49 protein-coding genes (2 of these 49 cut by a window edge) are annotated in these 57,671 nt (G+C 65.6%); 28 read left to right on the top strand and 21 right to left on the bottom strand.

Annotated features, from left to right (window positions below):
• Positions 1–549, top strand: the 3' portion of a protein-coding gene (locus ABW18_RS17975; protein WP_049700367.1) for a TetR/AcrR family transcriptional regulator. Its footprint begins 99 nt before the window's first position; the window shows 549 of its 648 coding nt (coding positions 100–648); the start codon falls outside the window, past its left edge; its stop codon occupies positions 547–549.
• A 134-nt stretch (positions 550–683) separates the two neighbouring features.
• On the opposite strand, the gene ABW18_RS17980 is transcribed toward ABW18_RS17975, so the two are convergent.
• Both ABW18_RS17980 and ABW18_RS17985 read right to left on the bottom strand, forming a co-directional pair.
• Positions 684–1,586: a MaoC family dehydratase gene (locus ABW18_RS17980; RefSeq protein ID WP_049700368.1), complete on the bottom strand. Its 903-nt coding sequence runs from the start codon at positions 1,584–1,586 to the stop codon at positions 684–686.
• Positions 1,586–2,950 carry a 3-oxoacyl-ACP reductase gene (locus tag ABW18_RS17985; protein WP_049700470.1) on the bottom strand — a complete coding sequence of 455 codons (1,365 nt, stop codon included), beginning with the start codon at positions 2,948–2,950 and terminating at the stop codon, positions 1,586–1,588. Before ABW18_RS17985 ends, ABW18_RS17980 begins: the two co-directional genes overlap by 1 nt.
• A gap of 161 nt (positions 2,951–3,111) precedes the next feature.
• On the opposite strand from ABW18_RS17985, the gene ABW18_RS17990 reads away from it, so the two are divergent.
• Both ABW18_RS17990 and ABW18_RS17995 read left to right on the top strand, forming a co-directional pair.
• On the top strand, positions 3,112–4,407 hold the full coding sequence (locus ABW18_RS17990) for an acetyl-CoA C-acetyltransferase (protein ID WP_049700369.1): 1,296 nt from the start codon (positions 3,112–3,114) through the stop codon (positions 4,405–4,407).
• Positions 4,408–4,646: 239 nt separating this feature from the next.
• On the top strand, positions 4,647–6,350 hold the full coding sequence (locus ABW18_RS17995) for a VanW family protein (RefSeq protein WP_235434432.1): 1,704 nt from the start codon (positions 4,647–4,649) through the stop codon (positions 6,348–6,350).
• Between the two features lie 86 nt (positions 6,351–6,436).
• On the opposite strand, the gene ABW18_RS18000 is transcribed toward ABW18_RS17995, so the two are convergent.
• Complete coding sequence (locus ABW18_RS18000) at positions 6,437–6,913, bottom strand: hypothetical protein (protein WP_049700371.1); 477 nt, start codon at positions 6,911–6,913, stop codon at positions 6,437–6,439.
• A 105-nt stretch (positions 6,914–7,018) separates the two neighbouring features.
• Between ABW18_RS18000 and ABW18_RS18005 the strand changes: the two genes are divergently transcribed.
• The 3 genes from ABW18_RS18005 (at position 7,019) to ABW18_RS18015 (ending at position 9,032) form a co-directional block, all read left to right on the top strand.
• Positions 7,019–7,588, top strand: coding sequence for a TetR/AcrR family transcriptional regulator (locus tag ABW18_RS18005; RefSeq protein ID WP_049700372.1), 570 nt, complete (start codon positions 7,019–7,021; stop codon positions 7,586–7,588).
• Positions 7,589–7,666: 78 nt separating this feature from the next.
• Positions 7,667–8,443, top strand: coding sequence for an SDR family NAD(P)-dependent oxidoreductase (locus ABW18_RS18010; protein WP_049700373.1), 777 nt, complete (start codon positions 7,667–7,669; stop codon positions 8,441–8,443).
• A gap of 136 nt (positions 8,444–8,579) precedes the next feature.
• Positions 8,580–9,032 (top strand): SRPBCC family protein, encoded by a 453-nt coding sequence (locus tag ABW18_RS18015; protein WP_235434433.1) that lies wholly within the window; start codon positions 8,580–8,582, stop codon positions 9,030–9,032.
• Between the two features lie 251 nt (positions 9,033–9,283).
• Here ABW18_RS18015 and ABW18_RS18020 read toward each other — a convergent pair whose 3' ends face one another.
• The 3 genes from ABW18_RS18020 to ABW18_RS18030 all read right to left on the bottom strand — a co-directional run bounded on the left by ABW18_RS18020 (position 9,284) and on the right by ABW18_RS18030 (position 12,415).
• Positions 9,284–11,116: an acyl-CoA dehydrogenase gene (locus tag ABW18_RS18020; RefSeq protein ID WP_005209041.1), complete on the bottom strand. Its 1,833-nt coding sequence runs from the start codon at positions 11,114–11,116 to the stop codon at positions 9,284–9,286.
• A 225-nt stretch (positions 11,117–11,341) separates the two neighbouring features.
• Entirely contained in the window at positions 11,342–12,112 is a 771-nt protein-coding gene (locus ABW18_RS18025; RefSeq protein ID WP_049700374.1) for a deoxyribonuclease IV, read from the bottom strand.
• A 90-nt stretch (positions 12,113–12,202) separates the two neighbouring features.
• Positions 12,203–12,415 (bottom strand): hypothetical protein, encoded by a 213-nt coding sequence (locus ABW18_RS18030; protein ID WP_049700375.1) that lies wholly within the window; start codon positions 12,413–12,415, stop codon positions 12,203–12,205.
• Between the two features lie 287 nt (positions 12,416–12,702).
• Between ABW18_RS18030 and ABW18_RS18035 the strand changes: the two genes are divergently transcribed.
• The 3 genes from ABW18_RS18035 (at position 12,703) to ABW18_RS18045 (ending at position 15,031) form a co-directional block, all read left to right on the top strand.
• A complete protein-coding gene (locus ABW18_RS18035) occupies positions 12,703–13,800 on the top strand; it encodes a phosphatase PAP2 family protein (RefSeq protein ID WP_049700376.1) in 1,098 nt (365 codons plus the stop codon).
• Positions 13,801–13,828: 28 nt separating this feature from the next.
• On the top strand, positions 13,829–14,257 hold the full coding sequence (locus ABW18_RS18040; protein WP_235434434.1) for a hypothetical protein: 429 nt from the start codon (positions 13,829–13,831) through the stop codon (positions 14,255–14,257).
• 69 nt (positions 14,258–14,326) lie between these two features.
• On the top strand, positions 14,327–15,031 hold the full coding sequence (locus ABW18_RS18045) for a DUF305 domain-containing protein (RefSeq protein WP_083444456.1): 705 nt from the start codon (positions 14,327–14,329) through the stop codon (positions 15,029–15,031).
• Between the two features lie 110 nt (positions 15,032–15,141).
• Here the strand turns inward: ABW18_RS18045 and ABW18_RS18050 are convergent, their stop codons facing one another.
• Both ABW18_RS18050 and ABW18_RS18055 read right to left on the bottom strand, forming a co-directional pair.
• Positions 15,142–16,242, bottom strand: a complete 1,101-nt coding sequence (locus ABW18_RS18050; RefSeq protein WP_235434435.1) for a DUF4185 domain-containing protein — start codon at positions 16,240–16,242, stop codon at positions 15,142–15,144.
• Between the two features lie 70 nt (positions 16,243–16,312).
• Positions 16,313–17,236 carry a thioesterase family protein gene (locus ABW18_RS18055; protein ID WP_235434436.1) on the bottom strand — a complete coding sequence of 308 codons (924 nt, stop codon included), beginning with the start codon at positions 17,234–17,236 and terminating at the stop codon, positions 16,313–16,315.
• A gap of 180 nt (positions 17,237–17,416) precedes the next feature.
• Between ABW18_RS18055 and ABW18_RS18060 the strand changes: the two genes are divergently transcribed.
• A complete protein-coding gene (locus ABW18_RS18060) occupies positions 17,417–17,989 on the top strand; it encodes an HdeD family acid-resistance protein (protein ID WP_049700378.1) in 573 nt (190 codons plus the stop codon).
• Positions 17,990–18,066: 77 nt separating this feature from the next.
• Here ABW18_RS18060 and ABW18_RS18065 read toward each other — a convergent pair whose 3' ends face one another.
• Positions 18,067–22,032: a Pls/PosA family non-ribosomal peptide synthetase gene (locus tag ABW18_RS18065; protein ID WP_200903285.1), complete on the bottom strand. Its 3,966-nt coding sequence runs from the start codon at positions 22,030–22,032 to the stop codon at positions 18,067–18,069.
• A 369-nt stretch (positions 22,033–22,401) separates the two neighbouring features.
• On the opposite strand from ABW18_RS18065, the gene ABW18_RS18070 reads away from it, so the two are divergent.
• From ABW18_RS18070 to ABW18_RS18080, 3 genes are all read left to right on the top strand, one after another.
• A complete protein-coding gene (locus tag ABW18_RS18070) occupies positions 22,402–23,376 on the top strand; it encodes an alpha/beta hydrolase (RefSeq protein ID WP_049700379.1) in 975 nt (324 codons plus the stop codon).
• Between the two features lie 276 nt (positions 23,377–23,652).
• Positions 23,653–24,870, top strand: coding sequence for an acyl-CoA dehydrogenase family protein (locus ABW18_RS18075; protein WP_049700380.1), 1,218 nt, complete (start codon positions 23,653–23,655; stop codon positions 24,868–24,870).
• On the top strand, positions 24,867–25,109 hold the full coding sequence (locus ABW18_RS18080; protein ID WP_049700381.1) for a hypothetical protein: 243 nt from the start codon (positions 24,867–24,869) through the stop codon (positions 25,107–25,109). The genes ABW18_RS18075 and ABW18_RS18080 overlap by 4 nt, the downstream gene beginning before the upstream one ends.
• A 248-nt stretch (positions 25,110–25,357) precedes the next feature.
• Here ABW18_RS18080 and ABW18_RS18085 read toward each other — a convergent pair whose 3' ends face one another.
• Positions 25,358–27,277, bottom strand: coding sequence for an ABC transporter ATP-binding protein (locus tag ABW18_RS18085; protein ID WP_049700382.1), 1,920 nt, complete (start codon positions 27,275–27,277; stop codon positions 25,358–25,360).
• Positions 27,278–27,400: 123 nt separating this feature from the next.
• Between ABW18_RS18085 and ABW18_RS18090 the strand changes: the two genes are divergently transcribed.
• Positions 27,401–27,916 (top strand): hypothetical protein, encoded by a 516-nt coding sequence (locus tag ABW18_RS18090; RefSeq protein WP_049700383.1) that lies wholly within the window; start codon positions 27,401–27,403, stop codon positions 27,914–27,916.
• 127 nt (positions 27,917–28,043) lie between these two features.
• Positions 28,044–29,066, top strand: a complete 1,023-nt coding sequence (gene fgd / locus ABW18_RS18095) for a glucose-6-phosphate dehydrogenase (coenzyme-F420) (protein ID WP_049700384.1) — start codon at positions 28,044–28,046, stop codon at positions 29,064–29,066.
• Between the two features lie 101 nt (positions 29,067–29,167).
• On the opposite strand, the gene ABW18_RS18100 is transcribed toward fgd, so the two are convergent.
• A complete protein-coding gene (locus tag ABW18_RS18100; RefSeq protein ID WP_049700385.1) occupies positions 29,168–30,088 on the bottom strand; it encodes a LysR family transcriptional regulator in 921 nt (306 codons plus the stop codon).
• Positions 30,089–30,171: 83 nt separating this feature from the next.
• Between ABW18_RS18100 and ABW18_RS18105 the strand changes: the two genes are divergently transcribed.
• Positions 30,172–31,173: a DMT family transporter gene (locus ABW18_RS18105; protein WP_200903286.1), complete on the top strand. Its 1,002-nt coding sequence runs from the start codon at positions 30,172–30,174 to the stop codon at positions 31,171–31,173.
• On the opposite strand, the gene ABW18_RS18110 is transcribed toward ABW18_RS18105, so the two are convergent.
• A complete protein-coding gene (locus tag ABW18_RS18110) occupies positions 31,090–31,635 on the bottom strand; it encodes a GNAT family N-acetyltransferase (protein ID WP_049700387.1) in 546 nt (181 codons plus the stop codon). The genes ABW18_RS18105 and ABW18_RS18110 overlap by 84 nt on opposite strands.
• Before the next feature lie 111 nt (positions 31,636–31,746).
• On the opposite strand from ABW18_RS18110, the gene ABW18_RS18115 reads away from it, so the two are divergent.
• Genes ABW18_RS18115 through ABW18_RS18125 form a run of 3 tightly spaced genes read left to right on the top strand, consistent with a single transcriptional unit; the run spans position 31,747 to position 35,666 of the window.
• A complete protein-coding gene (locus tag ABW18_RS18115) occupies positions 31,747–32,295 on the top strand; it encodes a TetR/AcrR family transcriptional regulator (RefSeq protein ID WP_049700388.1) in 549 nt (182 codons plus the stop codon).
• Between the two features lie 54 nt (positions 32,296–32,349).
• Positions 32,350–34,452 carry a phosphate acetyltransferase gene (pta, locus tag ABW18_RS18120; protein ID WP_049700389.1) on the top strand — a complete coding sequence of 701 codons (2,103 nt, stop codon included), beginning with the start codon at positions 32,350–32,352 and terminating at the stop codon, positions 34,450–34,452.
• Positions 34,449–35,666, top strand: a complete 1,218-nt coding sequence (locus tag ABW18_RS18125) for an acetate kinase (protein ID WP_049700390.1) — start codon at positions 34,449–34,451, stop codon at positions 35,664–35,666. The genes pta and ABW18_RS18125 overlap by 4 nt, the downstream gene beginning before the upstream one ends.
• A 26-nt stretch (positions 35,667–35,692) precedes the next feature.
• Here ABW18_RS18125 and ABW18_RS18130 read toward each other — a convergent pair whose 3' ends face one another.
• Genes ABW18_RS18130 through ABW18_RS18140 form a run of 3 tightly spaced genes read right to left on the bottom strand, consistent with a single transcriptional unit; the run spans position 35,693 to position 40,694 of the window.
• Entirely contained in the window at positions 35,693–38,203 is a 2,511-nt protein-coding gene (locus tag ABW18_RS18130; RefSeq protein ID WP_049700391.1) for a serine/threonine-protein kinase, read from the bottom strand.
• Positions 38,204–38,214: 11 nt separating this feature from the next.
• Entirely contained in the window at positions 38,215–39,255 is a 1,041-nt protein-coding gene (locus tag ABW18_RS18135) for a glutamate ABC transporter substrate-binding protein (RefSeq protein ID WP_049700392.1), read from the bottom strand.
• Positions 39,252–40,694, bottom strand: coding sequence for a hypothetical protein (locus ABW18_RS18140; protein ID WP_049700393.1), 1,443 nt, complete (start codon positions 40,692–40,694; stop codon positions 39,252–39,254). Before ABW18_RS18140 ends, ABW18_RS18135 begins: the two co-directional genes overlap by 4 nt.
• Positions 40,695–40,942: 248 nt before the next feature.
• Between ABW18_RS18140 and ABW18_RS18145 the strand changes: the two genes are divergently transcribed.
• The gene (locus ABW18_RS18145) at positions 40,943–41,422 is read left to right on the top strand and encodes an NUDIX hydrolase (protein WP_049700394.1); all 480 of its coding nucleotides are present in this window, start codon (positions 40,943–40,945) and stop codon (positions 41,420–41,422) included.
• Positions 41,423–41,456: 34 nt separating this feature from the next.
• Here the strand turns inward: ABW18_RS18145 and ABW18_RS18150 are convergent, their stop codons facing one another.
• Both ABW18_RS18150 and thiE read right to left on the bottom strand, forming a co-directional pair.
• Positions 41,457–41,840, bottom strand: coding sequence for a hypothetical protein (locus ABW18_RS18150; RefSeq protein WP_049700395.1), 384 nt, complete (start codon positions 41,838–41,840; stop codon positions 41,457–41,459).
• Between the two features lie 311 nt (positions 41,841–42,151).
• Positions 42,152–42,862: a thiamine phosphate synthase gene (thiE, locus tag ABW18_RS18155; protein ID WP_049700396.1), complete on the bottom strand. Its 711-nt coding sequence runs from the start codon at positions 42,860–42,862 to the stop codon at positions 42,152–42,154.
• Between the two features lie 163 nt (positions 42,863–43,025).
• Here thiE and ABW18_RS18160 point away from each other — a divergent pair, with 163 nt between their 5' ends.
• The 7 genes from ABW18_RS18160 (at position 43,026) to ABW18_RS18190 (ending at position 50,707) form a co-directional block, all read left to right on the top strand.
• On the top strand, positions 43,026–44,162 hold the full coding sequence (locus tag ABW18_RS18160) for an FAD-dependent oxidoreductase (RefSeq protein WP_049700397.1): 1,137 nt from the start codon (positions 43,026–43,028) through the stop codon (positions 44,160–44,162).
• Positions 44,159–44,356, top strand: coding sequence for a sulfur carrier protein ThiS (gene thiS, locus ABW18_RS18165; RefSeq protein WP_005209103.1), 198 nt, complete (start codon positions 44,159–44,161; stop codon positions 44,354–44,356). Before ABW18_RS18160 ends, thiS begins: the two co-directional genes overlap by 4 nt.
• A 1-nt stretch (position 44,357) precedes the next feature.
• Positions 44,358–45,164 carry a thiazole synthase gene (gene thiG, locus ABW18_RS18170; protein ID WP_049700398.1) on the top strand — a complete coding sequence of 269 codons (807 nt, stop codon included), beginning with the start codon at positions 44,358–44,360 and terminating at the stop codon, positions 45,162–45,164.
• 141 nt (positions 45,165–45,305) lie between these two features.
• Positions 45,306–46,223: an ABC transporter ATP-binding protein gene (locus tag ABW18_RS18175; RefSeq protein WP_049700476.1), complete on the top strand. Its 918-nt coding sequence runs from the start codon at positions 45,306–45,308 to the stop codon at positions 46,221–46,223.
• Positions 46,223–47,011, top strand: coding sequence for an ABC-2 transporter permease (locus tag ABW18_RS18180; RefSeq protein WP_083444447.1), 789 nt, complete (start codon positions 46,223–46,225; stop codon positions 47,009–47,011). The genes ABW18_RS18175 and ABW18_RS18180 overlap by 1 nt, the downstream gene beginning before the upstream one ends.
• 98 nt (positions 47,012–47,109) lie before the next feature.
• A complete protein-coding gene (locus tag ABW18_RS18185; RefSeq protein ID WP_049700399.1) occupies positions 47,110–49,725 on the top strand; it encodes a helix-turn-helix transcriptional regulator in 2,616 nt (871 codons plus the stop codon).
• A gap of 10 nt (positions 49,726–49,735) precedes the next feature.
• Positions 49,736–50,707, top strand: coding sequence for a hypothetical protein (locus ABW18_RS18190; RefSeq protein WP_049700400.1), 972 nt, complete (start codon positions 49,736–49,738; stop codon positions 50,705–50,707).
• Here the strand turns inward: ABW18_RS18190 and ABW18_RS18195 are convergent.
• Positions 50,695–51,933, bottom strand: a complete 1,239-nt coding sequence (locus ABW18_RS18195) for a DMT family transporter (protein WP_049700401.1) — start codon at positions 51,931–51,933, stop codon at positions 50,695–50,697. The two genes, ABW18_RS18190 and ABW18_RS18195, sit on opposite strands and share 13 nt — an antisense overlap.
• Positions 51,934–52,206: 273 nt before the next feature.
• On the opposite strand from ABW18_RS18195, the gene ABW18_RS18200 reads away from it, so the two are divergent.
• On the top strand, positions 52,207–53,373 hold the full coding sequence (locus tag ABW18_RS18200) for an ATP-grasp domain-containing protein (protein WP_049700402.1): 1,167 nt from the start codon (positions 52,207–52,209) through the stop codon (positions 53,371–53,373).
• Between the two features lie 42 nt (positions 53,374–53,415).
• On the opposite strand, the gene ABW18_RS18205 is transcribed toward ABW18_RS18200, so the two are convergent.
• The 3 genes from ABW18_RS18205 to ABW18_RS18215 form a co-directional block, all read right to left on the bottom strand.
• A complete protein-coding gene (locus tag ABW18_RS18205; RefSeq protein WP_268760687.1) occupies positions 53,416–54,813 on the bottom strand; it encodes an amidohydrolase family protein in 1,398 nt (465 codons plus the stop codon).
• Between the two features lie 115 nt (positions 54,814–54,928).
• Positions 54,929–57,049 (bottom strand): neutral/alkaline ceramidase, encoded by a 2,121-nt coding sequence (locus tag ABW18_RS18210; RefSeq protein WP_235434437.1) that lies wholly within the window; start codon positions 57,047–57,049, stop codon positions 54,929–54,931.
• 110 nt (positions 57,050–57,159) lie between these two features.
• Positions 57,160–57,671, bottom strand: the 3' end of a protein-coding gene (locus ABW18_RS18215) for an MFS transporter (protein ID WP_049700403.1). Its footprint extends 769 nt past the window's final position; only the last 512 of its 1,281 coding nucleotides appear in the window; its start codon lies off the right edge, out of view; the stop codon is at positions 57,160–57,162.

The following is a 57,671-nucleotide window of genomic DNA, read 5'->3' on the forward strand; positions in this document are numbered from 1 at the left end:
TCGATGGACTCGATCGCGGCAGAAGCGCAAATCAGCAAGCCGATGCTCTACCTGTACTACGGCTCCAAGGACGAACTCTTCAGTGCGTGCATCGCGCGTGAGTCCGGAAGATTCATCGACGCGATGGCGATCGGCTTCGATCCCACCCTGCGACAGCGTGATCAGGCCCGCACGGTGGTCCGTGAGTTCCTGGGGTACGTCGACCAGCACCGCCAGTCCTGGAAGGTGCTCTACCGCGTCGCCATCGGCACGGCCAACTTCGCGCAGATCGTGCGGGACAGTCGCGATCGTGTCACCGACATGGTCGCCGAACTGATCCGCCGCGGGACAACTGTGGAGGGCGCGAGCGACATCGATTTCGAACTCACCGCGGTGGCACTCGTCGGTGCGGGTGAGGCCGTCGCCGACCGCATCTCGGAGGGCGACGTCGACATCGATACGGCCACCGACCTTCTCGTCGGCATCACCTGGCGTGGCCTGAAGGGCGTCGGGCGCGGCACCGTGGCCGGCGGGAGCGTCGACGCCGAGGACTCCGGCGCGCAGGCCTGACCGCCACGCGCGCACGCTGTTTCAGGCGCCGATACACAAGAGCCGATACACAAGAGCCGATGCACATAGAACACAACACCGCCGCCCGCACTTCGTAGAGTGCGGGCGGCGGTGTCGTGTCGGGTGGGCGCTGCTCAGGCGTCTCGCGTGGTGGCGGTCAGGTACGGATATCCCTTGCGCCGGTTGAGAATTGCGATGTCGAAGTTGCCGGACGATTTCCCGCCGACCCCGTCGATGCGTCGAACATAGAGGTTGACCTTCGCCGGAAGCAGGATCGGCTTGCCCCACTTCACCGCGTAGGTGACGTGGTCTGGCAGCTGTGGCTCGACGTTGGCGATTGCCGCTGCGGCACTCCACATTCCGTGCGCGATGGCCTTGGGGAAGCCGAAAGCCTTGGCGCTCAGGTCGCTCATGTGGATCGGGTTGCGGTCGCCCGATGCCGCGGCGTACTCGCGGATGCGGCCGAGATCAACCGACAGGATCGCGTTCGGCGGTGGCGGAGCCTGCTCACGCGGCGCGGGGCCGCGAGGTTCGTCGGACAGGCTGGTGCGCTGCTGCGAGAGGAACGTCGCCACCTGGCGCGTGACCGGCTCGGTGCCGACGCTGAACTCCGACACCATGTCGACGAGAATGCCCTTGCGGTGTTCGCGCAGATTCTCGGCATGCGTCTCGATGGTCAGCGGCTCGTCGACGCCGATCGGACGGAACCGCTCGACGGTGTTCTCCAGATGCACCGAACCGACTGCGCCGAAAGGGAAGTCGCCGTCGGTCATGATCTTCATCGCGAGCGGGAACTGCAGCACGAACGGGTACGTGATCGGCAGCACCGGACCGAACTGCTGGCCCGTCGCGAGCGTGTACGCCTGCAGTCGATCCGGGTCGACACGCACGTTCTCGAGGCGATACCGCCTGTCCGGTAGCGGAGTATCGGGACGCACCGGTCCCGACTTGCCGATCACCGGGAGCATCGCGGTGACAGCCTTCGAGTACACGTCGAGCGTGCTCGGCGGGCCGTCGAGTGTGATCGTCTTGCTCATCAGGCCCCCAGGAATCCCTGGCCGCAGACGCGAACCACGTTGCCGGTGATGGCATTGCTCGCCGGGTTGGCGAAGTAGGCGACGGTCTCCGCGACGTCGACGGTCTGGCCACCCTGCTGCAGCGAGCTCATCAGTCGTCCGGCCTCACGGGTGGCGAGCGGAATCGCCGCGGTCATCTTGGTCTCGATGAAGCCCGGTGCCACCGCGTTGATGGTGATGCCCTTCTTCTTGAGAATCGGCGAGTACGCGTCGACGAGGCCGATGACACCGGCCTTCGACGCGCCGTAGTTGGTCTGGCCGCGGTTGCCCGCGATGCCCGCGATGGAGCTGACGTCGACGACCGCACCGCCCGAGCGCAACGCATCCTTCTCGACGAGCGCGTTGACAAGTGACTGCGGCGCAACGAGATTGACCGAGATCACCGAGTTCCAGCGGCCCTCATCCATGTTGGCGAGCAGCTTGTCGCGGGTGATTCCGGCGTTGTTGACGATGATGTCGATACCGCCGTGACGCTCGAGTGCGTGCTCGGCGAGCTTGCTGCCCGCGTCGGGTGCGCTCACGTCGAGCGGGAATGCCGTTCCGTTGACCTTGTTCGCGGTCTCGGCGAGTGCTTCACCGGCGGCGGGGATGTCGGCGCAGATGACGTGGGCGCCGTCGCGCGCCAGCACCTCGGCGATGGTCGCGCCGATGCCGCGCGCGGCACCGGTGACAACCGCGACCTTGCCGTCGAGCGGCTTGTCCCAGTTCGACGGTGCGACCGAATCGTCGGCGTCGACGCGAATCACCTGGGCGTCGACGAACGCCGACTTGGCCGAGAGCACGAAGCGCAGCGTCGACTCGAGTCCCGTGACACCGGTCTTGGCGTCGGGGGAGACGTAGACGAGTTGAACGGTCGAACCCTTCAGCAGTTCCTTGCCGAGCGAGCGTGTGAAGCCCTCCAGCGCGCGCTGGGCGACATGCTCGTCGGGGTCGTCGATCAGCTCGGGAGTGGTGCCGAGCACGACGAATCGCGCGCAGGCCGCCGTCGAGCGCATGACCGGCTGGAAGAACTCGTACAGCGCGCTGAGGTCGGCTGCCTTCTTGATGCCCGTCGCGTCGAAGACCAGACCGCCGTACTTGTCGGCGCTGCGACCCGTGGTCGCGTTGTGGATCAGGGTGTAGTCAGGAGTGGAGAGGATCTCGCGGATCGGCTCCACGAGTCGGCCGTTGCCGCCGAGCAGCACCGGGCCCGGAAGTGGGGGCTCCGACGGCTTGTACCGACGCAGGGTCGGGGGCACCGGGAGTCCTGCCTGCTTGGCAATGAACGATCCGGGGCCGGAATGGACAAAACTCGAATACAGACCGGCGGTTCCGTTGGAAGCCACGTGAATCTCCTCTGATCGTGATGTGCGGCTCATGTGCAGGTGAATCGATGAGTCGGTTGTCGGGTAGTCGACGGACCCGGGGTCCGAAGCAGTTCGACAACTAACTTACTCTGGAGTAAGAATACGCTATAAGTGTCAACCCTCATCCCTGGGAGATCCAAGTGGCTTACACACCCAAGACTCGCGACGAGCGTCCGGTCGCGATCCTCGGCGGCAACCGCATTCCGTTCGCGCGTCAGGACAAGGCATACGCCAAGGTCGGCAACCAAGACATGTTCACCGCGGCCATCGATGGCCTGGTCGGCCGCTTCAACCTCCAGGGTGAGCGCCTCGGCATGGTCGCGGGCGGTGCGGTCCTCAAGCACTCTCGTGATTTCAATCTCATCCGCGAATGTGTGCTCGGCTCGCCGCTGTCGCCGTACACCCCCGCCTTCGACATCCAGCAGGCGTGCGGCACCGGTCTGCAGGCGATCACCGCTGTCGCGGACGGCATCGCGCGCGGACGATACGACGTCGCCGTCGGTGGCGGCGTCGACACCACGTCCGACGCCCCGATCGGTGTCTCCGAGGACCTTCGTCTGTCGCTGCTGGAGGTCAACCGTGCGCGGTCGCCCAAGGACCAGGTGCTCGGGATTCTGAAGGCGCTGCCCAATCTGGGTATCGAGATCCCCAAGAACGGCGAGCCGCGCACCGGCATGTCGATGGGCGAGCACGCGGCCATCACCGCCAAGGAATTCGGCATCAAGCGCGCCGACCAGGACGAACTGGCCGCGGCGAGCCACCAGAAGATGGCAGCCGCGTACGACGCGGGCTTCTTCGACGACCTCATCACCCCGTACCAGGGCCTGATCCGCGACCAGAACCTGCGCGGCGACTCGACCGTCGAGAAGCTCGCCAAGCTCAAGCCGGTCTTCGGTGTCTCGCTGGGCGACGCCACGATGACCGCGGGTAACTCGACGCCGCTCACCGACGGTGCGTCGACCGTGCTGCTGTCGTCCGACGAGTGGGCACAGGAGAAGGGCCTGCCGGTGCTGGCCTACTTCGTCGACTCCGAGACAGCGGCCGTCGACTACGTCAACGGTCCCGACGGACTGCTCATGGCTCCCACCTACGCGATCCCGCGTCTGCTCAAGCGCAATGGCCTGACGCTGCAGGACTTCGACTTCTACGAGATCCACGAGGCGTTCGCGTCGGTCGTGCTCGCGACGCTGCAGGCGTTCGAGAGCGAGGAGTACTGCAAGGAGCGCCTCGGGCTCGACTCCGCGCTCGGCTCGATCGACCGCAGCAAGCTCAACGTCAACGGCTCCTCGCTGGCTGCGGGCCATCCGTTCGCGGCGACCGGTGGTCGGATCGTGGCTCAGGCCGCCAAGCAGATCAAGGCCAACGGTGGCGGTCGTGCACTCATCTCGATCTGCGCCGCGGGCGGCCAGGGCGTCACCGCGATCATCGAGGGCTGAGTTCTTCCCCGATCGATCGAGTCTCCCCTCCCGTCAGATTCGTCAAAGGTTTTCCAACCGAGATGTAACGAATCGGAATGCAGGGTAGATATACGTGTTAGCTCCGGTTGAGCTGTCAGACCCCCGACCCGACAGCTCATCCGGAGCGCCTGCTTTTCCCAGGTCAGATGCTCTCATCTGCAGAGTGAGACCTGATGGAGTCAGCGGAGCCCACCTCGCCCGCGTCTGAAATGTCCTGTATGACTGACAAAGTGTTCCCCGCCTCCGCACGTCGACGACGTATGGGGGCGCGGCTGATCACGGGTGTGGTGCTTCTCACATCGCTGGTTTTGGCCGTCGATCTGGTCGTCACGAACTCACATTCGGCGCGTGGCGCGACCACAGCGGGCCTCGACGTCGGCAACCTCTCACGCACGCAGTTGACCCCGTCGCTCACGCAATTACAGAAGCGAGCCGCGCAGCCCGTCACCGTCAGGACCCCGTCGGGGACCGCGGTGGTGGCGCCGCACGAACTCGGACTCACCTTCGACGCCGATGCGACCGCCGAGCGTCTGATGCGGCAACCGCGCAGCCTCTTCGACCGCGTGGCGTCGTTGTTCGGACGCACACGCGACGTCGAACCGGTCGTCGACGTCGATCGGGCGCGCTTGAACGCGACGCTCGATGCGCGCAAGGCCGATCTGGAGAAGGCCGCCGTCGAGGGTGGTGTTCGTTACCGCGGTGCCACTCCGGTCGCGGAGATGCCGAGCAAGGGGCTCCGCGTCGTGCGCGAGGGTGCTGCCGACGAGTTGGCCGACCATTGGCTCGACGACACCGGTCCGATCGATCTCCCCATGGAGCCGTTCTCGCCGACGGTGTCGGCCGACACGGTGCGTCGAACAGTCGACGGCCCGGCCACCCGCGCGACGTCGGCGTCGCTGGCCGTCACGGGAACCGACGGGGCGCGGACGCGGTTGAGCCCCGACGATCTGGGCGCAGTGCTGCGCTTTGTGGCCGACGGTCGCGGTGGACTCGTAGTCCGCGCCGACGAGAAGGCGGTGTCCAAACGTGTGGGCGCAGACCTGGGCCGTACCGAGCGAGCACCCGTCAGCGCGACGTTCCGGTTGAGCGGCGGCAGCCCGCAGGTGGTGCCCGCCCGCGACGGCGCACGGATCGACTGGCGAAAGACGACACAGACCATCGTCGACGCCGCGCTGGCCGACGATCGGCCCGACACGGTGAGCGCCACCTACCTGGTGCGCACACCGAAGGTGACGACCGACAAGGCCAAGAGTCTCGGTGTGAAGGAAGTGGTCTCGGAGTTCACCACGGGCGGCTTCTCGTCGGCGTCGGGCGAGAACATCAGGCTGGTGGCCGAGCAGGTCGACGGTGCCGTGGTGCTGCCGGGCGAGACGTTCTCGCTCAACTCCTACACCGGTCCACGCGGTGAGGCGCAGGGCTACGTGACGTCGACGATCATCGATCACGGCAGGCCGTCGAAAGCGGTCGGCGGTGGGATTTCGCAGTTCGCGACGACGCTGTACAACGCGTCGTACTTCGCAGGCCTCGAAGACGTCGACCACACCGAGCACAGCTACTACATCTCGCGTTATCCGGAGGCGCGTGAGGCGACAGTCTTCGAAGGCGCGATCGACCTCGTCTTCCGAAACAACACCCGCCACGGAATCCTGATCGAGACCGGCTGGACGACCTCGGGTGTGACCGTACGCATGTGGAGCACCAAGACGGTCGACGTCGAGTCGATCACCGGCGACCGCTACGCCTACACCTCACCCTCGGTGGTGGAGTTGCCGCGCGGCGACGACTGCTTGGCCGACAACGGGATTCGCGGCTTCACGACGTCGAACACGCGGGTCATCTCCGACGCCGCCACCGGCGCCGAGATCAGCAGGCACACCCGCACGGTGAAGTACGACCCCGAGCCGATCGTCCGCTGCGTCTGACCGTCGACCGTGCGCTCGAGACTGCCGACTGGGCGCTCGAGACCGTCGACTGGGCATCTCGCGCCGGGTATCTCGCGCCAGGAATTTCACGCCAGGGCTACGGCGACCACGAGCGCGACGAGTGCTGTCGTCTGCAGTGAGATGCGCGCCGGAAGCAGGGAATCCCAACGGGTTTGGAGTTCGCGAGCGTCGTCGGGCAGGGTTCCGCCCAGTGCGGCCGCCTTCTGCAGGGTGTTGATCGGCTTGGCCGCAGTTGCGTAGAGGCCCAGCCACAGCACCAATGCGATGGTGGCGACGAGCGTTGCGACTGCGGCGGCGTAGTGAGCAGTGATCAGCGAAATCACTGATGCGACAACAGCACTCACCAGGCCGGTGATGCCGGCGACGGGCAGCCGTCGGTCGCCGAAGTAGTGGCCCCAGCCTGCGACGGACGTCATCGTCGCATCGTCGAGCTTGGCAAGCACCGACTTCATGATGACGCCACCGAAGACGTCGATGCCGTAGATGATCGCGTTGGTGAGGATCGAGATCCCGGCGACGATCTGGATGATTGCTGAACTCATGACCTGCTCCTGATGGGGTGCCTATTCCGACGACCTGTCATGAATCTAACAGCGATAGATGTACATATCAATGACAGTTTCGGATGACGATGATAAATTGAAGCCATGGGTGCTCAGGAACGGCGTGCACGTGAGCGGGCAGCTCGGCACGAGAAGGTGATCGACGCAGCGCGGACGCTCGCCGAACGCGAGGGATGGGCAGCGGTCACGACGCGGCGGCTCGCCGACGAGATCGAATACACCCCGCCCGTCCTGTATCAGCACTTTCCCGACGGTCGCGACGGGATCGTGACTGCCGTTGCGCTGCAGGGATTTTCAGAGTTTGCGCGCGCCGCTGACGCTGCGCTTGCCAACGTCGACGAGCCGGTCGCGGCGCTGGTGGACTGCTATGTCGCCTTCGCCGAGAAGCATCCGGCCACCTACGAGGCGATGTTCGCGTTACCTGTCGGTGTCACGTTCGCTGCCGACGACACCCCGGAGGTCATGCGTGATGCGTTCGCGCCGTTCCTGCGCGCGCTGGGCGCGGATGAACCAGACGTCGGTGTCAACGCCGAGTTGCTGTGGTCATCCCTGCACGGCATGTGCACGCTCGCGCGTCAGCACCGCCTCGATCCCGCGCTGGTCTCCCAGCGACGCGACCGTCTCGTCGCGATGTTCACCGATCGGGCGCCGTGAACCTCTGAGGATCCGCGCTCCCGAGCGATCGCTCGGCCCCACTGTTATCCGCGACACAGTACGTCGTAGGCTGTCGACGTGGATATCAACGGAGCAAGTGCAATCGTGACGGGTGGGGCGTCGGGCATCGGCGCCGCAGTGGTTCGCCAGTTGGCTGCCAAGGGCGCGAAGGTCGTCGTCGCCGACCTCAACGCCGACAAGGGTGGACTGCTGGCCAAGGAAGTGGGCGGCGAGTTCGTCTCGGTCGACGTCACCGACACCGCCGAGATCGAAACCGCTGTCAACCAGGCGAGCGAGCTCGGCCCGCTCCGCGTGCTGGTCAACTCGGCGGGCATCGGCTGGGCGCAGCGCACCGTCGGCAAGGACGGCGAGTTCGCGTCGGCGCACAACCTCGACGCATACAAGAAGGTCATCGCGATCAACCTGATCGGCACCTTCGACGCCATTCGTCTCGCGGCCACCGCGATGAGCCGCCTCGAGCCCACCGAGACCGGTGAGCGCGGCGCGATCGTCTCCATGGCCAGTGTCGCGGCATTCGACGGCCAGATCGGTCAGGCCGCCTACTCGTCGTCGAAGGGTGGCGTCGTGGGCATGACGCTCCCGGTCGCACGCGACCTGTCGGCTGTCGGCATCCGCGTCAACACCGTGGCTCCCGGCCTGATCGACACCCCGATCTACGGCTCGGGCCCCGACTCCGAGGCATTCAAGGCCAACCTCGGCAAGAACGTCCTGTTCCCGAAGCGACTCGGCGAACCGGACGAGCTCGCCTCGATGGTCATCGAATTGGTCAGCAACTCTTACATGAACGCCGAGGTCGTCCGCGTCGACGGCGGCATCCGGATGCCACCGAAGTAGTAGACGGCGTCGGGGTCACCCCGGACCACTCTCACAGGGCGAGAACTCCCACCGCACGAGTCGGCGGTGGGAGTTCTCGCGTCTCGAGCTGGTGTCAGCCCTGGCCGATGCAGTGTGCGCGGATCACACTGGACCCGTGGGCGATCCGCGCTTCTTCCGGATGACGAGTCGCTGGCGTCTGCCCTTCGCCCGAACGGCGGTCTTCGACGCGTTGGCCGACGCCGATGCCTACCCGACGTGGTGGCCGCAGGTTCACGACGTCCACCGCGTCGACGAACGGTCGGGCACTGCGAGGCTGCGTTCGCTTCTCCCGATGTCGTTGTACGTCAGTGCGGTCGAAGAAGTTCGCGACCCCCGACGCGGAATCCTCCGCGCGACCCTTACCGGTGATCTCGTCGGCTGGAGTCAGTGGTGTGTGTCGCAGACATACGACATCACCACCGCAGACTTCACTCAGGAAGTGTTGCTCCGCAAGAAGACCCCCGCCTGGCTACTGACAGCGTGTCGTCCGCTGTTGGCGCTCAACCACTCTCACATGATGCGCGCGGGCAACAACGGTCTGATTCGACGACTCGGTGAGGCCGGCTGAACTCCACGCGGACTGATCGATCCGCGGCGTTGCCGGGTGCCGGCTGCTACTCGGATCTGGAGAATGTGTGTCCAATCGATAAAAGTGGGTGCTGCAGCACCCACATCCTTCGATTCAACACACATTCAGGCCCTGTCTGCAGCGGTGCTGGCCGACCGGCCGGAAAAGCCCCAGGACAAATACCGCGGCCCCGCAACCGAATCCGGTTGCGGGGCCGCAGTATTGGTTTGTGACGCTTGTCGATCAGCGGATCAGAAAGCCGCTTCGTCGAGCTCCATCACGTCGTTGTCGATGTTCTCGACGACGCCGCGGACCGAGGTCAGCAGCGGCAGCATGTTCTTGGCGAAGAAGCTCGCAACCGCGACCTTGCCGTCGTAGAACGCCTTGTCGCCATCGGCGGCACCCTCGTCGAGCTTGGTCAGTGCGACCTCGGCCTGCTTGAGCAGCAGCCAGCCGATGAGCAGATCGCCGACGGCCATGAGGTAGCGCACCGAGCCGAGGCCGACCTTGTAGAGCTGCGTCGCGTCTTCCTGCGCACCCATGAGGTAGCCGGTCAGCGTTGCGGTCATCGACTGCACGTCCTCGAGTGCGGTCTTCAGCAGCGCGCGCTCGGTCTTGAGGCGACCGTTGCCGGCCTCCGAGTCGATGAACGTCTGGATCTGGCCCGCGACGTGTGCGAGAGCCTGGCCCTTGTCGCGAATGATCTTGCGGAAGAAGAAGTCCTGCGCCTGGATGGCCGTGGTGCCCTCGTAGAGCGAGTCGATCTTCGAGTCACGGATGTACTGCTCGACCGGGTAGTCCTGCAGGAAGCCGGAGCCGCCGTAGGTCTGCAGCGACTCGGTCAGCGTGCCGTAGGCGCGCTCGGAGCCGACGCCCTTGACGATCGGCAGGAGCAGGTCGTTGACGCGGTGAGCCATGGCGGCATCGGCGCCGGAGACGATCTGGGCAGCAGCCTCGTCCTGGTGCGACGCGGTGTACAGGTACACGGCGCGCAGACCCTCTGCGTATGCCTTCTGGGTCATCAGCGCACGACGCACGTCCGGGTGATGCGTGATGGTCACGCGCGGAGCGGTCTTGTCGGTCATCTGGGTCATGTCGGCACCCTGGACACGCTCCTTGGCGTAGTCGAGTGCGTTGAGGTAACCGGTCGATAGGGTCGAGATCGCCTTGGTGCCCACCATCATTCGAGCGTGCTCGATGACGTCGAACATCTGCGCAATGCCCTTGTGGACCTCGCCGACGAGCCAGCCCTTGGCCGGAACGCCGTGCTGACCGAAGGTGACCTCACACGTGGCCGAGACCTTCAGGCCCATCTTGTGCTCGACGTTGGTGACGAAGACGCCGTTGCGCTCACCGAGCTCGCCGGTCTCGTGGTCGAAGTGGAACTTCGGAACGAAGAACAGCGAGAGGCCCTTGGTGCCGGGGCCCGCGCCCTCGGGGCGAGCGAGTACCAGGTGGAAGAGGTTCTCGGTCATGTCCTGATCGCCCGAGGTGATGAAGCGCTTCACACCGTCGATGTGCCAGGTGCCGTCTTCCTGCTCCGTTGCCTTGGTGCGGCCTGCGCCGACATCCGATCCGGCGTCGGGCTCGGTCAGCACCATGGTGGCGCCCCAGCCGCGCTCGGCGCAGATCTGCGCCCACTTCTTCTGCTCGTCGGTGCCGTTGTCGTAGAAGATCTCCGAGAATCCTGCGCCCGCGGAGTACATGAACAGCGCGGGGTTGGCGCCGAGGATCATCTCGCCGAGCGCCCAGTACAGCGAACGCGGAGCGGGCATGCCGCCGAGGTCCTCGTGCAGACCGACCTTGTCCCAGCCGGCCTCGATGTAGGCGTTGTACGACTTCTTGAACGCCTCGGGGATCGTGACGCTGTGCGTCTCGGGGTCGAAGGTCGGGGGATTGCGGTCGCCCTCGGCGAACGAATCGGCGATGACGCCCTCTGCCAGGTTCTTCACCTCGCGGAGCATGTCGACAGCGGTCTCGTGGTCGAGATCGCCGAACTCTCCGGACTCGAGGACCTTGTCGAGTTCGAACACGTCGAAGAGGTTGAACTGCAGGTCGCGCATATTGCTCTTGTAATGACCCATTGCTGGTTCCTTCTACTAGACCTGGCATATAAGCCGCGGGCTGACGATCGTCGGGAGTGCCGAGGTGAGCGTCGGGAAAGCGCATGATCTGGACGTTGACGCGGACACCAAGTTACTCGCCAGTAACCCCAGTTTACCGCGAGGCGCAACACACTCACAACCTCAGCGCATGTGAGCGTGCTCGCAATTGCAAGCAGTGCGGTAAGAAGTCTCGACGCAGGTCGGTCAGAGACCTCCGCGCAGGTAGGACAGGTCGGCGGGTATGCCTTCCGCGGGTGTTTCCAGAATCAGTGGCGCGTCGGCGATGCGGGCGACCTCGACGAGGACGTCGGGATCGATGTGACCCGACTCCAGATTCGCGTGGCGGTCGCGGCCCGAGTCGAACTCGTCGCGCGAGTTGTTCAGGTGAACCAGGTCGATACGGCCGGTGATGGCACGCACGCGCTCGACCAGTCCGACGAGGTCTTCGCCGCCGGCCCACGCGTGGCAGGTATCGAGACAGAATCCGGCCTGCTCGAAATCGCCGACCGCATCCCATAGCCGGTCGATGGCCTCGAGGGTTCTGGCCATGGCGTGATCGCCGCCCGCGGTGTTCTCGATGAGGATCGGAACACCGAAGCCGCCCTTGTCCTGCTGACGGTCGAAAAGCTTGCGCCAGTTGGCAAATCCCTCTGCGGCGTCTTCACCATCGCGAAGGTGGCCGCCATGAACGACGAGGCCGAAGGCCCCCAGCTCGGCTGCGGCGTCGGCTTGCTGTTCGACGGCCTTGCGGGACGGCATCCGGAGTCGGTTGTTCAGACTCGCGACGTTGATCTGATAGCTCGAATGGACGACGACGTCGATGGGCGACTCACGGATCTGCTGGGCCTCCGGATGTGGCTGAGGCTTCTTCCAGCTCTGCGGGTCGGTGACGAACATCTGGAAGACGTCGATACCGAGTTCTTCTGCGGTCTCGAGTGGTGCGGCGTCTTCACGCAGGTGGGCTCCGATGCGCATGACGCCAACGATAGTGAACCGCTCGCTGGCGACTTTCGCGGGCAGCCTGGCGCGTGCGCAGTCGTGGCAACTGCTCAGTCGTGCGTGTGCTCAGTCGCCGAGTCCCGGCTCGGTTTCGATGGTGATCGGAACGCCGCTGGCGATCAACAGCCGACACGGCGCCTCGGTGTCGCGGTAGAGGTGTAGCCACTCGTGACCCGAGCCGTGCTCGTAGACCTTGTCCAGTGCGCGGTTGAGTCGGGCCTCCGCCTCTTTGGTGATCAGGTAGCGCTGATCGCCGTAGCGGAGAAAACGATTGGGCATGAAACCTCCCGGCGCCTACTGCCACATCGCTGTGATGCGTATCACCAGTCTAGGAAGTCTTTGCTGTGGATGCGCCATCAACGGGTGGCAAACACCCCGTAACCGTCCGGTGTTCACTAGGCTGACAAACAGTTAAGGATGGACGTCGTTCCATCGTGTTTGTCGAGTGCGATGCGTCAGCATCTCATTCGACCGATGGAATCAGGATTGTCCGCTTGAGCGTAGAAGACGCGGTACGGCCTCCGAGGCGAGGCGCAGGCGACGACGATTCGGACGAGCCGGCAACCATGGCGCCTGTTCTCGACGACGTCGCCGACGCTGCGGAACTCGAAGCCGAGCCGGAGAAGCGGCGCGACCTGACCATGGTCAGACGCATCGCCATCGTGGCGTGGGTTGCGTTCATGGCCTACGAATTCTCCGTCTACGGCCTCGCCTTCGACCGCACGCGCCTGATCGTGCTGCTGTGTCTCGGGCTGTTCGCCGCGAGTATCGGCCGCCGTCGAGCGATCACCGTGCTCCTCGACTGGGCGCCGTTCGCGCTCATTCTGATTCTCTACGACTGGACGCGGGACGTCGCGCGGATCGTCGACATGCCGACGCACTGGCACCTCGCCGCCGACGTCGACCGTGCGATGTTCGGCGTGGTGCCGACAGTCTGGCTGCAGGGCCACCTGAAAGAAGCGTCGGCGCCGTGGTGGGAGATCGTCACCAGCGTCGTCTACATGTCGTACTTCGTGGTGCCGTACGCCGTCGCCGCTGTGCTGTGGTTGCGCGACCGTTCGTCGTGGCGTCGTTTTGCGGCGTGCTTCGTGGCAGCGACGTTCCTCGGACTTGTCGGCTACACGCTTGTGCCTGCCGCGCCGCCCTGGGCTGCTGCACGGTGCACCGCGGAGCAGGTTGTCGACGGTCCGCGCGACGCAGAGTGCATGACGACACCTGAGGCGACGACGCCGGGCGGCATCCTCGGTCCGACCGACCCGCAGCATCCGGGTGCGCAACCCTACGTCGAGCGCATTTCGGCGCGCGGCTGGGAGTACCTCAATATCCACGTGGCGTCGAACCTGATCGAGGTGGGACAGGGCAAAGCCAACCTGGTCGCGGCGATCCCGTCGCTGCACGCGGGCCTGACGATGCTGCTTGCCCTGTTCATGTGGCCACGGGTGAAAGCTCTGGGCAAAACGCTGTTCATGGGCTACGCGTTCGCGATGGCGTTCACGCTCGTCTACACCGCGGAGCACTACGTCTTCGACATATTGCTCGGATGGGCACTGGCCGCGTTCGTGATCGCCGTCTACACGCTGATCGACCGCCGATTCATCCTCCCGCGTCAACGACGCCGCGCCGAGCAGGAGAGCGCCGAGCAGGAAAGCGGCGCGGCAGCCTGAGCGCTCACGCGCCGGTATTCTGGTCGCCGTGGCCGCATCGCGTAGACGGGTGAGTGGTCGCCGACGTTTCGTACAGCGCTTGGCGGCGAGGCCCGCACGTATTGGATTCGCGGGCCTCCTCGTGTTTGCCGTCGTCGTGATGCACGGCCTCCTCGGCCCGACCCATGCCGAGTCCCGCGCGATGCCTCCCGCGCACGCCGAGATACAGATGATGCAGTCGGCTGGTGCCGACGCGGGCATGTCGTCTGGCGATCACTGCGCCGTCCTCGGGCACCACTGTCTGTCGCTGCGCGCCATCGACTTTCCCACCATCGAGCCCGCGATCGTCGCAATCCTGGTGTTCGCCGCACTACTGCTCGCGATGGCTGCGGTATGGATGCCGGCTGTTCGCCAGCTCGGCCGTCCGCCTCCGTGGGCGATCCGTGATCACTTGTGTCTGAACGTGATTCGCTGCTGATTCGACGACGCCAGGTCCCGCTTGCACCGGGGCCGAGTCCAGCAGGTCACCACAGACAAGGAAACCAGTATGTCCAGCAACACAATTCGTCGTACCCGCATGCTCGCTGCCTGCGCTGGTGTCGCCGTAATCGTCGGGATCGCGGGCTGTTCGACGTCCGAGAGCGGGTCTGACAGCGCATCCGGTGAGGCGTCGTCGACCAGTGCGGACGCGAGCCGAAACGCCTCGTCATCGCAGAGTGCGTCGGCCGAATCGACCACGCACAACGCCGCCGACGTGACGTTCAACCAGATGATGATCCCCCATCATCAGCAGGCCATCGCCATGGCCGATCTCGTACCGTCGCGCACCGACAACACCGCGGTTCGCGAGTTGGCGACGCAGATCAAGAACGCCCAACAACCCGAGATCAACCAGATGACCGAGCGGTTGAGGTCGTGGGGTGTCTCGACAACTCCCGAATTGCAGAGCGCCCAGGACCACGGCTCCATGGATCACGGCTCTATGGACCACGGTTCGATGGATATGGGTGACGGTGCCGGGGGCATGGGCATGATGTCCGAGCAGGAGATGACTGCCATGGAGAATGCGCGCGGCCAGGAGTTCGACACGCTCTGGCTGAACGGAATGATCGCGCATCACCAGGGCGCTATCGACATGGCCAAGACCGAGCTGGCCGACGGGATCGACCCTGCGTCGCGAGCGCTTGCCGAGCAGATCACCACGTCGCAGCAAGCCGAGATCGACCGCATGCGCTCAATGCTCGGTCAGTGAATTCGACGGCCCGATCGGCGAGTAGGTCGGCGACCGGGTCGGGAATGATTCGGCCGTGAGAAGAGTCGACGGTCGGTGGGTGCACGCGGTGCGCTCGCCGACCGTCGTGCTCAATCCCGCCGCAGCGGCAACCGCATCAGGTAGACCTGGTATCCCACCGACACCGAGTACGTGAAGTACAGCGTGCTGCCCTGAGACCACGGGTGGATAAAGGGCGCGTATCCGGTCAGCGGGTTGTTCATCGGCACGACCAACTCACCAGACGTCCAGGGGCCAACCGGGTCGTCGGCGGTCCGCATCACCACACCGTTGTCGCTTTGGCCCAGCGAGATGAACTTACCAAGATAGCTGTTGTAGGCCACCGACATCTCGCCGGTCGGTGCGGGCATGACGGGGGTTGCCGCAGATGGGTTGCCGCGCACCCAGTTCCCGTAGGAGAAGTAGTCGTAGGCGCCGAGGTTCTCGATGTCCTTGGCGTTCACCCGCGCGACGTACACCGCGCCGAAGCGGCCGTCGGGAGTCCCGTAGGTGTAAACGGTATCGCCGACCTTGAGGAACGCTGTCATCTGGAATTTCTTGTTTCCTCCGCCGTTGGGGCGGAAGGCGTTGAGTGCGCGCCAGTTGTTGCCGTTATCGTCCGACGCGACGAGTCCCGACCAGTTGGTGTACCAGACTCCCGGCTGTCCCCAGTGCTTGACCGACATCACGCTCATGTACTGCCTGCCGTTTGCGGCGACACCCGCGGTCGGGATGATCGTGATCTCCTTGCGCAGATCAGGTTTCAAAAGGCGCTTGGCCTGTCTCGGGGGACCGGCGTGGCTGGTGAAGGTCATGCCGTCGGAGAGGTTGCGGTCGGTGCTGCGGAGCAGTGCGTTGGACTGCCAGTACCAGAGCTGTCCGTAGAGCAACGACCACCCGTTGAACGTCTGGGTGTCGCCGAACGCGGCGAGGATTTCACCCCTGCCGTTGTCCCACATCGTGCCGAGGTCGGTGCCGTAGATGTTGTAGCGGCCAGGGGTGTCGTTGATCGAACCGGGTCCGGTCAGGCGCGCAACTGTGGTCGCTGCGCCCGCGGCGTAGGTGGCGGCCGGTGCTGTCGGAGCCACCACCGTGCCGATGGTCACCGTCGTCGCAGCGACTGCGACGACGGTCGCCATGACTCGTTTTCGCGCCGCCACGCGCACCTTCCGACCACTCCAGCCCAGTGACATGGCGTGACCCTATCAAGACCTAACGGTTACATCTCGTTGTAATGAGCGGTTCTCTCCGATTAGCAGACAATTACGCCTCACGATATCGATCGGTGAGATCGACGCTGGTGAAATCGATCTCCGCGGCGGCATTGTTGACCGCGGTGACAGTCCCCATTCCGAACATTCCGTGCGAATCAAACAGTCCGGCGGTACCGATGGAAATGCCGTCACTCTCGATGTGGCTGTCCGCCTCGACGCCCACCCAGTCGCCCTGCGGGAGACAAGCAAGTTCGACGGTGAGGTCGCAGTTGATGAAGCCGATACCGCTCGATCCCCAGTTCGTGACAAGACTCGTCGACTCCGCAGCGGTCACCGCCTTCACGAAAGCTGTCACTTGTTCGCCGTCGATTGCGGGCAGCGGATGCGACCAGAGCCGCTTGCGCCCACCGTTCTGATGCGCGCCCATGTCGGTGTTCCACGCGCCGTTCGACGGCCCCGCGGCGTCGCGGACATCTGTGTCTGAGGCATCTGCTTCTGGAACACCTGCTTCTGGAACATCCGACGAGAAGCGAGACATGACATCCGAGGCACCGATGGGCTCGGTCGGCGGTCGGAAGGTGACAGCCTCGTCGGGCCGCCGCCACCGCGTGCCCGGCGGGTTCGCAGACGTCCGGAGGAACACCGCCGTCGCCCGTGCCACGACGACCTCTTCGGCGCTGGAGTCGCCAGCATCCGAGTCGCCGGTGCTCGCGCCCCCAAACTGCACAGCGCCGTCGAACTGCACAACGTCGAGCTCTGCGACCCTGATTCGACGACCCGCGCGGACGAGTCGGCCACGGGTGAATGTCGGTACCTCTCGCGCCACTTTGAACATGTCGATCGTGAACCGCGCAGGTCGAAAACCGTCCTCGCCGAACTGCTGCTCGACGCGGTGCGCGGCAAGAGCGCACACCGCGGGCCCGTTGAGCGTGCCGGGAGCCCAGAGGCTCAATGCATACGAAGTGGGGGTCACGACGCCGTTGTCGGACGACGCTGCTGAGCTGTTTGGGGTGAAAAATGAGCGGGTTTTTGACACGAATCACTCTTACTCGGACACAGACGCGTGCACGGAACCGCCCCCTCGAGCAACGCGCTTTCACTCAGTTGCGTCTGAATCCCGTCACAACGACCGCTGCGGGGATAAGGTAACCGCATGACCTTTGCGCCGTATGCAAAACAGATCCCTGACGAATTGATCAGCTCTATTCGGACCGCCATGATCGTGACATCGATCATCGGCATCGTGCTTGGCATCATCGCGGTTGTGTGGCCTTCGGCAACGGTGGTCGTGCTCGCGGTTCTCTTCGGTATCGCGCTCATTGTTGCGGGCATTTTCCGCATCTATGTGGCGTTCGCTGCAAAGTTCCTCGGAACGGGCTGGCGCATCCTTACCGGAATACTTGGCTTCCTGGTTCTGGTCATGGGCGTCATTGCCCTGTTCAGCCCGGCGAATGCGGTCTGGTTCCTCGCGCTCTTCATCGGTTTCGCTTGGCTTTTCGACGGAATCGGCGACCTGGTGACCGCGTTCTCGAAGACCGCGCACGCCCCGACCTGGTACCTCATCCTCACCGGCGTGATCTCGATACTGGCAGGTCTCGTGCTGCTGATCGGCTCGTCGATGTGGGCGCTGAGCGTGCTGGTGTGGGTCGCGGGAATCTTCCTCATCGTGATCTCGGTGATCACGCTGTTCAACCTCCCCAAGAAGGTCTCCGACCAGGCGGTCTGACCGCCCCTCTTGTCCTCGAGCGGTGGCTCCCCGGCAACGGGGAGCCACCGCTTTTCGTTGGACGGCCGGTCCGGGACTCAGTCGTGCCAGGGGGCGATGGGATTGCCCTGCCAGCGGGTGTGCGCGGGCACGACGTCGCCACGCATGACCAACGACGCGGGGCCGACGGTCGCCGATTCGCCGAGGCCGGACGCGGGTAGCGCGACGCAGTGCGGTCCGAGCGTCGCGCCGTCGGCGAGAACCACGCGGTCGATGGCCATGACCCGATCGTGGAACAGGTGCGTCTGGACGACGCAGCCGCGCTCGACGGTCGCGCCCGCACCGAGCGACACGAGGTCGGCCTCAGGGAGCCAATAGGTTTCGCACCACACGCCCTTGCCGATCTGGGCGCCGAGAAGCCGGAGCCACACATTCAGGACCGGAGTTCCGGTCGCGGCGTTGGCAAACCACGGTGCCGCAACGGTTTCGACGAAGGCGTCGGAAAGCTCGTTACGCCACACAAACGAACTCCACAGCGGATGCTCGGACACTTCGATCCGGCCGACGACGGCCCACTTCGCCGCTGCCGCAATGCAACACGCGATGGCACCGCACAGGATCAACAGCAGGCCGCTGACCAGACCGGCGATCGCGTAGTTCGCCTGTTGGGCGATGTACTGCAGGCTCAGCAGCATGAAGATGCCGAGACCGAACGAGATCATCACCGGGATCAGTCGCAGCGTCTCGATCACTGCGCGTGCCACTTTGAGGCGCACGGGCGGATCGAACGTCCTCGACGTGTCGGTTGTCGCGGCGGTGCGTCGAAGTCGAATCGGTGGACTACCAAGCCAACTCGACCCCGACTTGGCTCGGTCGGGTGCGGCCGACAGCACGGCGACGAGACCGTTCTTGGGTACCTTGCGGCCTGGCGCTGCCATTCCGGAGTTGCCGAGGAACGAGCGTTTGCCGATCTTGACGTCGTCGATGTGCATCCAGCCGCCGCCGAGTTCGTACGACGCGACCATGGTGTCGTCGGCGAGGAACGCGCCGTCGGCGATGGTCGTGAATTTCGGCAGCACCAGCGCCGTCGAAATCTCGGTGCCCTTGCCGACTTTCGCGCCGAGAACGCGGAACCACCACGGTGTCAGCAGGCCGGCGTAGAGGGGGAACAAATAGGTGCGGGCGGAGTCGAGCAGTCGCTCGGTCATCCACACCTGCCACCCGACGCGCGAACGCACCGGGTGATAGCCCTTCTCGAGACCGAGTGACATCGCGCGCACGAGGATTGCGGTGATCGCGGCGAACACAGCGAGGCTGACGATGGTCGCGGCGGGTAGCAGGATCAGCGAACGGATTGCGACGTCGCGGAGCCGGTCGGCGTGCAGCGCCCATGTCCCGATGACGAGCAGCCCGACACCCAGGGAGATCAGTGGGATCGCAGCGAGAACCATCGACGACAGCCCGTAGAGCGGGACCCAGATGCTTGCGCGACGGGGACGGTGATCGGGCCACGAATGCGTCGCCTTACCGATCTTCACCGCGGGCGATCCGGCCCAGTGCTGCCCGGCCTTGACTCGACCGAACACCGCAGATCCGGGGCTGACCTCAGCATCCTTGCCGACGACGGCGCCGGGGGCGAGCGTCGACCGCGCACCGATCGTCGCACCGCGCTTGATCACGATCTCGCCGATGTGGACGAGGTCGCCGTCGATCCACCAGCCAGCGACGTCGACCTCTGGTTCGACGGACGCGCCGTCGCCAATGGTCAGTTTTCCGGTCACAGGTGGAATCGTGTGCAGGTCGACGCCGCGCCCGACGGACGAGCCGAGCGCGCGTGCCAGATAGATCATCCACGGCGCACCCGACAGGTTGGCGGCGCCACTGGCGACGAGCAGTCGCTCGGCGACCCAGAGTCGAATGTGCACGTTGCCGCCGCGAGGATAGGTGCCCGAATCGACGCCGCCGAGCAAGATGCGCGATCCGATCGCGGCAATGACCATCCGGCCGGGCGGTGTGATGAAGATGAGGAACGCGACGAGCACGACCCACCAGTTGACCTCGACGAGCCAGGGCACCGACACATCCAGCCTGCGGGCGGCCCACGCACCGATGTTGTTGACGACGCCGAGCCACGTCGCCCATTGCAGTCCGGTCAGCGTCGACAGCGGCACCGACAGGAGTAGTTGCGCGACACCGGTGGCAGCGGGGGTCGGTTTCACCTCACGCGGGTCGACGACCTCCGCGGCTGTCGTCTCGCCGAGGAACTCCGCGAGTGAGCCCAACCGCGGGTGGTCGTAGAGGTCGGCGACGGTGATCTCGGGGTAGCGCTCGCGCACTGCCGTCACCAACTGCGCCGCGGCGAGCGAGCCGCCGCCCTCGGCAAAGAAGTCGGTCCCTGCACTCGTCACGGTCGCGCCGAGAACATCTGTCCACCTCGCAGCCAGCCACGCTTCGGTGCTGCTGAGGTCGCTTGCGTCCTCGTCGTCGGAGTTGTCGGTGCCCGGTAGCGGCCACGGGAGTGCGTCGCGGTCGACCTTGCCGGACGTCCTGGTCGGCAGTTCGTCGACGAGCGCGAGTCGCGGCACCATCGGTGCCGGAAGTTGTTCTGCGAGAAGGCTATGCGCGTTGGCGACGTCGAACTCGGGGTCGGCGGAGACGAGGTAGCCGACGAGCAAACTGTTGCCCGCGGCTGTCTTTCGGACCGCGGTCGCCGCGCCGCTCACTCCGGGCAGGTGCTGGAGTGCGTTGTCGATCTCGCCCAGTTCGATTCGCCTGCCGCCGACCTTGACCTGATCGTCGGCGCGACCTCCGAACACCAGGCCCTCACGGTCGAGGCGTACCAGATCGCCGCTTCGATAGGCGCGGTCCCAGCCGAGAGTTGGCATGGGAGCGTACTTTTCAGCATCCTTGGCCGGGTCGAGATAGTGCGCGAGGCCGACGCCGCCGATGATCAGCTCACCGGTTTCTCCTTCGGCAACGGGCAGTCCGTCGGCTCCGACGACGGCGAGATCCCAACCGGGTAGAGGCAATCCGATGCGGACCGGGCCGGGGCCACCCAGGAGAGCCGCACATGCGACGACTGTCGCCTCGGTGGGGCCGTAGGTGTTCCACACTTCGCGGCCATCGACGGCGAGCCGGTCGGCGAGTTCGGGCGGACACGCCTCGCCGCCGAAGATCAACAGTCGAACGGCTTCGAGCGCCTCCGGGGGCCAGAGTGATGCGAGGGTCGGCACCGTCGACACGACGGTGATGTCGCGCGCGACGAGCCACGGCCCGAGGTCCATGCCGCTGCGCACCAGCGACCGAGGTGCGGGAACCAGGCATGCTCCGTGACGCCACGCGAGCCACATCTCCTCGCACGAGGCGTCGAAGGCGACAGACAGGCCTGCGAGTACCCGGTCGCCCGGGCCGAGCGGTTCGTCGCGGCAGAACATCGTCGCCTCGGCGTCGACGAATGCGGCGGCGTTGCGATGCGTGACCGCGACGCCCTTGGGGGTTCCGGTCGATCCCGACGTGAAGATGATCCACGCGTCGTCCCCAGGGGTCGGGCGGTTGGCGTCGGATGAGGCGGCCGTGGCTGTTGATTCCGGGGCTGCTGGGTCAGGAGTGAGGGAAGCGGCGGCGGGGTCGGGGGATGCACCGGCCGTGACGTGAATTCCCTCAGCGTCGGCGATCGCGTCGACTTTCGCTTCACCGAAGACCAGCGTCGCGCGTTCTTCCGGGTCGTCTGCGTCGACCGGAACGTAGGCGGCTCCCGCGTAGAGCACCGACAAGATAGCGGTGTAGAGGTCGCGTGAACCGGACGGCATCCGGATGCCGACTCGCGAACCACGACGCACCCCGAGCTGCTCCAACCGTGCCGCGCCGCGTCGTACTACGGCGGTGAGCTGCGCATATGTGAGGATTTGGTCGCCGTCGTCGATGGCGGGAGCGTCGGGGTACCGCGCGGCGGAGGCGTCGAGGATGTCGCACAATGTGCGTGGCGGTGCCGCCTGAGCCGACAGTAGAAACTCGGAGGGAATGGAATTGGGCAACCCGAGAGGACGCGAATCCGTGTCAGTCACGCCGGGTACCGCCGATTCTCGAGAGTGAATGTTGACCCTGATGCGGATGCGTACGCATCACATGGTGTCGCTGACATGGCTGCTGTGGAGTGTCCTAGCTCTCTGATTTGCGCGGCTGGTGAGATCGCGCTCGGAAATCCCGGCGCCAGACTGTCGGTCTCCCGAAACGGGTGTAGCTTCACATTCATCGGTTCCGAACACACTGTAGGTAGTTGCACTGTAGATATCTCACCGTGGGAAACCTCGCGGGAGCACTCTGTGCAGGAATACTAGCCAAGGGAATTCGGCCCGTGGTTGCCGTCGACGCCGCCACACGATTCTGATCGCGCATCACTTTCTCGCGGTTGGGTTGGGGTGAGGAGAAACAGCATGCCAATTGTGCATCACCGAAAGGCGAGTGCGCTCTCGTACCCACTGTGGTTTGCGACTCGTGCACTCTTGAAACCAACGCTCGCGGTGTGGCCGTTGAACAGGCCAGGGTTGGCCGGACTCTTCTTGATCGATCGTCTGTTCGCCGGAGCGCCAGAACCGAGACACGTTGTTCGTGAGCAGATGGAGCTCGCAGGCCGACCCACAGAGGTGGTCATGCCGAGCGGACCGTCGCGGCGCGACGCCGATACCGCGATCCTCTACCTCCATGGCGGTGCATTCGTCGTCGGAGGTCTGGGAACACACCGCTCGATTGTCGCCCGACTCGCGAAGGCGTGCGCGCTGCCGGTCTTCTCGCTCGAGTACCGCCAGCTGCCGAAGGCGGGCGTCGGGACATCGGTCGACGACGCCATGGCCGCCTACCGCGAACTGCTCAGCGAGCGCGGATACCGACGGCTGATCGTCGCGGGCGACTCCGCGGGCGGCTTCTTGGCGATGAAGGTCGCCGAGGGCACCTACACGGCCGGTCTGCCGACACCGGTGGCCCTCATCGGGTTCTCCCCGCTACTCGACCTCGACCTGGGCACCAACCCCGACCGCTGTAGCCGTTCCGACGCCTATCTGCCGATGAGCAAGATGGCTCGCCTCGTCCCGCTGCTCGACCGGGGTCCGATCCCGTTGCGCGGTGCTCGCCGCGCCGCAGACATCGATGCCGAGGCGTTCCCACCGACGGTGATGATCACGGCAGAGAACGAGATGCTCGAAGCCGACGTGATCGAACTGATCGAACGGCTCGACGAGGCGGGAGTCGACGCCGTCGCGCACAGCTACTCCTGGCAGGTGCACGCGTTCCCGGTCATGAACGCCCGCCACACCGAGACGCTGCACGCCGTCGAGACCACCGCCGCCTTCACCACGCAGGCGGTCCGCGACGCCAAGGCCGCCGACGAGCGCGACGCCAAGGCGGTCGGCTGAGCGGACGCCGCTGGTCGAGCCGAGCCGCTGGTCGAGCCGAGCCCGCTGGTCGAGCTGCGCCCGCTGGTCGAGCTTGTCGAGACCACCCCACCGCTGGTCGAGCTGCGCCCGCTGGTCGAGCTTGTCGAGACCACTCCCCCCGGCGTCGAACGCCCAACCCCGCGGCGTCGAACGCCCAACCTCCCGGTCGTCGACGTAAGCGCGGCGTCGAACTGCCATAGTGGAGAGGCGCGGCAGACATCCCGCGCGGCGTCGAGAAACAGGTGGTGGACAACGGTGAGTGCGACTGCGTCACATTCGACTGGGGCAAGTAAGACCAAGACGGTCGGAGAGCTCTTCGGCTTCGACAGGTTGCTCGACGACCAGGAGCGGGCGATCGTCGACACAGTTCGCGACTTCGGCGCCAAACGTCTGCGTCCCCACGTCGGCGAGTGGTTCGAGGACGGCACGCTTCCCGTCCGAGACCTCGCCCGCGAGTTCGGCAAGCTCGGCCTGTTCGGCATGCACCTCGAGGGATACGGCTGCGCCGGAACGTCTGCGACCGAGTACGGGCTGGCCTGCCTGGAGGTCGAGGCCGTCGATTCAGGTCTGCGCAGTTTCATGTCGGTGCAGGGATCGCTCGCGATGTTCGCGATCCGCGCCTTCGGCAGCGAAGAACACCGCGAAGAATGGCTGCCCAAGATGGCTGCGGGCGAGGCGATCGGTTGCTTCGGCCTGACCGAACCCGACTTCGGCTCGAACCCGGCGGGCATGCGGACCGTCGCGAAACGCGATGGCGACGACTGGGTCATCAACGGTTCCAAGATGTGGATCACGAACGGCAGCGTCGCCGACGTTGCCATCGTGTGGGCGCGCACCGATCTCGAAGAGGGATCGCGCGGAATTCGTGGATTCGTCGTCCCCACGGATACCCGCGGCTTCCGGTCGATGGTGGTCAAGCACAAGCTGTCGCTGCGGGCGTCGATCACCGCCGAGCTGTCCTTCGAGGACATGCGGTTGCCGGCTTCAGCGATGCTGCCCGAGGTGACCGGACTCAAGGGTCCGCTGAGTTGCTTGAACGAAGCGCGGTTCGGCATCGTCTTCGGTGTCGTCGGCGCGGCGCGCGACTGTCTGGAGAGCGCACTCTCCTACACCGCCGACCGCGAGGTCTTCGACAAGCCGCTGTCGGGGTACCAGATCAGCCAGACCAAGATCGCAGACATGGCACTCGAGGTGGGCAAGGCATTCCTGCTCGCCATCCAGTTGGGGCGCATCAAGGACGAGACCAAGATCGCACCCGAGCAGATCAGCCTCGGCAAACTCAACAACGTCCGCGAAGCGATCGCCGTTGCCCGAGAGTGTCGAACACTGTTGGGCGCCAACGGAATCACACTCGAATACCCGGTGATGCGGCACGCCAACAACCTCGAATCCGTGCTCACCTACGAAGGCACAAGCGAGATGCACCAACTGATGATCGGCAAGGCGCTCACCGGACAGGATGCCTTCCGGTGACCAATCCCCAATTCCAGCGCGCCGCACAGGGTTTCTCCCGCGGCATGGTGATCTTCGGTTCCGTCGTGCTGATGGTGTGCGTCGGGCTGCTCGTCGTCAACTGGTGGAACAACCAGCAGTGGCTGTGGGTGGTACTCGGCATCGGGATCATCGTCGTGAACATCGCGATGGTCGGGCTCACGTTCCGCAAAGCCAAACTCGCCCCGCCCATTCCGGACCGCCACGACGACGAGGACTAACGCTAAACGGACCGGTCCGGGCCGACCTGCTGGTTGAGCAGGCCGCGAGCGCAGCGAGCAGCCGTGTCGAAACCGCTACGCGCTCTGCCCGCTTACCCCGCTGGTCGCCTTCCCGCTCGCTGTTGAGCGAGCTCACCCCGCTGGCAGGCAGTTCCATCCCGCTGGCTGGCCAGCCGCCCCGCCGGCAGGCCGTCCCCTCCCGCTGGTTGAGCAGGCCGCGAGCGTAGCGAGCAGCCGTGTCGAAACCACTACGCGCTCAACGTCTCCGGGCGGCACTCCGCCTGCTGCTCGGAGCTCGCGTCGGCGAACTGTGTGCGATAGAGCTGCGCGTATCGTCCGTTGGCCGCCAATAGTGTTCGGTGATCACCGCGTTCGACGACGCGCCCTGCTTCGATCACCACGATCTGGTCGGCGGCACGGATCGTCGACAACCGGTGCGCGATGACGATCGACGTGCGCCCCTGCAGTGCCTCAGCCAACGCTTCCTGAACCGCGGCTTCCGACGTTGAGTCCAGGTGCGCGGTCGCCTCGTCGAGGATCACGACGGCGGGGTGTGCCAACAGGAGTCGCGCGATGGTCATGCGTTGACGTTCGCCGCCCGACAATCGATACCCGCGTTCGCCGACGATCGTGTCCAGGCCGTCGGGCAGGCTCGCGACCAACTCGTCGAGCCGCGCTCTGCGGAGCGCGTCCCAGATGGCAGCGTCGGATGCATCTGGTTGAGCCAGAACGAGATTCGCGCGGACGCTGTCGTGGAATAGGTGTCCGTCCTGGGTCACCAATCCGACATTCCGGTGCACCGATTCGCTGCGCAGGTCGCGCACGTCGACGCCGTTGAGGCGGATGGCGCCCTCGTCGACGTCGTACAGGCGGGTGGCAAGACTCGCGATCGTCGACTTGCCCGCGCCGGAACTCCCCACCAGCGCGACCATCGAGCCCGCCGGGACGTCGATGTCGACGTCGTGCAGCACCTGAGTCCCGCCCCGACTGTCCAGTTGCGCAACCTCTTCCAGCGAGGCCAGGGAGACCTTGTCGGCCGATGGATAGCCGAAGGAGACGTGGTCGAATCGGACGCTCACACCGTCGTCGGCGTCGGGAACGTCGGTGGCGTCGGGCTTGTCGTCGATCAGGGGCGCGAGATCGAGCACCTCGAAGACCCGCTCGAAACTGACCAGCGCACTCATGATTTCGACTCGCGCGTTCGCGAGTGCGGTGAGTGGCGCGTACATGCGCGTCAGCAAGAGCGCCAGTGCCACAACGGCTCCCGCGGAGAGGTGTTGATGCACTGCGAGCCAGCCGCCGAGTCCGTAGACGAGCGCGAGTGCCAACGCCGACACCAACGTCAGTGCTGTGATGAAGACGCCCTGCAGCATCGCGCGTCGCACGCCGATATCGCGGACCCTGTCTGCGCGCGTGGCGAATTCACGACTCTCCAACGTCGGACTGCCGAACAGCTTGACCAAGGTCGCGCCAGGTGCCGAGAAGCGTTCCGTCATCTGTGTCGACATCCGCGCGTTGTGCTCGGCTGCCTCATGGGAGAGGGCGGCCATCCGTCGAGCCATGCGGCGTGCGGGAATCACGAAGACGGGCAACAGAACCAACGCCAACAGGGTGATCTGCCAGCTGATCGCGAACATCACGCCGAGCGTCAACGCCAACGTCACGATGTTCGACACCACACCCGAGAGCGTGTCGCTGAACGCGCGTTGCGCGCCGATGACGTCGTTGTTGAGTCGGCTCACCAGCGCGCCGGTTCGGGTACGCGTGAAGAACGCGACGGGCATCTTCTGGACGTGGTCGAAGACCGAGCGTCGTAGATCCAGGATCAGCCCCTCACCGATGTGCGCCGACAACCAGCGCGTGCCGATTCCCGCTGCGGCCTCGGCGACGGCGATCAGCGCGATCAACACCGCGAGTCCGACGATCGTCCCGCCCGATCCAGCCTCGCTGATCAGATTGACCACGCGCCCTGCCAGGATCGGCGTCACCACCGTCAGCACCGCGGTGCACACCGACAGCGCGAGGAACACCCCGATACGGGCGCGGTGTGGGCGCGCGAAGGTCATGATGCGACGCAGCGTGCTTCGTCGGTCACCGCGCAGCCGCTTGCGCGACGGCGAGTTCGACGACTTGTACATCATGTCCCAGGCGACGGACTGCATACTCATGAGTTCAAGAGTAGAAGCTCAAGTAAGGTTTAAGTCCAGCCGTGCGTTGCGCTAATAGCGGACGGGCCAAGTCGGCCCATCGCAGAGCGCTGCGTGTCATACCCACAGTCGAGAATGTGAGTCATGGCCAAGATTTATCCGATCAACGACTGGGACTCGATGCTTGCGTGGGTCGCCGAATCGCTCGACGACCAACCGCCCGGACTCGAGTTCAGCCTCGGCCCCAACGATGTCCGATTGGCAGATGATTGGGACGAGCTGGAAGCCGAGGTCGAAGAGGACGATCTCGACATCGACGACGAGGCCGACTTCGCCGCGCCGGACGCCATCTGTGTGCAGGTCTACGTCCTGAGTGACGGCATATTCCTGGTGCGGAGGTCGCGCACCGCTCTGCGGACACTGCGCTTCGTCGACCACGACGCATCATCGATGCCCATCGAAACCTGGCAGGACGACGATCCGTTCGACGACTGCACCGACGGGTACCTCTACACGCGCGATCGGCTACTCGCTGCGGAGGCGTGCATCAGTTGGTTTCGTGACAACTCCGACGCGCCTGATCGGACCGACCTCGGTTGTCACTACAGCTACGCCGTCGAACTTCCCCGCGGGCGGTCCGCCGACGCGATCACCCCGTGAGCCTCGCGGGTCGAGTTGTGTGGGACGCACGGGTACAAAAATGCACCCCTGGATCCCACGCAACTGTCGGCCCTGCTGCCTGAGTACGTTGGATCACATAGACGGTCGTCGGCAGTGAGGTGAAGGCATGGCACAGCAACTCAAGCTCGGATACAAGGCCTCGGCGGAGCAGTTCGCGCCCCGTGAGCTGGTGGAGATCGCCGTCGCGGCCGAGGAGCACGGCATGGACTCGGTGGCCGTCAGCGATCACTTCCAACCGTGGCGGCACAACGGCGGCCACGCGCCGTTCTCGTTGTCGTGGATGGCCGCGGTCGGCGAGCGCACCAACCGCGTACAGATCGGCACGTCGGTCCTGACCCCGACCTTCCGCTACAACCCCGCAGTCATCGCGCAGGCGTTCGCGACGATGGGCTGCCTGTATCCCGACCGCATCATGCTCGGCGTCGGCACGGGCGAGGCGCTCAACGAGTACGCCACCGGATTTCAGGGAGAGTGGCCCGACTTCAAGGAGCGATTCGCTCGTCTGCGCGAGGCCATCAAGCTCATGCGCGAGCTGTGGACCGGCGAGGAGGTGACCTTCGAGGGGGAGTACTACCACACCAAGGGCGCCTACATGTACGACCTGCCCAAGCACCAGATCCCGGTCTACGTGGCCGCGGGCGGACCTGTCGTCGCACGGTATGCGGGCCGCTCGGGCGACGGCTTCATCTGTACGTCCGGCAAGGGTCCCGAGCTCTACACCGAGAAGCTCATTCCGGCCGTTCGTGAGGGTGCGGAGAAGGTCGACCGGAACTTTGCCGAGATCGACCGCATGATCGAGATCAAGATCTCGTACGACCCCGATCCTGAACTCGCACTGGAGAATTGCCGCTTCTGGGCGCCGCTGTCGCTGACCGCCGACCAGAAGAACAGCGTCAACAGCTCGACCGAGATGGAACGCCTTGCCGACGAACTGCCCATCGAGCAGGTCGCCAAGCGGTGGATCGTCGCATCCGACCCCGACGAGGCCGTCGAGAAGGTCAAGTTCTACACCGACGCCGGCCTGAACCACCTGGTCTTCCACGCGCCCGGCCACGATCAGCAGCGCTTCCTCGACAACTTCGAGAAAGACCTCGCCCCGCGGCTGCGCAAGCTGTCCGTGGCCGACTAGAAACCACGCGCAGAAACCTACGCGCCCTGGGCTATTGACCTGTACCGGTACACGTCAACGGCCCAGGGCGTGTACTTTTCTGCGCGCCCCGGGGCCGCGCCTCACGCCCCGACCAGCGCGCCGTGTGTCCGCCGCGCCTGCTCCCGCACCAGTTCGACGACGCGGTCGGCGGCGCGGTGCTCGCGGATCGTGTGGCGGCGTCGAATCGAAATCGCCCGGCGCGGAGTCGGTTCGGCGATCGGCACCACGCGGACCGAGTCGGGAACGTCGACGAGCGCCAGCGCGGGCACCACGGTGAGCCCGACCCCGGCGGCGACGAAGTTGATCGCGGTCAGGTAGTCGTGCGTCTCCACGCCGAAGCACGGGCTGAAACCCGCTGCGGTGCAGGCGCGCAGCAGCGCTGCGCGGCAGGGGCCACGCGCGATATCGTTGTCGATCCAGACCTCGTCGGCAAGCTCGCGCAGCAACACGTGATCCCTTGTCGCAAAAGGGGAGTCGGGTGTGACCACCACGTGGTAGGCATCCGAGACGAGTGGCATGACGTCGAAATCGTTCGACGACGAGCTGCCGATCGCGGGCGTGGGGTCGTCGATGCCGATCTCCACATCCGGTGGCGCGACGAGGGGATCGGTGATCTCGAGGAGTCGAAGGTCGAGCCGCAGCGCGGGGAATTCGCGGCGGATCTGCGCCACGACCGTCGGCATCCACGCCGCCCCCGCGGACCCGAAGTAGGTGACACGCAGCGTGCCCGCCCGGCCCTGCCGCAGATCGGCGACGAGCCCCTCGAGCCGCGCGAAGTGGTCGAAGATGCCCTCGGACTCCGCCGCCAACGTTCGACCCGCTTCGGTCGCGACGATGCCGCGACCGTCGCGCTCGACAAGCGTGAGTCCGGTCTCGCGCTGCAGCGTCGCCAAATGCTGGCTCACCGCGGACGGGGTGTAGCCGAGAGCCGACGCCGCGCCACCGACGGAGCCCTCCGCAACGACGGCTCGGAACACTCTCAGACGGTGGGGATCGATCATGCCCGTGAATATACAGCGGTACTCAAGAGTCGTGAAGAAATATGAACTTGTGCTGAATTATTCTCGGGCAGATCATGAAAGGCATGACGCGTCGAACCCCCGACCTTGCCGCCATCGCTGCCACGGTCACCGTGATCCTGTGGGCGTCGGCCTTCATCGCCATCCGGTCGGCGGGCGAGTCGTTCTCGCCCGGTGCGCTGGCATTCGGCCGACTGGCGACCGCCCTGGTCGCGCTCGTGCCGATCGTCGTGGTGATGCGACGCCGCAACGGGCTCGGGCGCGGCCTGCCGCCACTCCCGCGCGGCCGGGGACTGGTGCTGGTCCTCGTGTACGGCGTCGCGTGGTTCGCGCTCTACACCGTGACGCTCAACTGGGCCGAGCAGCATCTCGACGCCGGCACGGCGGCACTTCTCGTGAACTTCGCGCCGATCCTTGTTGCGGTGTTCGCCGGACTGTTCCTCGGTGAGGGGTTCTCACACAGACTGCTCGTCGGTATCGGGGTGGCATTCGCGGGCGTCGTGCTGATCACGGCCGGCGGCTCGGGGCCGCATGCGGACTGGCTCGGTATCGCGCTCGGAGTGGCGGCCGCGGTGCTCTATGCCACGGGCGTGCTCGTGCAGAAGGTGGCGCTCAGCCACATCGACGCCCTCTCGGCGACGTTCTGGGGAGTCATGGCCGGGGTGCTCGCGACGGTGCCGGTTGCTCCCGCCGCCGTGCGGGAGGTTGCCGCGGCACCTGCCTCCGACATCGCCGCGATGATCTTCCTCGGCGTTGGCCCAACCGCCATAGCCTTCACCACCTGGGCATATGCGCTCTCGCGTACGAGTGCAGGTGCACTGGCGGCGACGTCACTCGTCGTGCCCGCTCTGGTGATCGTGCTGTCGTGGCTGGTCCTCAGCGAGGTGCCGACGCCGCTGCGGATCGCCGGAGGTGTCCTCTGCCTCGCGGGCGTGGCGATGACGCGCGGGTTGATCCGCCTTCCGCGGCGCAGGGCGCGCGCCTCAGTCGTGAGCGTCGCGAGCCGCCCCGTCATCCAGAGCATGCCCGTCGAGAGTGAGCTGGAGAAGTGCGAGGTCAAGCCATGAGCCGAACTTCGTCCCGACCTGCGGCAGCAGCCCGACGCGCGTGAAGCCGAGCCGCTCGTGAATGCGGATCGACCCCTCGTTGGCGGCGTCGATGGCAGCGACCATGACGTGGAATCCCTCGGCTCGCGCGCGGTCGATCAGTGCGCGCATCAGCGCCTGCCCGGTGCCCTTTCCGCGCTGATCGGAACGCACGTACACCGAATGTTCGACGGTGTGCCGGTAGCCGTCGTGCGGCCGCCACGGTCCGTAGGTCGCGTAGCCGACGACCGGCGCAGCTGCCGATGAATCGTCGACCGCGACCAGCACCGGGAACCCCGCGTCCTGGCGCTGCGTCAACCACGCCAGCCGGTTCGCGTCGTCGACGATCTGTTCGTTCCAGATCGCGGTGGTCTTCTCGACGGCATCGTTGTAGATGGGCGTGATGCCGGGGACGTCGCCTGCGCGCGCGTCGCGAATCTCCATGGGCGCCGAGCCTAGGGCATGAGGTCACGTGCCACCGCGTGCACTGCGCCGTGCAGCGAAAGTGACCGGTACCCTGCGCCGACGTCTGCCCGATTCGCTAACTTCTCAAGCATGGAATCGGATCGTCTTGTGGATGTGGGCGTCGCGCTGGTGTCGCGTTTCGGTGCGAAGGCACTCAGCCTGACGTCTGTGGCCCGTCACGCGGGGGTGGCTCGGGCGACGGCCTACCGCATGTTCGGCGGACGTGACGCTCTCGTCGCTGCCATGCTCGACCGCGAGATCGCGCTCCTGCGGGTGAAACTACGCGAATGGTCCGACACCGCACCCGACGCCGCGGGCAAGGTGCGGGCACAGGTGCTCGGCGTGCTGCCCCACATCCGCGAGCACGAGGCGCTGCAGTACGTCCTCCGTCAGGAGCCCGAGGAGATCGTGCGCGCGCTGGTCGCGACCAACGACGATGACGGACCCGACCTGATCGAGAAGATCGTCGACGCCACGCTGCCCGACGTCGCACCGCAGGTGCAGGCCGAACTGTTCCCCGATGCGCGTGGCGCCGCCGAGTTCATGGTCCGGACCATCTACTCGCTGATGCTGATTCCCGACAGCAGCCTCACCGACGAGCAGATCGCCGACCTGATCGTTCGGGCAATCGTGACCTGACCGGGGCCACCTCACCCGCGACGCGCGGTCGGGGCACCAACTACGCTGACCACTATGTCGCCCGACGCTGTGAGCGCAACGAAGATCTATATCGTGTCCGCGGAAGCGGAGACCGGAAAATCGGCGGTGGCGCTCGGTGTGCTGTCGCTGCTGACGGCAACCGGAGGCAGGGTCGGCGTGTTCCGGCCCATCTCGCGGGCCGCACACAATGAGCGTGACTACCTCCTCGAACTCCTGCTCGAACACACCTCTGCGGACATCAGCTACGACGACGCCATCGGCGTCACGTACGACCAGGTACACGCAGACCCGAGCGGCTCCATCGCCGACATCGTCGCGCGCTTCCACGCCGTCGAATCACAGTGCGACGCCGTCGTCATCGTCGGTTCGGACTACACCGACGTCGGTAACCCGTCGGAGCTCACGTACAACGCGCGCATCGCGGCCAACCTCTCGGCTCCGATCATCTTGGCGCTCAAGGCACTCGACCGCACACCCACCGAGATACGCGACCTCGCCGAACACCTGCGCACCGAGATCGCAGCGATGCATGCGACCACTGCGGCCATAGTCGCGAACCGCTGCGATCCCGCGCACATCGACGAGATCGGCGCCGCACTGGCCAAACTCGACGTCCCGTGCTGGTGCCTGCCAGAACTGCCCGTGCTCTTCGCGCCGACGATGGCCGAGCTCAAGAAGTCGTTGGGCGCCGAGATGTACAGCGGCGACCCGGAACTCCTCGACCGCGAAGCGCTACGGGTGATGGTCGGCGGCATGACCGCGGAGCACATCCTCGAACGACTCACCGAGGGCATGGTGGTGATCACCCCGGCCGATCGCTCCGACGTGCTGCTCTCGTTGGTGAATGCAAATGCCGCACAAGGCTTTCCGCGACTCACCGGCATCATCCTCAACGGCGGTCTCAAACCGCATCCGATGATCGACGCCCTGGTCAGCGGATTGAAGTCCAAGCTTCCGGTCATCACCTGTGAACAGGGCACCTACGACACCGCACGAATCGCCGCCGACACCCGCGGACGTATCGCGATCGGGTCGGCACGCAAGATCGACGCGGCGCTCGGACTCATGGAGCAGTACGTGGAGCCCGAGGAACTGATCAAGGTGCTCGACGTCAAGCCGTCGGAGGTCGTCACCCCCCAGATGTTCGAGTACGGGCTCATCACCCGTGCGCGGTCGGATCTCAAGCGCATCGTCCTTCCCGAGGGCAGCGACGACCGAATCCTGCGTGCCGCAGGGCAATTGCTGCGGCGCGGAGTCGTGGAGCTGATCATCCTCGGCGACCCGGAATCGGTGACCGCCCGTGCGAACGAGCTCGGGGTCGATCTCGACGGCGTCGAACTCATCGATCCGGCGAACTCCGAGCTGACAGACGAATTCGCGCGCATCTACGCAGAACTCCGCAAGCACAAGGGAATGGATTTCGAACACGCCCAGGAGCGGATGCGCGACGTCTCGTACTTCGGCACGATGCTCGTGCACACGGGACGCGCCGACGGAATGGTCTCCGGCGCAGCGCATACCACCGCGCACACGATCCGACCGGCGTTCGAGATCATCAAGACGGTCCCCGGAGTCTCGACGGTGTCGAGCGTGTTCTTCATGTGCCTACCCGACAAGGTGCTCACCTACGGCGACTGTGCCATCGTCCCTGATCCGACCGCCACAGAGCTCGCCGACATCGCGATCTCCTCGGCCGCAACGGCATCCGCGTTCGGTATCTCCCCGCGGGTCGCGATGCTCTCGTACTCGACGGGTCGCTCGGGAACCGGCGCCGACGTCGACAAGGTGCGCGTCGCAACCGATCTCGTCCAGGAACGAGCTCCGGAGCTCTCCGTCGAGGGTCCCATCCAGTACGACGCCGCCGTGGAACCGAGCGTCGCTGCGACGAAGATGCCCGACTCCGAGGTTGCCGGCCGCGCGACGGTCCTGATCTTCCCCGACCTCAACACCGGTAACAACACCTACAAGGCTGTGCAGCGTAGTGCGGGTGCTGTCGCGATCGGCCCTGTGCTGCAGGGACTTCGACGCCCCATCAACGACCTCTCCCGTGGCGCACTGGTCTCCGACATCGTCAACACCGTCGCCATCACCGCCATCCAGGCCCAGAACATCGACGCACAGGAGTCAGGCCGATGAGTACATCCACCGAGGGCGCCGTGCTGGTCCTCAACGCCGGGTCGTCGTCGTTGAAATATCAACTACTGCATCCGGATACGGCAGAGGTGATCGCCGAGGGGATAGCCGAGCGAATCGGTGAGGACGAGTCGTCGATCACTCACGAGCAGAACGGCGAGAAGTCGACGCGCACCGAGCCGCTCCACGACATCTCGGCTGCACTCGACGCGGCGTCGGAGATGTTCGCGCAGTCGGGAACCGACCTGGCGACAGCGGGATTGAGCGCCGTCGGACATCGCGTCGTGCACGGCGGGCGCAGCTTCTTTCATCCGACGCTCGTCACCGACGAGGTGGTATCGGAGATCTCGCGGATCTCAACCCTCGCACCCCTGCACAACAAGGCGAACCTCGCTGGTATCGAGGTGGCGCGCAAGAAGCTTCCCGACGTCCCGTCGGTCGCCGTCTTCGACACCGCGTTCTTCCACGATCTGCCCGATGAGGCCGCGACTTATGCCATCGACCGCGGTGTCGCACACCTGCATGCCGTGCGGCGCTACGGTTTTCACGGCACGAGCCATCAGTATGTCTCGGGCAAGGCCGCGGAGTTCCTCGGTCGCGACTACGCGGATCTGAACCAGATCGTCCTGCACCTGGGTAACGGTGCGTCGGCGTCGGCGATCGCACACGGCGAACCGATCGACACCAGCATGGGCATGACGCCGCTCGAGGGTCTGGTGATGGGCACCCGAAGCGGCGACATCGACCCCGGCGTACTGCTGCACCTGAGCCGCGTCGCCAAGCTCTCCAACGATCAACTCGACACCCTGCTCAACAAGAACTCCGGACTCAAGGGTTTATGCGGCGACAACGACTTTCGCACCATCACCTCGCGGATGGACAACGGCGACGAGAACGCCAAGCGTGCGTATAAGGTCTACATCCACCGCCTGCGCCGCTACATCGGGGCGTACATGATCGAGCTGGGCAAGGTCGACGCGATCACCTTCACCGCGGGTGTCGGCGAGAACGCCGATAACGTGCGTCGCGACGCGCTGGCCGGTCTGGAGACCTACGGAATCGTCATCGACGACGAGCGAAACTCCGTGCGCGGCAAGCAGGCTCGACGCATCTCGGCCGACTCGAGCGCCATCGACGTGCTCGTGGTGCCGACCAACGAAGAACTGGCCATCGCACGCCAGGCAGCAGCCGTGGCGCGCGGGGAGCAGCCGGAATAGCGACCCAGTTAGAACAGCGGCTCAATTCAGAACAGCGACCAGGGCCGCACGTAGTTCGCGAGGTCGACGAGTAGGAACCGGTGGTCGCGGTTGGTGCGCGTCTGCCGCGCGAGGTAGCGCAGCGACTTCTCGGTTCCGGTGCGCAGGCCCTCCTCGGTGAACGGAAACCCTAAGAGCAGTGGGGGTTCTCCCGCCTCGTCGGGATGGCCGTGCACCCAGCCGAGCGCGGTGCCGAGAACGATCAGTTTCAGGCGCTGCTTGCGGGGCTCGCTGTCGGGCATGGCCTCCATCCGCTTGGCGGCCTCCACGAGCTGATCCTTGCGCAACTGCGACGGGTCTCGTCCGTGGACGAGGGCGATGACCGCCGTCGCGCGAGCGGTGTTGAAATGGCGGCTCGTCGCGGGTACCTCGTCGAGGGGCTCGATCGCGGCGTCGTAATCACCGCGGGCGACGGCAAGGCGTGCCATGCCGAACGCTGCCGTGACGATGCTGTGGTCGGTGAGCCACAAGTCGTGATAGTTCTGCGCCGCAACGTGATACATGTCGGTGATGCGGTCCATGGAGCCCTCGGACGGTTCGTTCTCGTCCGAGAGCCAGCGCCCGATGAGCTCGGCGGTACCCGCCACCGCGAGCTTCGGGGCGACCTCGCCCGGCATTGCCTGCAGCACTGCATCGAACCAGCCGTACGCCAGTTCCGGCTCGTCGTTCATCAGCGAGCAGATTCCCATGTACCACTGCACGCGCCACGAATCGCCGTGTTGCACAGACACATCACGGAGCAGTTCGAGTGCTGTGTCGACGTCGTCGAGTTCGAGGTGCGCCCGCGCTTCGGCGAGGTCGATCTCCAGTGACGGATGCGCCGCAGACGTCGGTTGTCCGAGCAGCGAACGGAATCCCTCCGCCCGCGCCGCGTGAATGGAATCGAGTGTCTGCCTCGGATCGCTCAGTGCCGCCGAATTGAGCAGTCCTGCAGCGGGATCGGTGGGATCGACGAGGGGGACCGGCAGTGCGCGTGCCATGTCGACGGGATCGTAGAAGGCTGCGAGGTCGGGATCGAAGAAGCCATCGACGGGGGCGAGCATCAACTCGGTGCCGAACGTCGAGCGCTGCGGCGTGAACACCGTCGACAGCGACGGCCGTGGCACACCCGTGTGCACGGCGACGGTCTCACGCAGCACGTTGAGCAACTGTGTCGTCATCTCCTCCGCAGAGGAGAAGCGGTCGTCGGGATCGGGCGCCGTCGCACGTTGCAAGAGCTTGTAGAACGACGGGTTGTCGCGGAACACGGGGGTGTCGTCGGGATCGGGGAGACCGTCGACGTACCGCCCGTCCTTCATCGGCATGTCGACGGTCAGCGCAGCCAGGGTGCGTCCGATGCTGTAGATGTCCGTGACGACCTGTGGTCCGGTCTGCACGATCTCCGGGGCCTGGAAACCCGGTGTGCCGTAGAGATGTCCGTAGCCGTTGACCGGCGAGACGGCGCCGAGGTCGATGAGCTTCACCTCGTCGCTGCCGACCATGATGTTGTCGGGTTTGACGTCGTTGTAGACCAATCCGACCGAATGCAGATACCCGACGGCGGGAAGCACTTCGAGCATGTACGCGATTGCCTGCTCGACGGTCAGCAGATGGTCGGAGCCGTCCCCGTCGCCCTCATCACCCTCGCCGGTGATCTGCTTGAGCGTCCGACCGCCGATGTACTCCATCACGATGTAGCCGAACCGCTCGCCGAAGTCGGTGACGTGCTCGACGAAGTTGTAGATCTTGACGATGCCGGGGTGGTTCACCGAAGCGAGGAACTGTCGCTCGGCCAGTGCGACCTGCTGCGCCTCGGAGTCAGACGAGTTGAGCAAGCCCTTGAGGACGACGGGTCGGTCGGAGACGTTGCGGTCGATCGCGAGGTAGATCCAGCCGAGTCCACCGTGGGCGATGGCCCCGGCGATCTCGTACTGGCCCGCGACGAGCGTGCCCTTCGCGAGTCCCGGAACGAACGAGTAGCGCGCGCCGCAGTGGGGACACTCTCCGGTCAGTTCGCCCGCACCGGCTCCGGACGAGCGGCCGACAGGACGTCCGCAGCGCCAGCAATTGCGCTTGCCCTCGGCGATGACCGGAGAATCGAGCACAGCATCCTGCGGCTCGGTATCGGTGACCTTGGGCAGTTCGACCAGCCCCGACCCGAGTCGACGGTCGTGCACGCGTGGCCGTCGCCGCGGCACGAGTCTGCGCGTCTGCCCGACCGAGACCAGCGCTTCGTTGGGATCAAGGGCGCGCGCGGAGGTGACCGGGCCGGTCGACTCGTCGCGCATCCCCATGCTCGGTGTCGCCTGCGTCGCTGCGAAATCGGCCCGCTGGGTCCCGACGTCGAGTGCTGCCAGGTCGGCACGCTGGGTCCCGACGTCGAGGTCGGGTAGGTCTGCGCGCTGGGTGCCGACGTCGAGATCGGCAGCCCGGTCAGCGCTGCCGTTGGTGGCGTCGGTCGTGGCGTCACGCTCGACCTCCACGGCCGGCGTTGCGCTGTGCTTGTCACTTCGTGGCATGTCGCGTCGCCTCAATCGCGGTACGTGGGTTGGGGCGGTCCGTACCCGGGGCCCAGGATGGACAGCCACTTGTCGTACATCGCCTGCCATCTGCCGGACGCGCGCATCTCGGCGATCGTGCCGTTGACGAATCGCACCATGTCGTCGTGTCCGACGGGTATGCCGACTCCGTAGTTCTCCTGACCGAGGCTCGGGCCGACGACCTGCGCCCACGGATCCTGAGTCGCCAGGCCGGCGAGAACCGCGTCGTCGGTGGTCACGGCGTCGACCTGCGACTGCTGCAGCATGACGAGGCAATCGGCCCAGGTAGTGGTGGTCACCATCTTCGCACGGGGTTCTATCTGCTGCATGCGGCCGATCGACGTGGTCCCGCGCGCGGCACACACCCTCTTGTCCGCAAGCTGCTCCGGCCCGGTGATCCCCGACCCGCGTAGCGACAGAATGCGTTGCGATGCAATGTAATACGGGGTCGAGAAGCTGATATCACGCAGGCGGTCGCATGTGATGCTCATGGTCTTGATGACGAGGTCGACCTCTTGATTGCGCAGGGCGTCCATGCGTTCGCCCGAACTCAACACCCGGAACTCGATGCGGTTGGGGTCGTTGAAGATCGCGCGGGAGATCTCGTGTGCGAGGTCGACGTCGAATCCCTGGATGTCGCCGGTGATCGGATCGCGGAAACTGAACAGATTGGAGCCGATGTCGGTGCCGACGATCAGCCTGCCGCGTCGGAAAATGGCGTCCATGGTGCTTCCCGGCGGCATCTGTGCGGGCTCGGGTTGTTGCGCCGCCGGGCGCAGGCTCTGCGTGGCGTCACACGACGACGAGTTGGGTGGCGCCTCCTTGGCGACGTCGAACTGCGCCCCGAGTGGTTCGGGTACTTGCGCCGTGGCACTCGGCCCGGGCGACTCGGGTGCGGGAAAACTGACGCACCCGGCGAGCACCACGGTGGCGAGCGCGATCGTGACGAACGCGATCGCGGTCCTCACCGAGGTTCTGTGTTGAGCGGTGGCGTTGAGTTGAGTCGGGATATTCAGAGTCGGGATATTCATCGGTACTCCCGGATACGCGGGATCATCCCGAGGATCAGCGCGACGGTCGCGAAGATCGACAGCGCGAGGATGCCGTTACCGGTGAAGCCGAGTACTCGCTGTGCGGTGTTGATGTCGTCGCGGAACGACGACCGCGTGGTCGTGATCGCGTTCACCAGGGCAGAGTCGACGGCGTTGTAGCTGGTCTCCGAACTCTGCGGCGACGAACCGACCGTCATGATCCGTGCCTGGGTGAAGTCTCCGGAGGTCATCGAGTCGCGTACCTGCGCGTCGGTCTTCTTCCATTGGTCGAGCGCGGCGCGCAGCGACGTGATCTGGTCGCCGCTCAACGAACCCGACGACCCGTCGGCCTCGTCGAGGCTGTCCAACACCATCCCGATCCGGGTGGTCGCCTGCTCGAACGTGTCCTGTAGCCCGGCCTGATCGCCGCGTCGAAGCAACGACAGCGTCTCCGCCGAGCGTGCCTGCTGGGTGAGGATGCGGGCCTCGGTCAGTTCACGCAACGGCGTCGCACCGTCGTCCTTGGCTGAACTGGTTGCCGCCACCGACAGCAATCCCGACGTGAGCAACCAGATCAGTCCGCCGATGATCGCGACCATTGCCGCCACGATCCCGACGTTGAAGCGGCGTCGGGTCCGTCGAGCGAGATAGCGCGACGTTCCGATCAGGAGGAGCGCCAGGATCAGCAGCGCGGCGTAGACCCCCCACGGCGGAGTCGTCAGTGCGCTCTGGGGATCGGCAATGGCGAGCGCGCGCCGCTCGTACACTCGCTGGGCCGCGGGCAGAATCCGGTCCTGCATCAGCGCCGACGCCTGACCGAGGTACGCCGATCCGACAGGATTGCCCAGCCGGTTGTTGGTACGCGCGGTCTCGACCAGCCCGCTGTAGACCGGGATGGTCGTCGTGAGTACCTCGAGGTCGGAGTTGAGTGCCCTGGTCTGCGCGGTCGCATCCGCGCCGGGACCGCTATCGCTGCCCGCGGTCACCAGCAGAGACGACGACGCCGTTGCCAGGGCATCGGAGTATCGCTGACGTAGTTGTGGGTTCTCCGGCCCGCCGGAGATGAACGCAGAGTTGGCCGCGGCGTCGGCGATCGAGAGCGAGCTGTAGAGAACCTGCGCTGCTTCCGACAGCGGCTCGGAGCGGTCGATCATCGTCTGCAACTGATGTGTTCGGTTGTTGAGCGTCGTCGACGCGTACCACCCGGTTCCGAGTGCGGTGACCGCGACGACGAAGCACAGAAGGATCAGCTTCCCCGGCGTCGTCTTGGAATAGTGCCGCAACGACGAGAACGGTGATTGCGCCGCCGCACGTGCCGACGCAACCAATTCACGACGATCACTGAGTACCTCACGAAGCGGAGGCGACGTCGTTGCCGGGCGTACGGTCCGCCCTGCGCGGGTCAGCACAGCCCGCACGGGGGATGCATCGCCGGTCACCGTCTCACTCCCCTCTGCATCGGTCTGTAGCGGGTGTTACCTGCTCTCTCTGGGTATGTCGCACGCCACGTCGAGTCCGTTTCCACCCTAGTCCGAGACGCCGGGGCCGCGGGGGTATGACGGGTGCGAGTCTGAGGTGACGGCGAGGGAGTGTCACCGCGATCGGAGTTCACCTAAGTTGGAGGTACGGGGCTTTCGGAGAGTATTTCCAGATCATTTCCATGGCGTGGGGACGAGCAGGAGGCGCGGTGCGCGGCGACGGTGACGGTTGGGTTCTCGACGACGGTGCGAGGTACTGGGGGCTGCACGGCGCGGCCGGGCTTCTGCTGCGGGCACCGCTTCCCGACGGTGAGGTCGGGATACTTCTCCAACACCGCGCGGCGTGGTCGCATCAGGGCGGCACCTGGGGTCTGCCCGGCGGTGCACGCGACTCGCACGAGACGGCAGTAGACACCGCGATCCGCGAAGCGGGCGAGGAAGCAGGCATCGCACCCGGCGACGTGTCGGTCGTGGCAGCGTTGGTCACGCACCGCACCATCGGCGGATGGACCTACACGACGGTCATCGCCGACGCGCAGCGTCCGGTCATCACGACCGCCAATGGAGAATCGGCCGAACTGCGTTGGGTTCCCGAGGCGCATGTGGCGACGCTGCCGCTGCATCCCGCCTTCGGCAGCGCGTGGCCACAACTTCGTGAGCGCCTCGCGTCGCTGGACTCGACGACCTGAGTCAGACGACCTGCGCCGAGAGACCCGAGACAGCTCAGGCGTGCAGGTCGCTGCCCTCGAGCAGTCGGTTGGCCCCAGCGATCAGCGCGTTGATGTTCGCGTCGGCGGTGGTATCGCCGTCGCCCGTCGCCCAGCACTGCCGACGATCGTGTTCGCACAGCAGGAACGAAACGTTTCGGTCGTCGAGCCGACGCTGGTGCAGTCGGACGATCTGCACCGAGACTCCCAGGTCGTGAAGGATCGAGGTCATCGCGCCAACCGGCCCGGCCGCCGTCGCGGTCATCGACATGATCCGGTCGTCGTAGGCGATAGTTGCCCGGCATTCGACCATGTCGCCGGGTGCTGGGGCGACGCTCCACGAGCCGAGGCGGATCGCACCGTTGGTTGTGTACTCGTCGACGAACTGCTGCCAAGTCATTCCAGCTGCCTCCTGACGGATTCCGTTGGGGAGTGCGTGGCCGGTCCGCTGCCAGAGAGGATCTGCGCCATTGCTGTCACAGCATGGCTGGGAAAAGTGAAGGTTGTGCATCGTTGAAGGTCTTTTCGGTCAAAGAGTCGATGACCGACGAGCGCACGACGACCCCGCAGCGGGGGGTCGGTCGATTCTAGACCCCGCTGCGGCGGGGTACGAGGAGGCTCGGTGCGCACAACATGGTGACGTTCACTTTATCGCTGCCCACCCCACATGACGCAAGCGGGTTTTGCCTGGGCTCAACTCCCAGGGGTGCGTCAGGCGAGCCCGGCGCGCAATCGCGACGCCGCTTCGGACGGATCGGACGCCGCGGTGATCGCACGCACGACGACGATCCGCCGCGCACCCGCCTCGGTGACCTCCGGGAGTCGTTCGGCGTCGACGCCGCCGATCGCAAACCACGGCTTGCGGCGGCGCGGGTTCTCGGCGGATTCGCTCGCCGCGACCGCACGCACCAGGTCGAGACCGGGCGCCGGACGCCCCGGCTTGGTCGGCGTCGGCCAGCACGGACCCACACAGAAATAGTCGACGTCGGCATCTGCTTCGGCGGCTGCGGCCTGATCGACATCGTGGGTCGACTTGCCGATGAGCACATCGTTGCCGACGATCCGACGCGCCGCGGCAGGGGGAAGATCGTCCTGGCCGACGTGCAGGACGTCTGCCCCTGCGAGCGTCGCGATGTCGGCGCGGTCGTTGACGGCCAGCAGTGCATTGCGTGACTGGGTGATCTCGCGCAGCACCGCAAGGATCTCCAACTCCTCGCGGGCCTCGAGCGCTCCGAAGCGCTTCTCGCCCGCAGATCCCTTGTCGCGCAACTGAACAATGTCAACGCCGCCTGCGAGCGCGGCGTCGACGAACTCGGCAAGGTCGCCGTGCTCGCGCCGGGCGTCGGTGCACAGATAGAGGGTCGCGGACTCCAGTCGCTTGGTGCGTGCGTGGTGGGCTGTCACGATCGCCAGCGTAGCCATGCGCCCTGCGGCGCGGTTGGGTCGCTGCCTGATAAACGGGTCGCAGTAAGGTGGACTCGAAAGACACGGGAGTCCGCGGATCGGCGGGCTGAGAGTGTGGGACGCCCCCGCTGACCGTCGTACCTGATCCGGGTCATGCCGGCGAAGGAAGGATCTCGAGAAGTTGACGGCTGTAATCGACACCCCCGACCTCGCTGTCGTCGGCGGCGGAGTCATCGGACTGACCAGTGCACTCGCCGCGGCAGACGCGGGCATGCGCGTGGTGGTTCACGACGCCGGACCACAGCAGCGCGCCTCGCACGTCGCAGGCGGCATGCTCGGTTCGCTCGGCGAGGGACTGCCGGGTGAAGAAGCACTGCTCGCCGCGACGTCGGCGTCGGTTGCGCAGTGGCCGACGCTGCTGGCACGTCTCGGCGACGGCTCCCGAGAGGGCTCCGGCGCAGAGGACACTGGTGCAGGAGACACCGGCGAGACGATCGCGACAGCTGCCGACTCGCTGTTCGTCGCGACGACCGCCACCGATCTCGAACACCTCACGCGCCTGGCCGACAAGGTGTGGGCGCCCGCGCTCGGTGCCGGGCGTGAGATCCGAGCGATCGGCCCCGCCGACATCCGCGAGTTGGAGGGCGCGCTGACCTCGAGACTGCGCGGCGGATTTCTCGCGACGGGCGAGGGGGCAGTCGACAACCGCTTGCTGCTCGCCCGGCTGCGCGGTGCGCTGCGGGATGCCGGCGCGCACCTGCGGAACGACACGATCACCGATCTCGATGCTGTGGCGGGTCGACAGGTACTTCTCGCCGCGGGGGCCGGTGTGCCGCAGCTCTGGTCCGGTGCGCGCATTCATCGTGCGAAGGGCGAGATCCTGCGGCTGACTCGCACACGCTGGTCGGTGCCGCCGCCGAGTCACGTCGTGCGTGCCAGGGTCGACGGCCGGATGGTGTATCTGGTTCCGCGCGCGGACGGAATCGTCGTCGGCGCAACACAATACGAATCCGACGAGCCGGGTGCAGAGGTTGCGGGCGTTCGCGACCTGCTCGACGACGCGCTCACGGTGATGCCCGGACTCGCGAGCTACACGCTCGCCGAAGTCGGTGTGGGGTACCGGCCGTGCTCGCCAGACGGACTACCGCTGATCCGTCGTATCGACGAGCGGGTGGTCGTTGCGGCGGGCCATGGCCGCAACGGGATCGTCCTCGCGCCGTACACCGCACAGCGAGTTCTGGAAATACTGCAGCACAACGATGTTCAGCAAGAGGTCGGTCACGAAGACGACGTGTACGGATACGAGGAGGCACGGTGAGCTTCACTGTGAACGGAGAGCGCCACGAGTGGGACGCACAGCCGACCGTCGACGCGCTTGTCCGACGTCTCGGATTGCCCGACCGCGGCGTCGCGGTCGCCGTCGACGGGGCCGTCGTGCCGCGTGGACGATGGGACACGGTTGTTCCGTCCGACGCCGTCGTCGAGGTCGTCACGGCTGTGCAGGGTGGTTGAGATGAGCTCAGCGGAAACCGAAACGCCGACACAGGATCTGGGCGGACTGCGAATTGCCGACCGCCACTTCGGTTCCCGACTCATCATGGGCACCGGCGGGGCGGCGAACCTCGCGGTGCTCGAGCGCGCGCTGGTCGCCTCGGGCACCGAACTGACCACCGTGGCGATGCGGCGGATCGACGCGGGATCGACGACCGGGGTGCTGGATCTGTTGCGGCGCTTGAAGATCGACGTGTTACCCAATACCGCCGGGAGCCACACCGCCGCGGAGGCGGTGTTGACGGCGCAACTCGCACGCGAGGCAGTCGAGACGTCGTGGGTGAAACTCGAGGTGGTCGCCGACGACCGCACGCTGCTGCCCGACCCCATCGAACTCATCGACGCCGCACGACGACTCGTCGACGACGGCTTCACGGTGCTCGTCTACACCAACGACGACCCGGTGCTCGCGGCACGACTCGCCGACCTTGGCGTCGCCGCGGTGATGCCGCTCGGGTCGCCGATCGGAACCGGTCTCGGGATCTCCAACCCCCACAACATCGAGATGATCGTCGAATCGGCGCAGGTGCCGATCATCCTCGACGCCGGCATCGGGACCGCAAGCGACGCCGCGCGGGCAATGGAACTCGGTTGCGACGGCGTGCTGCTCGCGTCGGCCGTGACCCGCGCCGACGACCCGGAACGCATGGCGAATGCGATGCGCCACGCGGTGATCGCAGGCCGCCTCGCCGCCGGGGCGGGCCGCATCCCGACGCGCTTCTGGGCGCAGGCCTCGTCGCCGGGGCGGGTGGTCCTTTCCGCTGATTGAGCCGGCCGCGAGCGTAGCGAGCTGCCGAGTCGAAATCACCAGCGGTGGTCTCGACAAGCTCGACCGGCGGATAGCGCTCGGCCAGCGAGCAGCCGAGTCGAAATCACCAGCGCGCAGAACTCGATTGCTATGGTCGAATCAATGCTTGCCGCGGCCGATCTGACCAAGACCTTCGGGGGCGTGACCGCCGTCGACCACCTGAGTTTCACCGTCGCGCCGGGGCGCGTGACCGGATTCCTCGGGCCCAACGGGGCGGGGAAATCCACGACGATGCGCATGATCCTCGGCCTCGACCGGCCGACGTCGGGAACAGCAACTGTCGGGGGTCGGCTCTATCGCGAACTCGACCATCCACTGCGTCAGGTGGGCGCTCTGCTCGACGCCAAGTGGGTGCACCCCAACCGGAGCGCGCGCAATCATCTGCGGTGGATGGCCGCGACCAACGACATCCCGGTCGGCAGAGTCGACGAAGTGCTCGAGATGGTCGGCCTGACGTCCGTCGCAGACCAACGGGCAGGCGGTTTCTCGCTCGGTATGTCGCAGCGACTCGGGCTCGCGGGCGCACTGCTCGGCGATCCGCACACTCTCGTCTTCGACGAACCGGTCAACGGACTCGACCCGGAAGGCATCGTCTGGGTCCGCAACTTCATGCGGGCGCTGGCCGCGGAGGGCAGGACGGTGTTCGTGTCGAGCCATCTGCTCACCGAGATGTCGCTGACGGCCGACCACGTGGTCGTCATCGGGCGGGGCAGGCTGATCGCCGACTGCTCGATCTCGGAGTTCACCGCGCGGGCGCGCCCGGTGGCCCGGGTACGTACCCCGCAACCGGCGGAACTCCACCGGGCACTCGAGGCCGCTGGGTTGGCGGTGACCCCGGTCGCCGGACAGGACGGCCGGGTGTACCTCACCGTCGCAGACGCCACCACCGACCAGGTCGGCGATGTCGCGGCCGCTGCGGGAATCGGGTTACACGAGTTGGTGTCCGACACCCCGTCGCTCGAAGAGGTCTTCATGGCAGCCACAGCCGAGTCGATCGACTACCGGGGAGGGCAGCACTGATGGGCGTGGTCCGGTCCGAACGGATCAAGCTGACCAGTACCCGTGCGCCGTGGTGGTGCATAGCGGCGGTCGTCGTACTCGGTCTCGGTATCGCGGGACTGATCGCGCTCGTGACTCGCGGTGCTGGCGCGATCGCCGACCAACCCGAGGGAGCCGGGACCGACGGATCGGTCGACCAGAGCAGCGCGGCGTCGGTCTATCTGATCGGGGTGAATTTCTTCGGAGTCGTCATCTTGATGATCATGGCGGTACTCGGCGTGACCACCGAGTTCCGCTTCGGCACCATCCGTACGTCGTTCCTGGCGACCCCTCGTCGCCAGAATGTGTTGTGCGCGAAGGCATTGGTGTACATCGCGTTGACGTTTGTCGTCGTCGTGCCGTTGTCGTTGTGCAGCGTTCTGCTCGTGAAGGCGGTGAACGGTTCGGCTGGTCTCGACCTCGGCAGCGAACACGTGATCAGGCAGATCTGGGGTACCGCGGTCTGGGCGGCGCTGTGCGTCGTCGTCGGGATCGGTGTCGGTGCCATCGTGCGACAGACCGCTGGTGCGGTCTCGGTGGTGCTGGTGTGGATGCTGGTCCTCGAGAACGTTGCCGCGGCACTGCCGGTCGTGGGACGTCGAATCGGGCCATTTCTCCCGTTCCGCAACGGCTCTCGATTCCTCGACGGCGACTTTCCCGGCGATGGCTACCACTGGAATTCGTGGGTCTCGCTGGTCTACTTCGGGATCTTCGCCGCGATCGTCTTCGCTGTCGGTGTGCTCCTGGTGAATCGACGCGACGCCGGGTAGCCGGACCCGGAGCCAGACGCGTTGAGTAGTCCGTTCAGGGGACAGCCCTTTCTCGTGGGAGTCGGAGAGCTGCGGGTCGAGGATTAGACTCGAAACCCATGCAGGGCACGTGGCCACTGATCGAGCGGGAGCAGGAATTCCGCACGATCCAGTCTGCGCTGAATCCGGGCGGTTCGGTGTGCGGGGTGGTGCTGACAGGCGATTCGGGCGTCGGTAAGACGACGTTGGCGCGGCTGGTCACATCGGGTACCGATACGGGGGTTCGCTGGGTCGCGGGTACCGAGTCGGCTCGATCGATACCGCTCGGAGTATTCGCGCATCTCGTCGGTCCCGCGGTGTCGAGCGACCCGGTGACGTATCTGTCAGCGGCGCGTGAAAGCCTTCTGGCACAGGGCGATACGATCATCGGCGTCGACGACGCGCATCTCCTCGACGAGTTGTCGGCGACGTTGCTCCATCAACTCGCAATTGATCGAGCCGTGCAGATCGTCGCAACCGTGCGCAGCGGTGAGGCCGTGCCCGACGCCGTCACCTCGCTCTGGAAAGACAACCACCTCATCCGAATCACGTTGTCGCCGTTCACCAAAGAGCAGAGCGTCGATCTCATCGAGTCCGTCCTCGGCGGACAACTCGAGGAGCATTCCGCAGACCGTATGTGGGAAGCCTCCGGCGGCAACGCCCTGTTTCTGCGACATCTCGTCGAGGGCGCACGGGCAGCGCGCACCCTGCGGCAGGTCAACGGTGTGTGGCAGCTCCGCGGACGCGCTGCGATCACCTCCGAGCTCGCCTCGCTTCTCGCCGGCCGCGTCGAACAACTGCAGCCCGATGTCCTTGCCGCTCTGAAGTACCTGAGCCTGTGCGAACCTCTCGACATCGATGTGCTGTCGGATCTCACCAGCGAAGAGGCCGTCGAACAAGCCGAGATCGACGGCCTCGTCCGCATTGCCCGAGATGGCCGCAGCCTCAACGTCTCCTTTCACCATCCCCTGTTCGGAGAGGTCATCCGGCACGGTCTCGGACTCGCGTCGTCGCGTCGACTCCGCGGTGCGCTCGTCAGAGCACTCGACTCGCGGCCCAAAGACACTCCCGCGGCGCGAATTCGACTCGCCGACCTGGCACTTGAAAGCGACGTCGGTGCCATCGACCCGTCGCTGCTCGGTTCGGCAGCCCGCGACGCACTCAACTTGGCGCAGGTTCCGATGGGTGAGCGGTTCGCGCGCGCGGCAATTGCCGACGGGGGTGGCCCGGATGAGGCAGAGCTGCTGGCCCGCGCGTTGATGTGGCAGGCCCGGCCGGATCAGGCGGAGCAGTTACTCGCGCAGTACCGGCTCGCCGATCTCGGTGAGGTCAGAGCCACCCGCATCGGCGTCCTGCGCGTCGGAAACATGTTCTGGGCCATGGGCGATTCGAAACGCGCCGACGAGTTGCTCGATGAAGTGCGTGCGTGCGTCACCGAACCCTTGCTCACGCCGATCGTCGACGCGATCGGGTCGGCATGTGCACTTTTCGAGAACGATCTCGCACGCGCGGTCGAGCTTTCCGACGATGTGCTCGCGGCGTCGTCTCCGCTGCCCTGGGCAGTCGAGTGGGCGGCGTTCGGCGGCATGCTCGCCCGCGCGCTACAGGGACATGGCGACGACGTCGCGCCCCTTGCTGCCCAGGCACGTGACGCCGAGGCGAAAACCGATGGGATGCTGCGCTTTCCGGCAGGCATCGGCGAGGTACTGTCACTCACGCTCACCGGCCATCTCGATGAGGCGCAGGTCGCGGCACAGCGGTACGCCACCTTCGCCGACACCGCGCAGTACCTCGGTTGGGCGATGGCGGGAGAACTCGTTGCCGCTGTCGACCTCGCGCGCGGCAGGTGCACCGCCGTCACACGACGCATCGAACAGACCCTCGCGACGCTCGACACCGACGAATACTCGGCAACCTGGAACTTCCCGGCCTACCTGTTCCTCATCGAGTCACTGTCGGCAATGGGATTGGCCGACGAAGCCGACATCGCGCTCGCCCGAGCAGGCGAGCACTACGGCAGGCAGGTCGCGGTGTTCGGGCCGATGCTCGGTGTCGCTGCCGCCTGGCAGGCCGCGTCCGCGGGGATGATCACCACCGCGATCGCCCTCGCGAATGACGCGGCGCAGCAGGCGCGTGAGGCAGGGCAGTTCGCCGTCGAAGCCGAATCACTGCACACCGCTGCACGTTTCGGCGATACAACGGTTGCGGACAGGCTCGCCGAACTCAGCGGCGTCGTCGACGGGCCGCTCGTCGGCCTCTATGCACGCCACGCGCGGGCCAGTGCCGATGGCGACGGCGTCGAACTCGATCTGTGTGCCGCCGATTTCGAGAAGCTGGGCTACCTGCTCTCGGCGGCCGACTCGGCCGCGCAGGCAAGTGTGCTGCACGACAACGCTTCACACCGTTCGGCGACGGTCGCGTCGGCGGCGATGGCCGACCGCATCTCGGCGTCGTGCGGCGGTCTGCGGACACCCGCTTTGGTGCGTGCGGCACAACCGTTGCCGCTCACCACGCGCGAACGGGAGATCGCCAACCTGGTGGCCGCAGGACTCTCGAACAAGCAGATCGCCGAGCGCCTCGTGGTCTCCGTGCGCACAGTCGAGGGGCACATCTACCGTGCCTGCGTGAAGCTCGACGTGACCGACCGCGCCGACATCGCGGCGATCCTCACGCAACAACGGGCGGTCAGTCCTTAACCTGTTGGACGTGGGCAACACACGGCCCGGCGCCGAGAGCGACCGCACGCGGTGGGGAAGCGGCCTGCGACAACTGACGACCGCCGAATGGCAGGTCATCCGTGGTCGCGACCCCGACCCCGACCTCGACGCCGTCGAGATAACGGAGTTCTCCGGTCCACTTCTCGCCGGCGGACTCGTCATCGCGATCGTCGGAGTCCTGCCGCTCGTCGGGACACGTTTGTCAGAGAACGCCGACAGCTTGTTCGGACCGCTGATCGGCTCCTTCGCGCTCGCGGCCGTGTGCACTACGACGGTTGCGTGGCTGCTGAGCGCGCTGATCTCCGGACTCGTCGTGCTGGTCGTCTACGACGTCAGTCCGAAAGTGGCGAGCGCAGCGACCGAGGGTGCGCTGCGCGGCTCATTCGGCCGGATCGAGGGCGCGGCCAGTTCGGTGACGCTCGTCGCGTTGATTTCGGGATTGATCTCGTTGGCAATCGGATTGCCGAATATGGCGTCGAGCGACGATGAATCCTCGGTGATAGAGGAACTGCTCTCCGCGCAGGTCGCGTGTCTGCTGCTGGTGCTGATGTTGGGCTTCGCCGCCGAGTCGATCAGGACATCTGCGGAGATCCTGGGCTCGCAGGTCAAAGTCATCGGGTGGCTCGGGTCATTGCTGATCGTGCTGATCTCGTTCTATCTCGCATCGAGCGCCGGTCCGTTCGCGCCGGTCAAGCTCACGCGCAACATCCTCGAGGCGTGGCTGCCTGCCGACATCGACGGCGTGCCACGAGCGCAGGTGATCTCAGACGTCATGCCCAACAACAGCTACCTGTGGTCGATGCTGATCATCGCGCCGTTCGTGACGGTCACTTGGTTTGTCACCGCGTGGCGACTCGGCGCCATACGCAACCTCCGCGCCGCCGTGCGGGCCGCCGCGGGTCAAGGAGAAGGTCAAGGAGAAGACGGACTAGAGGTCGAGGGCAGCGATCAGCACGAGTAGCGGCGTGAGGGCTGCCGGTCGTCGAGGTCGGCGTCGGTGAAGTCGATGTCCGACCTCGACGACGAGTCGGCAACACCGTGGTCCTCAGCGCGGCCGTGCTCCTCACCAACGTTGCGACTTTCATTACCGCTGCGACTCCCATTACTGCTGCGGCCCTCGTCGTCGTCATCGTCGTCGAAGTCGGCGGGCGCGAATCCGAAGGAGTCGATCTCGTCGGAAGCGGTCATATCGGAGCGCAGCTCCCCGCTCTCGAATTGCCCGCTCTCGAATTCGCTGTCGTCGTAGTCGTCGAACTCATCGTCTTCACGTCCGCGACGCCACCCGCCTTTCATCGGGGGTGCCTCACCGAAGTGGTCGGGATCTCCGGAGCCGTACCAGGCGACCAGTACGGCGCCGACGACAGCTCCGAGGAAGCCGACCAGAGCGAGCCATCCAAGGCCAGGCTTGGCTTGATCGCCGAGGAACATGACGCCGATGAGGCTCGGACCTGCCGTTTCGCCGACAACGAGCACCGCGGTGACGCCGTTGACAGCGCCGAGCTGTAGCGCGACGGTCTGCACGAAGAAACCGACGGCACCCGCGATCGCGATGGTCCATGCTGCGGGATCGAGGAGCAGTCGCACGGGGTCGAACGGGTGGATGCCGTCGAGGATGCGCACCGCGATGGCGATGACACCGAACAGCAGGCCTGCGGCAGCACCGCCCGCGATCGCTCCGTGTCGGCCGAGTCGGTACACCGACAGCAACGCCAGCCCGCTCAAGACGATGGTGGCGAAGAACAGCAGCCAATGGAATGAGTGGTCGCCGGAATCACCTGTCTGATGCGACGACGACATGCCGAGAAGGCACAGCGAGAACACCACGAGCCAGATGGCGATCCAGTCGCGTGTATGCAGCGCGATGTTGAGCATGATGGTGCCGAGCAGTGCGGTGATCACCAGGTTGGCCGAGACGATCGTCTGCGACAAGAACAGCGGCAGGTAGCGCGCCGCGACGGCGCCGCCGGCGAAACCGACGGTCACCAGCACCGTTCCCAGGATGAACGCCGGGTCGACGAAGGTCGACGCTGTCGAGCGAAGCGTCGGACCCCCGGCGGCATTGGTGGTCTCGATGCCCTCATCACGGTCGATCTGCGCGGCACGACGAGCCCCGAGGGCGCGCAGCACCGTCGACATCCCGTAAGCCACCGCGGCGAGGCTCGCCGCGATGACGCCTATGAGGAACATGCGACCCGCCTCTCTGCTATTCGTCGTCTATTCGTGTTATCCACCCGGTCCATCGGAGTCGGCCCCGGTGGACGGGAGCCGAGGAATCGTCCGGCCCTAGTGGTCGTGCAATGAAGACTCCCCCTACAACCACAACTCATCGGTCAACGGTCGGCAAGCGAGTTATTATTCCACTCTCAGTATTCACCGAGGTACCGACAATCCCGTCGCCGCCCGTCTCAGGCCGTCCCCGCCCGCCTCGGGCGGACGCCGACCACTGACTAGACTCGCGATGTGGCGACATCCCCGAAGAAGCACGTACTGATCACCTTCGGCCGCTCTTTCCTCACGCTGAACCTGGCGAGGCTGATGTCGGCGGCGGGTCATCGGGTGACCGTCGTCGACAGCATCCCGATCGGTGTCAGCCGCTTCTCCAACTCGGTCGACGCATTTCACAAGGTGCCTCCACCGAAGTTCGAGCCCCGCGACTACTGCCGCGAACTCGCTCGAATCGTCGTCGACGAAAAAGTCGACATGGTCATTCCCATCCACGAGGAAACCGACATCTTGTCGATGATGGTCGGACTGTTCCCTGCGGAGTGCGAGGTGTTTTTGTCCGATTTCGACACCGAGAACAAGCTGCACAACAAGTACGACTTCCAGCGTGAATTGGTCTCACTGGGCATTCCCACGCTGAAGTTCGCCGTCGTCGAAGGACCCGACGACGCCGCAGCGCTCGACTTCGACGTCCCGTTCGCGCTCAAGCAGTGCTATTCGCGCGGGTCGCAGAAAGTGCACAAGATCACTCCCGGCGAGAACCTCGACTGGGTCGAATACGATCCGACGAATCCGTGGCTTGCCCAGGAGTGGATGGAAGGCAAGCGGTACTGCACCTACTCGGTCTGTCGCGACGGCAAGGTCAACGCACACGCGACCTACCCCGTCAGCTACGCGATCGGCGGCAGTTCGTGCCTGTCGTTCAGTTCGATCGAACATCAACCGATCCTGGACTGGATCACCGAATTTGTTGCGGCGCAGAGGTTTACCGGCCAGGCCGGATTCGACTTCATCGAGGGTGCCGACGGCAGCCTCTACTGCATCGAGTGCAACCCCCGATCGACGAGCGGGATCATGATGTTCCGCCCCCACAACGACGTACCCGCGGCGTTCTTCGGCCACAACGACGACCTCATCGTTCCCGACTCCGACGTCGACCGCATGATCGGACTCGGCATGCTGCTCTACGGCTGGACGAAGGCATCACGCCAGGGGCGGTCGATGCGCCAGTTCTGGAAGGACTTCCGCTCGTACGAGGACGTGATCTTCGAGCGCGGCGACATGAAGCCCGGGGTCATGCTGCCGGTCGCCTACGCGTCGATTCTGCGCGACTGCCGTCGCTACCACGTCGGCCTGGCCGAGGGCTTCATGCACGACCACGAATGGGACGGCCACCCGATCTGAGCCACTGAGTTGTCGAGCTACTGCGTCGGGTTGCGGTAGCGCTCACACCGCGCCGAAGTCGACCTTGTCGCCGCCGACGTAGACCTCGGCGATCGCCGGTTCGCGCATGCCCATCAGGAGCGCGAAAAGTGTTTGGTCGCGCGCTCTTTGCGGGTCGTCGTCGCGAACTCCGTTGCGCAGCATCCGTTCCAGCGGCGGCCATCGCTGCGGGTCGATCACCAGGAAGTCGGCTTCCTTGCCGACGTCGAAGTTGCCGAAGCGTGATTCGGCGTCGAGAGCGCGTGCGCCCGCGAGGGTTCCGCTGAACAGCATCTGGGCCGGATGCATGGCAACGCTCGCCTCGCCCGCTTCGGAGATGTGCACCTTGTAGGCGTCACCGGCAACCTTCGAGATCAGCCACTCGTCGCCACCTCCGCAGTCGCTGCCCAGCGCGATGGTCACCCCCGCATCGACGGTGCGGTTCCACGGCATGGTGCCGGAGCCGAGGAACAACTGGGACGTCGGGCAGTGCGCGATCGACGTGCCGGTCTCCGCCATCCGAGCCAGTTCGGCGTCGGTGCAGTGCACGCAGTGGGCAAGAATGGTGCGCCTGCCGAGCAGGCTTTCGCCGCCGACGGCCGAACCCGGGAGAAACTTGCCGTCGTAGGTGTCGAGATAGCACTCCACGTCGAAGAGTTGCTTGACCAGGTCGACCTCGCCGGTGCCGGGCCGGTTGTTCTCGTTGAGGTGTGTGTGGATGTAGACGCCGCGGTCGCGCACCTGCGCGTAGAGCTCACCGAGCGCCGCGAGGGTCTGCGTTGTCACCGACAGTGTGAAGCGGGGCACGATCGCGGTGAGCAGTCGAGCGGTGTCGGGGTCTCCGGTGTCGGCCGCGTGCCACCGATCGATCTCGGCGGTGGTCAATGCGATCGCGTCGGCCTCCGAGGTCATCAGCGGGGCAGCCGAATCCGGACCCTGGGTCTGGATGCCGCGACCGCTGACGATGCGCAGTCCGGCGCGCTGTGTCGCCTCGAATAGTTCGTCCTGTGCCACGGGGAAGGCCGAACCGAACACCATCGCGGCTGTGGTGCCCGCGGCGATCCTGGCGCGGGTGAAGTCGCGCGCGATCGTGCGGGCGAACACCGGGTCGGCCAGTCGCGACTCCGCGGGAAAGATGCAGTTGTTCAGCCATTCCAGCAGCTGGCCGCCGCCGTACGCGTCGAGCTCGTAGGTCTGCGGAAAGTGCACATGGGCGTCGACGAATCCCGGCAGCAGGAAGGCGCCGCCATGGTCGACGACGACATCGCCGGGCTGCGCGGGCAGTTCGTCGAAGGGGCCGCAGAAGTCGATCAGCCCATCGGCGGTGATGGCCAGCGCACCATCGGGGATGTCGACGAGCGCTGAGTCGGCGTCCGAGACCGTCGGCGAGCCTGCGATGTGCATGATGCGTCCCCGATGGATACGACGCTGTGCTGAGGTGCCAGGATTCGCTGCGGTGCCGGGGCTTGTCACGTCGGGGGCATTCACGCGCACAACACAACCACAGGTTCGACGGTTCGGCCTGTCGGGACCGGCATCACTTCACGTCGAAGGCGGGACTCGTCCCGACGAACGACGACAGCGCGCCATTGGTGTGCTTGACGTCGCCGAAGTACCGGATGCGGTGACGCCCCGAGACTCCCGGGCCGGTCGTCCAACTGATGGTCACGCTCGACGCCGTCGAACTGCCCGACGGCCGCTTCCAGGTGAGCTCGGTGCCCCAGGTGTTGTCGTCGGCGGCCGCGACCCAGCGACCCGACTCGTACCGTTCGACGACGAAGTAGCCATCCTTGGCTGCGCTGCTTCCCGGCAGCACCCTGTGCACCTTGTTCGAGGGGTGCGCGCCGCAGAACTCGACCGACACGGTGTCACCAGACCGATACGAAGTCTTTGGTCCACGCACGACGTCGCCGAAGCGTCGACCGCTGATGGGGGTGTCGGCGGGTACCGGGGTCAGCAGATCGGGTTGGGGGCCGCGCTGATCCGGTGGCTTGGGGCCGCGTGACGATGACTTCCCGGCTGCCATTTCGCGTGCGAGCTTGTCGAATTCCTGCATGTACGCGCACAGTGTGTATCGCCCGAAGAGAGTTTCGCCGCCCTCGTACTGCTGAGATAGGTACTCCTCGGGAGTGGTGACGTACTGGCTGTAGCCGTTCGAGTATCCCTGTAGCAGAACGTTTTCCAGAGGCAGTGAGAATGCGGCCGCCACGATCCGACGCACACGCAGTCCCGCGGTGATGGTGAACTCGGCCGGTGCTGCCGCGAGTATCAGATCGCCGATGCGGATCAGTTGGATCGGCAGAACCTGCTGAATCCACGGGTGCGGCGGCATGTAGCCCAGGGGGAACAGTGGTAGCTTCGGCGCCTGGACCTGCTGAACCCATTCCGGCGGAGTGACTTTCGACGTCGCTCCGAGTGCTGCCGCGAAGGGGAGTACGGTGCCCTCCTTGAGAAACGAGAGCTGGCTGCGTGTGTTGTCCTCGGTGCTCGTCGCCGCGGCGGCCGCACCCATGATCGCGGGACTCGTGCGCGCGGGACGGCCGTCTGGCGTGTACGCGCCGTCGATCGCGATGTCGGAGAGGTTCAGAAACCGGTACGCATACGACAGTCCGCCGGACAGCGAACGCGCCGAGGCGAATGCCCGCTGGCCGGCTTTGAACTGCCGCTGACCGATGATGGTGCAGTTGGCGCGGTGGTCTTCGGTCGGTCCGGACGGATGCAGTTTGCGCACAGCGAGATTCGGAGTCATGTCGCCGGCGTTGGTCTGCGGGAACGATGCGACGACGTCGGGGTTGTTCTGCTCGGCGAGGTACGACGCGTAGCCCTTGTTGTCGACCGAGATCAACGTGTTGGCGTCGGTCAGCGACGTGCCGTGTGTGGCAAACCAGGTGATCTCGCCGATCACGTTGCCGCCCTGACGAATTCGCAGCGAGGTGACCTGCGGATCGATGTGCTCGGGAAAGTGTCGACGATCGGGGGTTGGATTGTTGACGAACGCCTGCAGTGAGCGGTTGGCGCTGGCGTCGTGCAACTCGGAATGCCCGAGTTCGAGGGTTCCCGGCGCCAGTGAGTGGTGGGCCGCCACGATTGCGTCGACGAGACCGGCTACCTCTGCGCGGTAAGAGTTCTCCCGATGTCCGAGTGCGGCAAGGACATACGCGTAGTCCCAGGCCGTTCCGCCGCACGAGTTGTGATTGTGGGTGGCGTTGAGATTGACGTTCTCCTCGGTGTAGAGGTTGCCGAAGCGCTGGCGCAATTCGTTCATCACGCCGACGTGGTGGGACTCGAACACGCAGGCAAGATCGGCGTTGACGAAGACGATTCGCTTACCCGACGCGGTGTCGGCGATGATGTAGGCGCGCGCCCACACGCGTTGCAACAGACCGGTGGCCACCTGGCTGAGGTCGGAGTATCCCATCATTCCCTGGCCCGCGATGGCGCCTGTGAGATCACCCTTGCCCGCCCCCACCAGGTAGCCCGACGACGGTGCGGCCGTTGCCGTTCCGGCTCCGAGCGCGCCTGTCATGGCGATCCCGACCACGCCCGCTCCGACGGCTCCCGCGGAGGCGCCGAGGAACCCGCGTCGGGTCACTCCGTTCGGAGCTGCGCCGTCGTGTGACGTGTGATGCGGTGTTCCGCGGGATGCGTTGGTGCTCATCTCAACCCCCTGGTGAAATGTGGACGTTCGAATGCATGGATGAATGGGATGCGTTGTGGGTCAGTGAAGTATGTTTCGGGTGACCGGGTATGACGCCAGGTCTCGTTGGCTCAACGCACGCTGCGCACCAGTAGAACCGACACGCCGCCGAGGATTCCGAAAATCGCTGAGGCGACGAACAATCCGGTGAAACCGCCGGTTGCTTCGACGATCGCGGCGCCGACCAGAGGTCCGAGTGCCTGCGGGACGGCCATCGCGATGTTCATGATTCCCAGGTCCTGACCGTTGTGCTCGGCGTCGGGGAGGACCTGTGTTGCCAGTGCCTGGTCGACACCGAGGAAGGCGCCGAAGCCGGCGCCGAGCAGCGCTGCCGCGACCATCGTCATGGGGAGGTTGGCGACCACAGCGATGCAGACCGCCGCCGCGCCCTGCGAGACACCTGCGGCGAGGACGAATGGCTTTCGTCTCCCGACGACGTCGCTCAGCTTGCCCGACACCAGTGCGCTGATGACGACGAACACCATGTAGACCGCTGTCACTAGCAAGATGTCACTGTCGGCGTCGGTGGAGTGGATACCGAACTTCAGGAAGAAGAAGAGCAGCGAAGTGCCAAGGGCGTTAC

This window comes from Gordonia jacobaea (assembly GCF_001186365.1).
Classification (GTDB): Bacteria; Actinomycetota; Actinomycetes; order Mycobacteriales; family Mycobacteriaceae; genus Gordonia; species Gordonia jacobaea.

What these genes read in the sequence shown, in the direction of transcription:
- ABW18_RS18045 (WP_083444456.1), top strand. Translation starts at nt 14,327, where the DNA reads ATGTCCAGCAACACAATTCGTCGTACCCGCATGCTCGCTGCCTGCGCT.
- ABW18_RS18195 (WP_049700401.1), bottom strand. Translation starts at nt 51,933, where the DNA reads ATGTTCCTCATAGGCGTCATCGCGGCGAGCCTCGCCGCGGTGGCTTAC.
- thiE (WP_049700396.1), bottom strand. Translation starts at nt 42,862, where the DNA reads ATGGCTACGCTGGCGATCGTGACAGCCCACCACGCACGCACCAAGCGA.
- ABW18_RS18105 (WP_200903286.1), top strand. Translation starts at nt 30,172, where the DNA reads ATGACGCGTCGAACCCCCGACCTTGCCGCCATCGCTGCCACGGTCACC.
- ABW18_RS18085 (WP_049700382.1), bottom strand. Translation starts at nt 27,277, where the DNA reads ATGAGTATGCAGTCCGTCGCCTGGGACATGATGTACAAGTCGTCGAAC.
- ABW18_RS18100 (WP_049700385.1), bottom strand. Translation starts at nt 30,088, where the DNA reads ATGATCGATCCCCACCGTCTGAGAGTGTTCCGAGCCGTCGTTGCGGAG.
- ABW18_RS18130 (WP_049700391.1), bottom strand. Translation starts at nt 38,203, where the DNA reads ATGCCACGAAGTGACAAGCACAGCGCAACGCCGGCCGTGGAGGTCGAG.
- ABW18_RS18210 (WP_235434437.1), bottom strand. Translation starts at nt 57,049, where the DNA reads ATGAGCACCAACGCATCCCGCGGAACACCGCATCACACGTCACACGAC.
- pta (WP_049700389.1), top strand. Translation starts at nt 32,350, where the DNA reads ATGTCGCCCGACGCTGTGAGCGCAACGAAGATCTATATCGTGTCCGCG.
- ABW18_RS18110 (WP_049700387.1), bottom strand. Translation starts at nt 31,635, where the DNA reads ATGGAGATTCGCGACGCGCGCGCAGGCGACGTCCCCGGCATCACGCCC.
- fgd (WP_049700384.1), top strand. Translation starts at nt 28,044, where the DNA reads ATGGCACAGCAACTCAAGCTCGGATACAAGGCCTCGGCGGAGCAGTTC.
- ABW18_RS18020 (WP_005209041.1), bottom strand. Translation starts at nt 11,116, where the DNA reads ATGGGTCATTACAAGAGCAATATGCGCGACCTGCAGTTCAACCTCTTC.
- ABW18_RS18070 (WP_049700379.1), top strand. Translation starts at nt 22,402, where the DNA reads ATGCCAATTGTGCATCACCGAAAGGCGAGTGCGCTCTCGTACCCACTG.
- ABW18_RS17980 (WP_049700368.1), bottom strand. Translation starts at nt 1,586, where the DNA reads ATGAGCAAGACGATCACACTCGACGGCCCGCCGAGCACGCTCGACGTG.
- ABW18_RS17995 (WP_235434432.1), top strand. Translation starts at nt 4,647, where the DNA reads ATGACTGACAAAGTGTTCCCCGCCTCCGCACGTCGACGACGTATGGGG.
- ABW18_RS18035 (WP_049700376.1), top strand. Translation starts at nt 12,703, where the DNA reads ATGGCGCCTGTTCTCGACGACGTCGCCGACGCTGCGGAACTCGAAGCC.
- ABW18_RS18000 (WP_049700371.1), bottom strand. Translation starts at nt 6,913, where the DNA reads ATGAGTTCAGCAATCATCCAGATCGTCGCCGGGATCTCGATCCTCACC.
- thiG (WP_049700398.1), top strand. Translation starts at nt 44,358, where the DNA reads ATGAGCTCAGCGGAAACCGAAACGCCGACACAGGATCTGGGCGGACTG.
- ABW18_RS18185 (WP_049700399.1), top strand. Translation starts at nt 47,110, where the DNA reads ATGCAGGGCACGTGGCCACTGATCGAGCGGGAGCAGGAATTCCGCACG.
- ABW18_RS18115 (WP_049700388.1), top strand. Translation starts at nt 31,747, where the DNA reads ATGGAATCGGATCGTCTTGTGGATGTGGGCGTCGCGCTGGTGTCGCGT.
- ABW18_RS18005 (WP_049700372.1), top strand. Translation starts at nt 7,019, where the DNA reads ATGGGTGCTCAGGAACGGCGTGCACGTGAGCGGGCAGCTCGGCACGAG.
- ABW18_RS18025 (WP_049700374.1), bottom strand. Translation starts at nt 12,112, where the DNA reads ATGCGCATCGGAGCCCACCTGCGTGAAGACGCCGCACCACTCGAGACC.
- ABW18_RS18090 (WP_049700383.1), top strand. Translation starts at nt 27,401, where the DNA reads ATGGCCAAGATTTATCCGATCAACGACTGGGACTCGATGCTTGCGTGG.
- ABW18_RS18030 (WP_049700375.1), bottom strand. Translation starts at nt 12,415, where the DNA reads ATGCCCAATCGTTTTCTCCGCTACGGCGATCAGCGCTACCTGATCACC.
- ABW18_RS18050 (WP_235434435.1), bottom strand. Translation starts at nt 16,242, where the DNA reads ATGTCACTGGGCTGGAGTGGTCGGAAGGTGCGCGTGGCGGCGCGAAAA.
- ABW18_RS18150 (WP_049700395.1), bottom strand. Translation starts at nt 41,840, where the DNA reads ATGACTTGGCAGCAGTTCGTCGACGAGTACACAACCAACGGTGCGATC.
- ABW18_RS18060 (WP_049700378.1), top strand. Translation starts at nt 17,417, where the DNA reads ATGACCTTTGCGCCGTATGCAAAACAGATCCCTGACGAATTGATCAGC.
- ABW18_RS18135 (WP_049700392.1), bottom strand. Translation starts at nt 39,255, where the DNA reads ATGAATATCCCGACTCTGAATATCCCGACTCAACTCAACGCCACCGCT.
- ABW18_RS18180 (WP_083444447.1), top strand. Translation starts at nt 46,223, where the DNA reads ATGGGCGTGGTCCGGTCCGAACGGATCAAGCTGACCAGTACCCGTGCG.
- ABW18_RS18125 (WP_049700390.1), top strand. Translation starts at nt 34,449, where the DNA reads ATGAGTACATCCACCGAGGGCGCCGTGCTGGTCCTCAACGCCGGGTCG.
- ABW18_RS18175 (WP_049700476.1), top strand. Translation starts at nt 45,306, where the DNA reads ATGCTTGCCGCGGCCGATCTGACCAAGACCTTCGGGGGCGTGACCGCC.